General features: G+C 49.1%; 55 protein-coding genes and 1 tRNA gene (1 of these 56 only partly in view). 31 read left to right on the top strand and 25 right to left on the bottom strand.

Annotated features, from left to right (window positions below; translation table 11 throughout):
• Window positions 1-89 precede the first annotated feature (89 nt).
• The 7 genes from rfaD to GUC46_RS00530 are packed head-to-tail and all read left to right on the top strand — an operon-like array spanning window position 90 to window position 7,361.
• Window positions 90-1,022 (top strand): ADP-glyceromanno-heptose 6-epimerase, encoded by a 933-nt coding sequence (gene rfaD, locus GUC46_RS00560; RefSeq protein WP_003827312.1) that lies wholly within the window; start codon window positions 90-92, stop codon window positions 1,020-1,022.
• 12 nt (window positions 1,023-1,034) lie between these two features.
• Window positions 1,035-2,081 (top strand): ADP-heptose--LPS heptosyltransferase RfaF, encoded by a 1,047-nt coding sequence (gene rfaF, locus GUC46_RS00555; RefSeq protein WP_003837632.1) that lies wholly within the window; start codon window positions 1,035-1,037, stop codon window positions 2,079-2,081.
• 3 nt (window positions 2,082-2,084) lie between these two features.
• A complete protein-coding gene (gene rfaC, locus GUC46_RS00550; RefSeq protein WP_049002654.1) occupies window positions 2,085-3,053 on the top strand; it encodes a lipopolysaccharide heptosyltransferase RfaC in 969 nt (322 codons plus the stop codon).
• A 16-nt stretch (window positions 3,054-3,069) separates the two neighbouring features.
• Window positions 3,070-4,353, top strand: coding sequence for an O-antigen ligase (locus tag GUC46_RS00545; protein ID WP_174328836.1), 1,284 nt, complete (start codon window positions 3,070-3,072; stop codon window positions 4,351-4,353).
• Window positions 4,346-5,359 (top strand): glycosyltransferase family 2 protein, encoded by a 1,014-nt coding sequence (locus GUC46_RS00540; protein WP_088902950.1) that lies wholly within the window; start codon window positions 4,346-4,348, stop codon window positions 5,357-5,359. The genes GUC46_RS00545 and GUC46_RS00540 overlap by 8 nt, the downstream gene beginning before the upstream one ends.
• 1 nt (window position 5,360) lies before the next feature.
• Window positions 5,361-6,416: a lipopolysaccharide core heptosyltransferase RfaQ gene (gene rfaQ / locus GUC46_RS00535; RefSeq protein ID WP_088902949.1), complete on the top strand. Its 1,056-nt coding sequence runs from the start codon at window positions 5,361-5,363 to the stop codon at window positions 6,414-6,416.
• Window positions 6,417-7,361, top strand: a complete 945-nt coding sequence (locus GUC46_RS00530; RefSeq protein WP_088902948.1) for a glycosyltransferase family 8 protein — start codon at window positions 6,417-6,419, stop codon at window positions 7,359-7,361. It begins immediately after the preceding gene.
• 26 nt (window positions 7,362-7,387) lie between these two features.
• Here GUC46_RS00530 and GUC46_RS00525 read toward each other — a convergent pair whose 3' ends face one another.
• Genes GUC46_RS00525 through GUC46_RS00510 form a run of 4 tightly spaced genes read right to left on the bottom strand, consistent with a single transcriptional unit; the run spans window position 7,388 to window position 11,413 of the window.
• The gene (locus tag GUC46_RS00525; RefSeq protein ID WP_044714175.1) at window positions 7,388-8,398 is read right to left on the bottom strand and encodes a glycosyltransferase; all 1,011 of its coding nucleotides are present in this window, start codon (window positions 8,396-8,398) and stop codon (window positions 7,388-7,390) included.
• 50 nt (window positions 8,399-8,448) lie between these two features.
• Window positions 8,449-9,468, bottom strand: a complete 1,020-nt coding sequence (locus tag GUC46_RS00520; protein WP_044714178.1) for a glycosyltransferase — start codon at window positions 9,466-9,468, stop codon at window positions 8,449-8,451.
• A 30-nt stretch (window positions 9,469-9,498) separates the two neighbouring features.
• Window positions 9,499-10,296 carry a lipopolysaccharide core heptose(I) kinase RfaP gene (gene rfaP, locus GUC46_RS00515; RefSeq protein WP_088902947.1) on the bottom strand — a complete coding sequence of 266 codons (798 nt, stop codon included), beginning with the start codon at window positions 10,294-10,296 and terminating at the stop codon, window positions 9,499-9,501.
• Complete coding sequence (locus GUC46_RS00510; RefSeq protein WP_088902946.1) at window positions 10,289-11,413, bottom strand: glycosyltransferase family 4 protein; 1,125 nt, start codon at window positions 11,411-11,413, stop codon at window positions 10,289-10,291. The genes rfaP and GUC46_RS00510 overlap by 8 nt, the downstream gene beginning before the upstream one ends.
• Before the next feature lie 423 nt (window positions 11,414-11,836).
• Between GUC46_RS00510 and waaA the strand changes: the two genes are divergently transcribed.
• The gene (gene waaA, locus GUC46_RS00505) at window positions 11,837-13,114 is read left to right on the top strand and encodes a lipid IV(A) 3-deoxy-D-manno-octulosonic acid transferase (RefSeq protein WP_003837609.1); all 1,278 of its coding nucleotides are present in this window, start codon (window positions 11,837-11,839) and stop codon (window positions 13,112-13,114) included.
• A gap of 8 nt (window positions 13,115-13,122) precedes the next feature.
• Window positions 13,123-13,602 (top strand): pantetheine-phosphate adenylyltransferase, encoded by a 480-nt coding sequence (gene coaD, locus GUC46_RS00500; protein WP_003024099.1) that lies wholly within the window; start codon window positions 13,123-13,125, stop codon window positions 13,600-13,602.
• 38 nt (window positions 13,603-13,640) lie between these two features.
• Here coaD and mutM read toward each other — a convergent pair whose 3' ends face one another.
• The 4 genes from mutM to radC form a co-directional block, all read right to left on the bottom strand.
• Complete coding sequence (mutM, locus tag GUC46_RS00495; protein ID WP_003844529.1) at window positions 13,641-14,450, bottom strand: bifunctional DNA-formamidopyrimidine glycosylase/DNA-(apurinic or apyrimidinic site) lyase; 810 nt, start codon at window positions 14,448-14,450, stop codon at window positions 13,641-13,643.
• A 98-nt stretch (window positions 14,451-14,548) separates the two neighbouring features.
• Window positions 14,549-14,716: a 50S ribosomal protein L33 gene (rpmG, locus tag GUC46_RS00490; RefSeq protein ID WP_003024094.1), complete on the bottom strand. Its 168-nt coding sequence runs from the start codon at window positions 14,714-14,716 to the stop codon at window positions 14,549-14,551.
• Window positions 14,717-14,736: 20 nt separating this feature from the next.
• A complete protein-coding gene (rpmB, locus tag GUC46_RS00485) occupies window positions 14,737-14,973 on the bottom strand; it encodes a 50S ribosomal protein L28 (RefSeq protein WP_003024071.1) in 237 nt (78 codons plus the stop codon).
• Between the two features lie 218 nt (window positions 14,974-15,191).
• Window positions 15,192-15,857: a DNA repair protein RadC gene (gene radC, locus GUC46_RS00480; RefSeq protein ID WP_003837605.1), complete on the bottom strand. Its 666-nt coding sequence runs from the start codon at window positions 15,855-15,857 to the stop codon at window positions 15,192-15,194.
• 171 nt (window positions 15,858-16,028) lie between these two features.
• Between radC and coaBC the strand changes: the two genes are divergently transcribed.
• The 3 genes from coaBC (at window position 16,029) to slmA (ending at window position 18,398) form a co-directional block, all read left to right on the top strand.
• A complete protein-coding gene (gene coaBC / locus GUC46_RS00475; RefSeq protein ID WP_088903385.1) occupies window positions 16,029-17,249 on the top strand; it encodes a bifunctional phosphopantothenoylcysteine decarboxylase/phosphopantothenate--cysteine ligase CoaBC in 1,221 nt (406 codons plus the stop codon).
• Entirely contained in the window at window positions 17,227-17,685 is a 459-nt protein-coding gene (dut, locus tag GUC46_RS00470; RefSeq protein ID WP_006687626.1) for a dUTP diphosphatase, read from the top strand. The genes coaBC and dut overlap by 23 nt, the downstream gene beginning before the upstream one ends.
• Before the next feature lie 116 nt (window positions 17,686-17,801).
• On the top strand, window positions 17,802-18,398 hold the full coding sequence (gene slmA / locus GUC46_RS00465) for a nucleoid occlusion factor SlmA (protein WP_003024060.1): 597 nt from the start codon (window positions 17,802-17,804) through the stop codon (window positions 18,396-18,398).
• An 82-nt stretch (window positions 18,399-18,480) separates the two neighbouring features.
• Here slmA and pyrE read toward each other — a convergent pair whose 3' ends face one another.
• Window positions 18,481-19,122, bottom strand: coding sequence for an orotate phosphoribosyltransferase (gene pyrE / locus GUC46_RS00460; protein WP_003024058.1), 642 nt, complete (start codon window positions 19,120-19,122; stop codon window positions 18,481-18,483).
• Window positions 19,123-19,187: 65 nt separating this feature from the next.
• Window positions 19,188-19,904 (bottom strand): ribonuclease PH, encoded by a 717-nt coding sequence (gene rph, locus GUC46_RS00455; RefSeq protein WP_003024054.1) that lies wholly within the window; start codon window positions 19,902-19,904, stop codon window positions 19,188-19,190.
• A 125-nt stretch (window positions 19,905-20,029) separates the two neighbouring features.
• Here rph and GUC46_RS00450 point away from each other — a divergent pair, with 125 nt between their 5' ends.
• Together GUC46_RS00450 and GUC46_RS00445 are read left to right on the top strand one after the other, a co-directional pair.
• On the top strand, window positions 20,030-20,893 hold the full coding sequence (locus tag GUC46_RS00450; protein ID WP_003024052.1) for a YicC/YloC family endoribonuclease: 864 nt from the start codon (window positions 20,030-20,032) through the stop codon (window positions 20,891-20,893).
• A 259-nt stretch (window positions 20,894-21,152) separates the two neighbouring features.
• Window positions 21,153-21,770, top strand: a complete 618-nt coding sequence (locus GUC46_RS00445) for a trimeric intracellular cation channel family protein (protein WP_003024049.1) — start codon at window positions 21,153-21,155, stop codon at window positions 21,768-21,770.
• On the opposite strand, the gene ligB is transcribed toward GUC46_RS00445, so the two are convergent.
• Window positions 21,767-23,446, bottom strand: a complete 1,680-nt coding sequence (gene ligB / locus GUC46_RS00440) for an NAD-dependent DNA ligase LigB (RefSeq protein WP_130715293.1) — start codon at window positions 23,444-23,446, stop codon at window positions 21,767-21,769. The genes GUC46_RS00445 and ligB overlap by 4 nt on opposite strands.
• A gap of 261 nt (window positions 23,447-23,707) precedes the next feature.
• On the opposite strand from ligB, the gene gmk reads away from it, so the two are divergent.
• Genes gmk through recG form a run of 5 tightly spaced genes read left to right on the top strand, consistent with a single transcriptional unit; the run spans window position 23,708 to window position 29,581 of the window.
• The gene (gmk, locus tag GUC46_RS00435) at window positions 23,708-24,331 is read left to right on the top strand and encodes a guanylate kinase (protein ID WP_003024042.1); all 624 of its coding nucleotides are present in this window, start codon (window positions 23,708-23,710) and stop codon (window positions 24,329-24,331) included.
• Between the two features lie 54 nt (window positions 24,332-24,385).
• A complete protein-coding gene (rpoZ, locus tag GUC46_RS00430; protein WP_000135058.1) occupies window positions 24,386-24,661 on the top strand; it encodes a DNA-directed RNA polymerase subunit omega in 276 nt (91 codons plus the stop codon).
• Between the two features lie 18 nt (window positions 24,662-24,679).
• Window positions 24,680-26,794, top strand: coding sequence for a bifunctional GTP diphosphokinase/guanosine-3',5'-bis pyrophosphate 3'-pyrophosphohydrolase (spoT, locus tag GUC46_RS00425; protein WP_003024038.1), 2,115 nt, complete (start codon window positions 24,680-24,682; stop codon window positions 26,792-26,794).
• A gap of 10 nt (window positions 26,795-26,804) precedes the next feature.
• The gene (gene trmH / locus GUC46_RS00420) at window positions 26,805-27,494 is read left to right on the top strand and encodes a tRNA (guanosine(18)-2'-O)-methyltransferase TrmH (protein WP_003837594.1); all 690 of its coding nucleotides are present in this window, start codon (window positions 26,805-26,807) and stop codon (window positions 27,492-27,494) included.
• Between the two features lie 5 nt (window positions 27,495-27,499).
• Entirely contained in the window at window positions 27,500-29,581 is a 2,082-nt protein-coding gene (recG, locus tag GUC46_RS00415; RefSeq protein WP_003837591.1) for an ATP-dependent DNA helicase RecG, read from the top strand.
• Window positions 29,582-29,623: 42 nt separating this feature from the next.
• Here the strand turns inward: recG and gltS are convergent, their stop codons facing one another.
• Window positions 29,624-30,829 carry a sodium/glutamate symporter gene (gltS, locus tag GUC46_RS00410; RefSeq protein ID WP_003024029.1) on the bottom strand — a complete coding sequence of 402 codons (1,206 nt, stop codon included), beginning with the start codon at window positions 30,827-30,829 and terminating at the stop codon, window positions 29,624-29,626.
• 225 nt (window positions 30,830-31,054) lie between these two features.
• Between gltS and xanP the strand changes: the two genes are divergently transcribed.
• The gene (gene xanP, locus GUC46_RS00405) at window positions 31,055-32,446 is read left to right on the top strand and encodes a xanthine/proton symporter XanP (RefSeq protein ID WP_130715295.1); all 1,392 of its coding nucleotides are present in this window, start codon (window positions 31,055-31,057) and stop codon (window positions 32,444-32,446) included.
• Window positions 32,447-32,567: 121 nt separating this feature from the next.
• Complete coding sequence (locus GUC46_RS00400) at window positions 32,568-34,280, top strand: AsmA family protein (RefSeq protein ID WP_130715296.1); 1,713 nt, start codon at window positions 32,568-32,570, stop codon at window positions 34,278-34,280.
• A 42-nt stretch (window positions 34,281-34,322) separates the two neighbouring features.
• Here the strand turns inward: GUC46_RS00400 and GUC46_RS00395 are convergent, their stop codons facing one another.
• The 9 genes from GUC46_RS00395 to GUC46_RS00355 form a co-directional block, all read right to left on the bottom strand.
• Window positions 34,323-35,000 carry a D-lyxose/D-mannose family sugar isomerase gene (locus GUC46_RS00395; protein WP_003837587.1) on the bottom strand — a complete coding sequence of 226 codons (678 nt, stop codon included), beginning with the start codon at window positions 34,998-35,000 and terminating at the stop codon, window positions 34,323-34,325.
• A gap of 49 nt (window positions 35,001-35,049) precedes the next feature.
• Window positions 35,050-35,910, bottom strand: coding sequence for a ketose-bisphosphate aldolase (locus GUC46_RS00390; protein ID WP_003024018.1), 861 nt, complete (start codon window positions 35,908-35,910; stop codon window positions 35,050-35,052).
• An 80-nt stretch (window positions 35,911-35,990) separates the two neighbouring features.
• Window positions 35,991-36,842, bottom strand: coding sequence for a class II fructose-bisphosphate aldolase (locus GUC46_RS00385; RefSeq protein WP_130715297.1), 852 nt, complete (start codon window positions 36,840-36,842; stop codon window positions 35,991-35,993).
• 11 nt (window positions 36,843-36,853) lie between these two features.
• Window positions 36,854-37,945 (bottom strand): PTS fructose transporter subunit IIC, encoded by a 1,092-nt coding sequence (locus GUC46_RS00380; RefSeq protein WP_003837581.1) that lies wholly within the window; start codon window positions 37,943-37,945, stop codon window positions 36,854-36,856.
• A 26-nt stretch (window positions 37,946-37,971) separates the two neighbouring features.
• Complete coding sequence (locus GUC46_RS00375; protein ID WP_003844521.1) at window positions 37,972-38,292, bottom strand: PTS fructose transporter subunit IIB; 321 nt, start codon at window positions 38,290-38,292, stop codon at window positions 37,972-37,974.
• 19 nt (window positions 38,293-38,311) lie between these two features.
• Entirely contained in the window at window positions 38,312-38,782 is a 471-nt protein-coding gene (locus GUC46_RS00370; RefSeq protein ID WP_003024008.1) for a PTS sugar transporter subunit IIA, read from the bottom strand.
• A gap of 26 nt (window positions 38,783-38,808) precedes the next feature.
• Complete coding sequence (locus tag GUC46_RS00365; protein ID WP_003844519.1) at window positions 38,809-40,362, bottom strand: transcription antiterminator; 1,554 nt, start codon at window positions 40,360-40,362, stop codon at window positions 38,809-38,811.
• Between the two features lie 322 nt (window positions 40,363-40,684).
• Window positions 40,685-43,003, bottom strand: coding sequence for an alpha-xylosidase (yicI, locus tag GUC46_RS00360; protein WP_130715298.1), 2,319 nt, complete (start codon window positions 43,001-43,003; stop codon window positions 40,685-40,687).
• Between the two features lie 10 nt (window positions 43,004-43,013).
• A complete protein-coding gene (locus GUC46_RS00355; protein WP_130715299.1) occupies window positions 43,014-44,396 on the bottom strand; it encodes a glycoside-pentoside-hexuronide family transporter in 1,383 nt (460 codons plus the stop codon).
• Between the two features lie 290 nt (window positions 44,397-44,686).
• On the opposite strand from GUC46_RS00355, the gene GUC46_RS00350 reads away from it, so the two are divergent.
• The 3 genes from GUC46_RS00350 (at window position 44,687) to GUC46_RS00340 (ending at window position 46,974) form a co-directional block, all read left to right on the top strand.
• Window positions 44,687-44,781, top strand: a tRNA-Sec gene (locus GUC46_RS00350).
• Between the two features lie 97 nt (window positions 44,782-44,878).
• Window positions 44,879-46,231, top strand: a complete 1,353-nt coding sequence (locus GUC46_RS00345) for an AAA family ATPase (RefSeq protein ID WP_130715300.1) — start codon at window positions 44,879-44,881, stop codon at window positions 46,229-46,231.
• Complete coding sequence (locus GUC46_RS00340; RefSeq protein WP_160179639.1) at window positions 46,231-46,974, top strand: DUF4435 domain-containing protein; 744 nt, start codon at window positions 46,231-46,233, stop codon at window positions 46,972-46,974. Before GUC46_RS00345 ends, GUC46_RS00340 begins: the two co-directional genes overlap by 1 nt.
• Window positions 46,975-47,207: 233 nt before the next feature.
• On the opposite strand, the gene GUC46_RS00335 is transcribed toward GUC46_RS00340, so the two are convergent.
• Window positions 47,208-47,399 carry a toxin-antitoxin system HicB family antitoxin gene (locus tag GUC46_RS00335; protein ID WP_130715302.1) on the bottom strand — a complete coding sequence of 64 codons (192 nt, stop codon included), beginning with the start codon at window positions 47,397-47,399 and terminating at the stop codon, window positions 47,208-47,210.
• Window positions 47,400-47,525: 126 nt separating this feature from the next.
• Here GUC46_RS00335 and GUC46_RS00330 point away from each other — a divergent pair, with 126 nt between their 5' ends.
• The 3 genes from GUC46_RS00330 to GUC46_RS00320 all read left to right on the top strand — a co-directional run bounded on the left by GUC46_RS00330 (window position 47,526) and on the right by GUC46_RS00320 (window position 48,889).
• On the top strand, window positions 47,526-47,816 hold the full coding sequence (locus GUC46_RS00330; RefSeq protein ID WP_121572119.1) for a SymE family type I addiction module toxin: 291 nt from the start codon (window positions 47,526-47,528) through the stop codon (window positions 47,814-47,816).
• Between the two features lie 117 nt (window positions 47,817-47,933).
• On the top strand, window positions 47,934-48,110 hold the full coding sequence (locus GUC46_RS00325; protein WP_003844487.1) for a hypothetical protein: 177 nt from the start codon (window positions 47,934-47,936) through the stop codon (window positions 48,108-48,110).
• Between the two features lie 476 nt (window positions 48,111-48,586).
• Window positions 48,587-48,889, top strand: coding sequence for a Rap1a/Tai family immunity protein (locus tag GUC46_RS00320; RefSeq protein WP_225990927.1), 303 nt, complete (start codon window positions 48,587-48,589; stop codon window positions 48,887-48,889).
• A gap of 115 nt (window positions 48,890-49,004) precedes the next feature.
• On the opposite strand, the gene misL is transcribed toward GUC46_RS00320, so the two are convergent.
• Window positions 49,005-51,830, bottom strand: a complete 2,826-nt coding sequence (gene misL / locus GUC46_RS00315; protein WP_160179637.1) for an intestinal colonization autotransporter adhesin MisL — start codon at window positions 51,828-51,830, stop codon at window positions 49,005-49,007.
• Between the two features lie 74 nt (window positions 51,831-51,904).
• Window positions 51,905-52,522 (bottom strand): helix-turn-helix transcriptional regulator, encoded by a 618-nt coding sequence (locus GUC46_RS00310; RefSeq protein ID WP_003023988.1) that lies wholly within the window; start codon window positions 52,520-52,522, stop codon window positions 51,905-51,907.
• A 576-nt stretch (window positions 52,523-53,098) separates the two neighbouring features.
• On the opposite strand from GUC46_RS00310, the gene GUC46_RS00305 reads away from it, so the two are divergent.
• From GUC46_RS00305 to GUC46_RS00295, 3 genes are all read left to right on the top strand, one after another.
• Complete coding sequence (locus tag GUC46_RS00305; RefSeq protein ID WP_193147913.1) at window positions 53,099-53,869, top strand: winged helix-turn-helix domain-containing protein; 771 nt, start codon at window positions 53,099-53,101, stop codon at window positions 53,867-53,869.
• Window positions 53,869-54,333: a hypothetical protein gene (locus GUC46_RS00300; RefSeq protein WP_003840687.1), complete on the top strand. Its 465-nt coding sequence runs from the start codon at window positions 53,869-53,871 to the stop codon at window positions 54,331-54,333. Before GUC46_RS00305 ends, GUC46_RS00300 begins: the two co-directional genes overlap by 1 nt.
• 342 nt (window positions 54,334-54,675) lie before the next feature.
• Entirely contained in the window at window positions 54,676-56,172 is a 1,497-nt protein-coding gene (locus GUC46_RS00295) for a C69 family dipeptidase (RefSeq protein WP_130715305.1), read from the top strand.
• Window positions 56,173-56,246: 74 nt separating this feature from the next.
• On the opposite strand, the gene GUC46_RS00290 is transcribed toward GUC46_RS00295, so the two are convergent.
• The gene (locus GUC46_RS00290; RefSeq protein WP_121572120.1) at window positions 56,247-56,897 is read right to left on the bottom strand and encodes a LuxR C-terminal-related transcriptional regulator; all 651 of its coding nucleotides are present in this window, start codon (window positions 56,895-56,897) and stop codon (window positions 56,247-56,249) included.
• Between the two features lie 482 nt (window positions 56,898-57,379).
• Between GUC46_RS00290 and GUC46_RS00285 the strand changes: the two genes are divergently transcribed.
• A protein-coding gene (locus tag GUC46_RS00285) for a fimbrial protein (protein ID WP_121540560.1) crosses the window boundary here: on the top strand, window positions 57,380-57,671 show its 5' portion. 287 nt of this gene lie beyond the right edge of the window; 292 of the gene's 579 nt are visible here — the first part of the coding sequence; it begins with the start codon at window positions 57,380-57,382; the stop codon falls past the right edge of the window.

Here is a 57,671-nt window from a genome sequence, read left to right as displayed (position 1 = left end):
AATGGCTGAAGCCTGAGCCATGTAGTGATATGATAGAAAGTATTCGTGTCTGAGATTGTCTCTGACTCCATAATTCGAAGGTTACATTTATGATCATCGTTACCGGCGGCGCGGGCTTTATCGGCAGCAATATCGTTAAGTCCCTGAATGATAAAGGCATCACCGACATCCTGGTGGTGGACAACCTGAAAGACGGCACCAAGTTTGTTAACCTGGTGGATCTGAATATTGCTGACTACATGGACAAGGAAGACTTCCTGATCCAGATTATGGCCGGGGAAGATTTCGGCGATATCGAAGCTATTTTCCACGAAGGCGCATGCTCTTCCACCACCGAGTGGGACGGCAAGTATATGATGGACAACAACTATCAATACTCTAAAGAGCTGCTGCACTACTGCCTGGAGCGTGAAATCCCGTTCCTGTACGCGTCCTCTGCCGCCACCTATGGCGGTCGCACTTCTGATTTCATCGAATCCCGTGAATATGAGAAACCGCTGAACGTCTATGGCTACTCAAAATTCCTGTTCGACGAGTACGTGCGTCAGATCCTGCCAGAAGCCAACTCTCAGATTGTTGGCTTCCGCTATTTCAACGTCTACGGACCGCGTGAAGGCCATAAAGGCAGCATGGCGAGCGTCGCTTTCCACCTCAATACTCAGCTTAACAATGGCGAAACACCAAAACTGTTCGAAGGCAGCGAAAACTTCAAACGTGATTTCGTTTACGTTGGCGATGTGGCTGCAGTGAACCTGTGGTTCCTGGAAAACGGGGTATCCGGCATCTTTAACCTCGGTACTGGTCGTGCGGAATCTTTCCAGGCCGTTGCTGACGCAACGCTGGCGTACCACAAAAAAGGCAGCATTGAGTACATTCCATTCCCGGAAAAACTGAAAGGCCGCTACCAGGCGTTTACTCAGGCAGACCTGACCAACCTGCGCGCCGCGGGCTATGACAAGCCGTTTAAGACCGTTGCTGAAGGCGTAACGGAATATATGGCCTGGCTGAACCGCGACGCATAAGGCAGGCAATCTATGAGGATTCTGGTGGTTGGCCCGTCTTGGGTGGGCGACATGATGATGTCGCAAAGTCTCTATCGCACGCTCAAGGCGCGCTATCCCCAGGCGATAATCGACGTGATGGCACCTGCATGGTGCCGTCCGCTGTTATCGCGGATGCCGGAAGTCAATGAAGCGATCGCGATGCCGCTTGGGCATGGCGCTCTGGAAATTGGTGAACGGCGTAAGCTCGGTCATAGCCTGCGTGAGAAGCGCTATGACCGCGCTTATGTGCTGCCTAACTCGTTTAAATCCGCGCTGGTGCCCTTTTTTGCAGGTATTCCGCATCGTACCGGTTGGCGTGGTGAAATGCGCTACGGCCTGCTCAACGATGCGCGCGTGCTGGATAAAGACGCATGGCCGCTGATGGTCGAACGCTATGTGGCCCTGGCCTACGATAAAGGCGTGATGCTGTCGGCTAAAGATTTGCCGCAACCTCTGCTTTGGCCACAGTTGCAGGTCAGCGAAGGTGAAAAGTCTCTGACCTGTAGCCAGTTCTCCCTTTCTGCCGAACGCCCCATCATCGGTTTTTGCCCGGGTGCGGAATTTGGTCCGGCGAAACGCTGGCCACACTACCATTATGCTGAACTGGCAAAACAGCTGATCGACGAAGGTCATCAGATTGTGCTGTTTGGCTCGGCAAAAGATCATGAAGCCGGAAATGAAATCCTGGCAACGTTAAGCGTTGAGCAGCAGGCCTGGTGTCGTAATCTGGCGGGCGAAACGCAGCTGGAGCAGGCCGTTATTCTGCTCGCCGCCTGCAAAGCGGTCGTCACCAACGACTCTGGATTAATGCACGTTGCCGCAGCGTTGAATCGACCTCTGGTAGCATTGTATGGCCCAAGTAGTCCGGACTTTACCCCGCCGTTGTCGCACAAAGCGCGGGTCATTCGTCTGATTACGGGCTATCACAAAGTGCGCAAGGGCGATGCGGCTGAAGGCTATCACCAAAGCCTGATTGACATCACACCCCAGCGTGTACTGGAAGAACTCAACGACCTGTTGTTACAAGAGGAAGCCTGACGGATGCGGGTTCTGATCGTTAAAACGTCGTCTATGGGCGATGTTCTGCATACGTTGCCCGCATTAACCGATGCGCAGCAGGCTATTCCGGGTATTCAATTTGATTGGGTGGTGGAAGAAGGATTCGCGCAGATCCCTTCCTGGCATGCAGCCGTTGACCGGGTCATCCCAGTGGCGATTCGCCGCTGGCGTAAAGCCTGGTTTTCAGCGCCGATTAAAGCCGAGCGTAAAGCGTTTCGCGATGCGGTACGTTTGCAGCAGTATGACGCGATAATTGATGCGCAGGGTCTGGTTAAAAGTGCGGCGTTGGTGACGCGTCTGGCACGTGGCGTCAAGCATGGTATGGACTGGAGTACGGCCCGCGAGCCGCTGGCTAGCCTGTTTTATAATCGCAAACATCACATTGCCAAACAGCAGCACGCGGTAGAACGTACGCGTGAATTGTTCGCCAAAAGTCTGGGATATGCCAAACCGCAGTCGCAGGGTGATTACGCTATCGCTCAGCATTTTGTGAATGAATGTAATGCTGATACAGGCCATTATGCTGTATTTCTGCATGCCACAACACGTGATGATAAGCACTGGCCAGAAGCCAACTGGCGGGAGCTGATTGAGCTGTTAAATAATACGGGCATCCGTATTAAACTCCCCTGGGGCGCCCCTCATGAAGAAGAGCGCGCCAAAAGGCTGGCGGAAGGTTTTCCCTACGTTGATGTCCTGCCGCGAATGAGTCTGGAAGAGGTTGCTCGCATTCTGGCGGGGGCAAAGTTTGTGGTGTCGGTTGATACAGGTCTCAGCCATTTAACCGCCGCCTTGGATCGCCCCAATATTACGTTGTATGGCCCGACAGACCCGGGATTGATTGGTGGATATGGGAAGAATCAATACACACAGCAGAGCCATTCCGGAAAATTGCAGGATCTGGACGCAAGCTTAGTCAACGTATCGCTAATTGATAATAATTTGCTTTAACTTTAAGAGACGAACCATGCTTCGCCAACACATGTTTTCTCGTTTTGTTTGTAGTATAAAAAATAATCCATTCGATTTTATATACGTCTTATTTTATGCTGGGATCCTGGCAACTCTTGCGATGGTCCTGGTCAATCCAGATGAAGCGCTGAAGGTATTTATTTTCTCCACGGCCCTGTCTCTGCCGCTGATAGGAAAAAATATAAAGCATGTGTGCAGTAACAAACAAAATCTGGTTTTGCCATTTATGTTGTTGCTTTTCGGTTTAGTCCAGATTATTTGGGTAGAAATATTTAAACAACCTGGCTCAGCCTTTACCGGTGCCTATCGTTCATACCAGAACGGTGGCAAAGTGATGATTTTTGCCGCACTGGTTATGACAGCTCTGACCACGCGAGAGCCGTGTGCTAACAAAACTCGCATTACCAGTCTCTGGACGATTCTTACCGCAATAGGCTTGTATCTTTTCGCAAGCTACGAGGCTGCCGGAGCACCAGATATTATGACCTACCGTGTTGCGCTGGGCTTTGAACACCAAACCGGCACAGCCTACGCTCTGACGCTAATTGCATTATTAGCGTCTCAGGCCATTATTAATCTCCGTCTAAAACACACCGTTGCACTCTATCTGTTACATTTTTTGATATCGCTGGCAGTCATCATCACAACGCAAACTCGGGCTGCTATTTTGGTATACCCGATCCTGAGTGTCGGCCTATTCCTGATGTACTATCGTCACAACCGCACCATGCTATTAAGGGCACTGCTGGGTTTTGTAATACTGGTGGGAGTTGCTTCGATTCCCTTAAAACCAATCATTGAAAGCCGCTACCAGAACTTCCTGGTCGATCTGCACTCTTATAATCAAAACAATAGTAATACTTCTATCGGCGCGCGACTGGCGATGCAACGGGCAGGGATTGAATCTGGGAACGGTCATGACTGGGGGCAGTCACTTGAACAACGCGGAGCAGAAATTCAGCGACTTGCCGTGCAAGATACTTCCTTACAAGGGGCACTTGAGTTCATTAACGTCCACCTGCATAACGAAGTCATTGATACCTTTTCGCTAAAGGGCATCCCTGGGGTTGTTGTGTTACTCTTGCTCTATATCGCCATGTTTTTAACAGCTTACTGGCAACGTAGTCCCTTGTTGTTCGTTATCTCAGGCGCAATCGCTATCTATGGCTTGAGTGATTTATTATTGTATGCCAAAGGTGAAGCCCTGAGCAGCGTACTGGCGTTATGTGTAGCAGCAGTACTGAGCTCGAATCCAACAAGAGAACGATGCCATGGTTAACGCTTCCGGTTATTTACTGAGCATTATTATACCTACATACAACAACGCTGAACTCATCACAGCGACGTTGGCGTCTATACATCAGAGCATCACTGATGATGTAGAGGTAATAATTGTTAATGATGGCTCTACGGATTTAACCGAAGAGCGTATAAATGCGTTTTACCGCGAAAAAGATTGCCATAATGTTAAATATATAAGCCAAAAAAATCAGGGCGTTGCAATCACCCGTAACGTTGGGCTTGCCCATGCGACAGGGAAATATATTGGCTTTGTTGACAGTGACGATATTGTCTGCGCAGATTATTTCACTATTCTTCTCCCTAAGTTGAGAGATGAACAATATGACATTCTTGAATTTAATTTAACCCGGGAGATAAAAAATCTGTATCAGAATTCATCTGGTATAGAAAACGGCATTAGTCAGCATGAAATTATATTATCGGATAATAATTATACTCCTTTGCTACCAATATTCCGGGCAGGGCAATGGCATCTCATGACAAAAATCTTCCATCGTAACATTATTGGCAACGATCGATTCGAAGAACATCGCCGGTACGAAGACATGATTTTCTGCCCTTTCCAATACTTTAAATGCCATAAAATATTAAAGATTGAAAATACACTGTATTTTTACCGGAAAAATGAAAAGAGCATTACCGAGAATATTATTGATAGTGATGCGGATAGTATCTTTTTTGCTATGCGAAAAATGTATAACTATATAAATAAAAATAGCGCAAAACGTACTGTTGCCACACTGATGATCATCAACTGTTTTCTAGAAGGACGTAAACTATTACGCAAGAAAAAAGGTTATTATCGCTACAGCGAAAGCATGCTGAATGATATTCAGAATGCACTAGCATGCTGCGATACGAAAATCGTCAAGAAAAAAATAATTCTTAAGATGAAATATCCCCATATTGATCGTTCTATTTCTGAAATAAGATATAAAACAATATCTGCATTTAAGAACTTATTTTTTCGAAAGGGATTTTAACATGTTTGAAAAAATTGACCGAGTTCTTATTTGCAAGCTCAAGTTTTATGGAGATGTTCTGTTAACAACGCCAGTCATTGCCAGCATTCGGGCTCGTTATCCACATGCTAAGATCGATCTGCTCCTCTATAAAGATACCAAAGCAATCTTAGCCGCCCACAAAGACATCAATACATTTTATCTCATTGAGAAAAAACAGGGCCTGCTGGCAACAGCAAAGAATTATCTCTCAGTACGTCAACAACTGAAGAAAAATCACTATGACCTGATTGTTAACCTCACTGAACAATGGCCAATTGGTGCGCTTATCGCCTCTTTACGCCGCCCTTCAATTGCCTTCCAGCGCGAAAAAGATCAGTGGAATCGACTTTTTACGCGAGTAACACCGTCCATTGGGACGCATATTGTTGAACAAAACCTTTCGATTCTAAAAGGCATTGGCTTTAGCGAAGCAGAACTAAAGAAAGAGATGTCGCTGAGTTATCGTCAAGATGATTATCAACATCTGGTATCCCTGTTACCCACGTTGCCTACGCAGAAATATGTCGTTATTCAACCCACTGCCAGACAAGAGTTTAAATGCTGGGATGATGAGAAGTTCGCGCATGTTATAGACCACCTGCATCAGCGTGGTTTGCATGTCTATCTTACCTGTGGGCCTGCAACAAGTGAGCAGCAACAGGTTCAGCGCATTGCTGAACTGTGCCAATCGTCTCCTGATCTGACGCTGGCAGGTAAAACGACCTTCCTGCAACTAGCTGCGTTGATCGACCATGCTGTTTTGTACATTGGTGTCGATTCCGCACCTATGCATATGGCTGCAGCGCTAAGGACACCGCAGGTTTGCCTGTTTGGCGCCACCAACTACCAACAGTGGAAGCCATGGTCTGATAAAGCCGTTTTGATTTGGGCTGGCGAATACCATCCGATGCCTTCGCGGGATGAGCTCGACCGGTCAAAAAAATATCTGACATGGATACCGGAACAGGCCGTGGTTGACGCTATTGATATGGTACTTCATGATAGTGACAATGTTCAAGGTAATGAGAAAGCATAAATGGACAACAAAAATAACATTATTAATATTGCTTACTGTACAGATGCTAATTATCTGGAATATGTAGCAGTGTCCATTATGTCTGTCATAATGAACAACCCGGAACAGCACCTGTCATTTTTTGTCTTTGTCTATGACGTTACTGACGAAGAAATCAATAAACTGCGTTCAACCAGTGATAAAATTCAGGTTATCAATATCGATAAAGAAGAGATTGAAAAGTATAACAGTGACTTTGCAATCAAACATCTGAACCGTTCGACCTATATGCGTCTGGCCGTACCGCGCTTACTTAAAGATAAAGTTGAGCATTTTATCTACCTGGATGCAGATACCCTGTGTTTTGATAAGCTCAATGACATTAACAGCATTGATATCAGCAACGTCATTTGTGCAGTCAGCCACGATTCTCTCGATATTCATGATACAAAAAATGCCAAACGCTTGGGCCTGAGTACTGGTCATTATTTCAATGCTGGTTTTTTGTATATCAATATTGAAAACTGGGTCAAGCATGATATTGAAAATAAAGCAAACACGGTGTTATTTGAACAAGGTAAATCCTTACCTTACTTTGACCAGGATGCATTGAATATCGCAATGGACGGTAACGTTAAGTTTATTGATAACAGATGGAATTTTTTGTTCAACTGGTTTACCGATCAACAAAAAGAGATATTCTTCTACCAAAAAGATATTCTGCCAAGAATTATCCACTTCACTGGTGGAAGGAAGCCCTGGTATAAAGAACATACTGGGCTTTCACAGCAACTTTATCTTTTCTACCATCATTTCACACCATGGCGAAACACAGAAATGCGTTCTTATGCTCCACGTATGAGACCTACTGATTATCGGGTCTATTCACGCCAGGAAGCTAAAAAAGGGAAGTATTGCGCCTCGATCAAATGGTATTTGAAATACCTTAAGACTAAATTACGTTAATAAAAAACTCCCTTACGGGAGTTTTTTTACTTACTTTTTAATTTTTCCCGCAAATAACCAATATAGCTTATTACCGAGGCGAAATACTTCCCTTGTAATCTTTCATGGCGTGATTTCTTTTTATATTGTTTTGGCGTTCTGGCGGGTAACAATGGAACATCTGCCCAAGGCGAAGCCTTCCAGGCGTCAACAAAAAACTGTGCTGAAGGATAATTTGCCCATGAATTCCAGGGTTTAGTCACGCCTATATAATGGATAAGGATGGTATCATCTGTTATATATTCTTTATAACTTGAGGTATCCTTACTTTTGAGTTCTTGTTTAATGCCGTAAATTGCATCATAAATTCTTGGTAAAAAAATTGTCTTACCAAAAAACATTATATTTAAGACATCCTGATCCAGAAAAGCGAATTTTCTTGTCTTATCCAAGAGGATCGAAAATGCTTCCGTAAAGAATTTTTGTTTTTTCCATTCCTTTAAATTTGCAAATATAACACCGGCATTGAAATATTGTTCGTTAAATTCCGGAGTATTAAGTCGCTGCGCGGCATACACCCGACTATCTTCAACATCCTGAATAACCGCTGCAACATGATGTTCCAGATTGATTTGTGTTAACTCAATAAGTGATCCTTTACATACAACATCAGCGTCTATATAGAGAAGATTATCGATCTTTTCGCTAAGATACTCAAACGCGATAAATCTGAAGTAGGTTGCGTGTGACCATGCATTCCCACACGGAAGGATCTTTAATCCTTCGGCATCCATCACATATACAGTTATATTGGTAGAAAACTGCTTAGCTAGTTTTTCTAATCTTTTGCGGTAATCTGAGTCAAGATAATCAGTAAAAAGATGAAAATGTATGCTGATATCTTTGTTATGTAGTAAAACGGACGACATCGAAACTGCCGCCCCAAACATAAAGTTTTGATCAACACCCCATGCAATATTGAGCTGTGGGGTTTGAGTTTCTGGAGCCCCAAAAACCTCAATGGTGTCTTTAATAGACTGATGACAATCAAAATTCATGTACTACACCTTTTTATATGCTATCTGAAAATTATCTGCACATCTAAATACTAATGAGACCGTGCACTATGTAGTTTGTTTTTTATATACATCACATGACTAAGTATCGAACGAATATATTTACGCTGCACTCTTTCATGTCGTGATTTACGTTTATACAGTTTTGCTGTGTTTGCATTTAACAAGGATTTTTCCGCCCATGCGGATTTTTTATAGGCATCAATGAAGAATTTAGCCACCGGATATTTAGCCCATGTATGCCATGGCTTAGTAACACCGACATAATGTATTAATACAGTATCATCTGTAATATAATCCTTGTAAATTTTATCATTTTTATTTTTCAGTTCCTGATCAACACCATAAATGCAGTTAAAATCTCGCCTCAGGAAAATGACATTACCGACAAACAATATATTCAGAACATCCTGGTCAAAATACAGAAGTTCCTTTTGGCGTTTATCTAAGATAGAAAATGCCTTTGTCAATAACTGCTGCTCACGCCAAACTTGAAGATTCGCAAATACCACACCGGAATTAAAGTAACCGTTACTCAATTCAGGAATACCGAGTCTGTTACCGGATTTAATACGCACTTCATCAATATCATTGATAACAGCAGCATATTCCCCACAGAAGTTAATCTCGGTAAGCTCGCGAAGAGAGCCTTTGCAAATAACATCTGCATCAAGATACAGTACGGAGCTTAACTCTGTGCTTAAATATTCAAATGCGAAATAACGATAGTACATTGCATAAGTCCATGCTTTTGTACTCGGCAACTCACGAAATGCAGCGTTATCGAACACAAGGACAGTGACTGTCGTACTGTACATCTGCGTCAGGCGTTTTACGCATTCCAGATAATCATCATCTATATAGTCTGTTGCTATATAAAAGTGGATATCAATATCAGGATTATTCACTAATACTGATGTCATAGAAATGCCAGAACCAAACAAAAAATTACGATCGACACCATACGCAACACTTAATTTTTTACTCTTGTCATGCGAGGAGCTGTCGATAACATGTTTTTGAATGATTAGCTTCTGGAAATCAATGTTCATAATAAAATGGCCTCAAACTTCATGTGTTATTTATAGCGCTTTTCTAATTGTTCTTTGTCTTATTTTTTGCGCTTTTGTGACAGCCTGTTCAAACAACCTGACTTCCTGACGAAAGATTTCACGTAGTGGCTTCGAAAAATAGACACGTAAAAAACGGTAGATATCTCTGGACGTCAACCCGATCTCAAGTGAAGAGAAATAGAGTCCAATCAGATCCTTATCCCGCCAGCGGCGTGGCACATGCTGACGAATTTGTGCACGATGCAAATCGATTACGGAGAGTTTGATATCCGCAATATTTTCTGGCATCGGTTGTTGGAGTAAAAAATGGCAAATATAGCAATCCCGATGATTTACTCCCCCCCGATGCATTTTACCCACCATTTCTGCCACGCGGGTAATAATGGTCCGTTTTAATACAAAATCAGGGGGCTCAACTTTCCACCTTGCACAAAAATCTTCAAGGCTGATAGCAGGAGAGAGATCTTCAGTGATGATAAATGAGGTGCGCTCTAACGGATTCAGTCCTTTCTGCCCAAATGCCACGCCGGTCATGGTGTCAACACTCAGTTCCTGTAAGCGATGAATTGCCAGCCACTCCCGGTCTGCGCCCAGTACAGGCATACGTAAAGATATAAGATTCTTCACCACTTCTTTAAGCGTGGTTCCATGATGATATTTAAGAAAATAACCCTTACCCATCATCTCAAAACGTAGGGTACGTCGTGTTTCCAGGGCGCGAAAAACCTCACCGTTCAGCTTAGCGACTTCAGTAAACGGGTCTTTTCCTTGCCACTGCGTGGCAAATGGTTCTTTTAATTCAATCATTCTTAGGACCTAAAATGATATCTGCAGCTTTATCTGCCAGGCTGTAGAGATCTTTTGTATCAGCAAAATGCCGTGCGTTCCCGGCCCAACGACTTCTCTGCTCATTATTTTGCAGCGCATCGAAAAGTGCTGTATTCAGATTTTCCTGCTCAAAAGGTTCAGGAATCACCACCCCACATTGGGCGGCGTTGATATAACCCGCATAGCCGCAAACTTCGGTAGTTAATACCGGCAGTCCGGCAACTACAGCTTCTAGCAAGACAATACCGGCGGCTTCCTGTACAGCTGGGTGAAGTAATAAATCAGCAGCAGACATCAATTCTGCGACATCGTCCCGCCCCGAGAAGAACTGCACTTGTTCTTCAACCCCCAATTGACGAGCCTGAGCGCGATAGCGATCGGCCTTATCCTGACCAACAACCATCAATCGTGTGCGGTGGCGAATGACATCAGGCAAAGAAGCCAACGCCTGTAATGTTCTTGGCACGCCTTTGCGTTTGAAATCGGAACCTACCTGTAAGAGCAAGAACTGATCGAGACCAATACCATTTTTTTCTCTAACAATCAGCCGGCTGTTTTCAGGTTGCTGGCTGTACTTTCTGTCAGGGTAGATTCCTGGAGGCAGAATACGAAAGCGCTGGCTCTCAGTTTGGTAATGATGCTTGAAGTCACCAATTTGTTTATCGGTTAACATCAAAAGCGTAGTGCCGACACCCTGCTGAAATACGGCTTTTTCAAATGCAGAGTAGTGTCGGTACCTGCGCGTCAATTTGTAGAAAAAGCCTTTCTCGCGGGCAACCTTTTCCGCATAGCAAACGTCCGCAGCGTAATACACATCCAGGCCAGGCATTTTATTAAAACCAACGATACGATCGACGGGATGTTGAGTTAAATAATTCTGAACCCACTGATAATATTGCTCGTTTTTCCCATGATTCGTTCTGGATGTAACGGGGACGAGTATAATCTCCAGCCCTTCCGGACGCTCGCCCTGCCATGACTGGGTAAATACCTGAACATGATGACCACGAGAAGCAACCGTCAGCGCTACCCGCAAGAAATCACGCTGTAACCCACCATAGGGAAAATACTTGTACAAACAAAAAGCAATATTCATGCATTAATATCCGCATCGCGTCGCCAGGCATATCAGGTTTGAAGCATCAGAATCGTGTAATCCTTGCCTAAAGCATCCAAAGATGACTTTCTGTGCTTTCGAAACGTTTCTGCCCGCTAGCTACCTGAAATTGCGCAGTAGTATATCATTTATTATCAAGCATTCCGAAATGAATATTTTTTAAACAAAAAACAAAATAAACCATTAAAAACATACAGATAAATAAGACACCAGTTCATCAGGAAACGCACACCGCACAAGAGGTTAAGCATATAAATGCGGCCATGTGCATTTTTGAAATAGCCATCAGCGAAATCAGTTCCCCACCAATTCCATCGTTTTGATACAACCTGGATAAAAATGATGGTAAAGCCATAGTTAAATACATAGAATCCCCAGCACATTCATAAGTCAGCTACCATTATGCTCGAATTGCTTTACACCGCCCTTTTCTACCTTATTCAGCCTTTGATCTGGATACGGCTTTGGGTGCGCGGACGTAAGGCTCCGGCCTACCGTAAACGCTGGGGCGAACGCTACGGCTTTTATCGCCGCCCGCTAAAACCCGGCGGGATCATGCTTCATTCGGTTTCTGTGGGCGAAACGCTGGCTGCAATCCCATTAGTTCGCGCTCTGCGCCACCGTTATCCCGACTTGCCGATCACGGTCACCACCATGACGCCAACCGGTTCCGAGCGCGTACAATCTGCTTTTGGCACTGATGTTCAGCATATTTATCTGCCTTACGATTTACCGGATGCCCTGAACCGTTTTCTGAATAAAGTTGACCCCAAACTGGTGTTAATTATGGAAACCGAGCTGTGGCCAAATCTGATCGCGGCACTCCATAAGCGTCACATTCCTCTGGTCATTGCCAACGCACGTCTTTCTGCTCGTTCAGCCGCTGGCTATGCGAAATTAGGTAAATTTGTTGGCAGACTACTGCGTCGAATTACGTTAATTGCCGCACAAAACGAAGAAGATGGCGCACGTTTTATTACGCTTGGCGCCAGAAGCAATCAGGTCACCGTTACTGGCAGCCTGAAGTTTGATATATCCGTCACGCCACAACTGGCCGCAAAAGCGGTGACATTACGTCGTCAATGGGCTCCTCACCGTCCGGTATGGATTGCAACCAGCACCCACGACGGCGAAGAAAGCATCATCATTGCCGCCCATCAGGCGTTATTAAATCAGTTCCCGAATCTTTTACTAATTCTGGTTCCCAGACATCCTGAACGGTTCCCGGATGCAATTAACCTCGTACGCCAGGCAGGGCTAAGTTATACCACCCGTTCTTCGGGTGAAGTTCCGTCCTCAGGCACTCAGGTTGTGATCGGCGATACCATGGGTGAGCTGATGTTGCTGTATGGCATTGCCGACCTTGCTTTTGTCGGCGGTTCACTGGTTGAACGTGGTGGGCACAATCCACTGGAAGCCGCGGCACATGCTATTCCAGTGCTGATGGGACCACATACGTTTAATTTTAAAGATATTTGCGCCCGCCTCGAACAGGCAAGCGGATTGATCACCGTCACCGACGCACCTACGCTGGTAAAAGAAGTATCTTCTTTACTGACCGATGCAGATTATCGTAATTTTTATGGCCGTCACGCAGTTGAAGTTCTGTATCAAAATCAGGGCGCGTTACAGCGTCTGCTGCAGCTGCTGGAACCTTATCTGCCACCCAAAACGCATTGAGGCAAGCCATGCAAAAACGGGCGATTTATCCAGGAACCTTTGATCCCATAACTAACGGCCATCTTGATATCGTGACGCGTGCGACCAGCATGTTCGATCACGTGATCCTGGCGATTGCCGCAAGTCCCAGTAAAAAACCGATGTTTACCCTTGAAGAGCGCGTCGAGCTGGCGCAACAGGCAACGGCGCATCTCGGCAATGTGGAAGTTCTGGGATTCAGCGACTTAATGGCAAATTTTGCCCGTGATAATCAGGCTAACATTCTGATCCGAGGCCTACGCGCGGTAGCAGATTTTGAGTATGAAATGCAGCTGGCGCACATGAACCGCCACCTAATGCCGCAACTGGAAAGCGTCTTTCTGATGCCGTCTAAAGAGTGGTCATTTATCTCATCGTCACTGGTGAAAGAAGTCGCCCGCCATCAGGGTGATGTGACGCACTTTCTGCCGGAAAACGTCCATCAGGCGTTAATGAGTAAGTTAAAGTAATGTGCCTGGCCGGATGCTGCATCCGGCCAGCAATGACACTATTTCTGACAGCGACGGCAATAGAACGTTGTACGCTGGGCGTGTTTTGTCGCAACAATCGGTGCGCCACATGCGCGGCAAGGTTCACCTTCTCTCCCATAGACCTGCAGCTCCTGGGCAAAATAGCCCGGCTTACCGTCACTTTGCAGAAAGTCCTTCAGCGTCGTCCCGCCCTGCTCGATAGAACGCAGCAAAACCGCCTTGATAACGCGTACCAGCAGTTCACACTCATCTTTCGACAGCGATGATGCCAGACGGTCAGGATGGATACCAGCCGCAAACAGCGACTCGCTGGCATAGATGTTTCCCACCCCCACCACCAGCTTGTTATCCATCAGCCAGGGTTTAATCGCCGTTTTCTTCTTTGCACATTTCTGCTGTAGATAACCGGCGTTGAAATCGTCACTCAGCGGCTCAGGGCCAAGATGGGCGAGGACATTATGTCCATCCAGCTCTTTAGTCCACAGCCAGGCACCAAAGCGACGGGGGTCGGTATAACGCAGAACTTTGCCATTGCTCATCACTAAGTCAACGTGGTCGTGCTTATCTGCCGGAAGCTCTTCAGGAAGGATACGCAAACTACCCGACATCCCCAGATGAATGATTACCCAGCCATCCGGCAGCTCCAGAAGCAGGTATTTTGCGCGCCGCTGTACGCTCAGGACAGGTTTATCGCTCAGGCGATAAATTTCCTCTGATACCGGCCAACGCAAACGACCGTTACGCACAGTCGCGTGCATAATCGTTGCCCCCACCAGATGCGGCTCAATCCCACGGCGACTGGTTTCGACTTCAGGTAATTCAGGCATAGTATCTCCGGCGGTGTATCAGGTCTCATTAATATGGGGACGGCCAGAAAACAAAAAACCCCGCCGAGGCGAGGTTTTTTGCTACATCGAAACTAAAATTATTTGATTTTAGCTTCTTTGTACAGTACGTGCTGGCGTACAACTGGATCGAATTTTTTCAGTTCCAGTTTTTCCGGCTTAGTACGTTTGTTCTTCGTAGTGGTATAGAAATGACCAGTACCAGCAGAAGAAACCAGCTTGATTTTCTCACGAATACCTTTAGCCATGATTTATTTCCTCTTAGTACTTAGTACTTTTCGCCACGGGCACGCAGTTCAGACAGAACTGTTTCGATGCCTTTCTTATCAATTACACGCATACCTTTAGCAGATACACGCAGGGTGACAAAACGCTTCTCGCTCTCAACCCAAAAACGGTGAGAGTGCAGGTTCGGCAGGAAACGGCGTTTAGTCGCGTTCAGTGCGTGGGAACGGTTGTTACCGGTCACCGGACGCTTGCCAGTAACTTGGCAGACTCGGGACATGTCTATTCTCCAAAAATCAAATTAGCTCGAGCTTCGTATGGGGTATCGGCGCCTCGTCAGGCTTTACAGCCCGGTCATCGCATAGTTCTAAGTGAACTCTCGATTGCCAGGCCCAAATGCCAAACCCGAGATTCTCAAAGGTGGCGTAGTATACGCTGACCCGGCGTTATGCTCAAGTCCCGAACAGACAAAGATCCCGATGGATCGCGTAAAGTGCGTTAAATCCAACCGCGTTCCGCAAAAGAAACGTACTCTCCGCGCCCAATGACCAGATGATCAAGCACCCGGATATCCATGAACTGACAGCATTTCACAACACGCTCGGTGATGAGTTTATCTGCTTTACTCGGCTCTGCACACCCCGAAGGGTGATTATGCGCAAGGATCACGGCGGAAGCATTCATTTTTATCGCTTCGCGGACAATTTCTCGCGGATGTACCTCGACGTGGCTTAGTGTCCCGGAAAAAAGTTTGCTGTGTTTAATCACTTGATGTTGAGAATCCATAAAGATCACCAGAAAGATCTCGCGTTCCTCTTGCGAGAGCTGGCTTTGCAGAAATTCACGCGCCATTTCCGGGCTAAGTAAAGCACGCTCCTCTATCACTCGCACGTTGTAGTAGCGTCTTGCCAGCTCCGCAATACCCTTCAACTGTGCATACTTCGCGATACCGATTCCCGGAACATAGCTAAAATCCATGTAATCAGCAGACAACAAGCCATACAACGACTCAAAATGCTGAAGCATCTCTTTCGCTAGCGTAAGCACATCTTTACCCTGAATGCCGGTACGTAAAAAAAGCGCCAGTAACTCAACATCGGTCAGCGAACTGGCCCCCTGTGCCAACAGCTTTTCCCTGGGCATCATACTTCCTGTATTGTCCATACTTTTCCCTCCTTTCGCGTCCGCATAGTGGCATAACACCGACGGTGAATCGACGCGCTGTTTTCACTTCTTCGTAGTGCCTCGCAAAGTAGAAGACGGTCAAAAGCACGACAAATTGCGGATTGTGATAAAATATCCGCCTTCTGGTGAAACCCAACAGGAAAGATCATGATGAGCCTGGCCGGTAAAAAAATCGTACTTGGCGTCAGTGGCGGTATTGCTGCGTACAAGACCCCTGAGCTGGTGCGTCGTTTACGGGAACGCGGCGCTGACGTCCGCGTGGCGATGACCGAAGCGGCAAAAGCATTTATTACTCCCCTGAGTTTACAGGCAGTTTCAGGTTATCCCGTTTCCGACAGCCTGCTTGATCCCGCAGCCGAAGCTGCGATGGGCCACATTGAGCTGGGAAAATGGGCCGATTTGGTCATCCTGGCGCCCGCTACAGCAGACCTGATTGCTCGTGTCGCCGCAGGTATGGCCAACGACCTGGTGTCAACGATTTGTCTGGCAACACCTGCTTCTGTTGCTGTACTGCCAGCCATGAACCAGCAGATGTATCGCGCAGCCGCGACCCAGCACAATCTGGGTATTCTTGCCTCACGCGGTTTGCTCATTTGGGGCCCAGATAGCGGTAGCCAGGCATGTGGCGATGTCGGTCCTGGACGTATGCTGGATCCGTTAACGATTGTGGATATGGCGGCAGAACATTTTTCGCCTGTCAACGATCTGCAACATCTCAACATCATGATTACGGCGGGTCCGACGCGTGAACCGCTTGATCCCGTGCGTTATATTTCCAACCATAGCTCCGGGAAGATGGGATTTGCTATCGCGGCCGCTGCAGCAAAGCGCGGGGCAAACGTCACACTAGTATCGGGTCCGGTTTCGTTATCCACACCACCATTTGTTCAGCGGGTTGATGTGATGACCGCGTTGGAAATGGAAGCCGTTGTGCAGTCTGCAGTGCAACAACAGCATATTTTTATCGGCTGCGCTGCAGTCGCTGATTATCGCGCTGAAACCGTCGCCCACGAAAAAATAAAAAAACAAGCGACGCAGGGTGATGAATTAACAGTAAAAATGGTCAAAAACCCGGACATTATCGCCGGTGTTGCCGCACTGGATGCTAACCGTCCTTTTGTCGTTGGGTTTGCCGCCGAAACAAATAATGTGGAAGAATATGCCCGGCAAAAACGCATCCGCAAAAACCTTGATGTGATCTGTGCGAACGACGTTTCGCTGTCAACTCAAGGGTTTAACAGCGATAGCAACGCATTACACCTTTTTTGGCAGGATGGAGACAAAGTCTTACCGCTTGAGCGTAAAGAACTCCTGGGCCAATTATTACTCGACGAGATCGTGACCCGTTATGATGAAAAAAATCGACGTTAAGATTCTGGACCCGCGCGTTGGGCAACAATTTCCGCTCCCGACGTACGCCACTTCTGGTTCTGCCGGACTTGACCTGCGTGCTTGTCTTGATGACGCCGTAGAACTGGCACCGGGCGCAACAACGCTGGTGCCAACCGGGTTAGCTATCCACATTGCCGATCCTTCTCTGGCAGCGGTGATGCTCCCGCGCTCCGGATTGGGCCATAAGCACGGTATCGTGCTGGGCAATCTGGTTGGTTTGATTGATTCCGACTACCAGGGCCAACTGATGGTGTCCATCTGGAACCGTGGTCAGGACAGCTTCACTATTGAGCCGGGCGAACGTATCGCGCAGATGGTATTTGTACCGGTCGTGCAGGCTGAATTTAATCTGGTGGAAGAGTTTGAAGCCACCGATCGTGGCGAAGGTGGCTTCGGCCATTCCGGGCGCAAGTAACCCGCAGAAAAGAATCCCATAGCGTAATAACGCAATAACACACCGCAAACAACAGTTTGCGGTCGCTGTGTGGATGCCTGCCTGGCAAGAGCTTATTTTCAGGGGTATTTTGTAACATGGTAGAAAAGCAAACTGCGAAAAGGAATCGTCGCGAAGAAATACTTCAGTCTCTGGCACTGATGCTTGAGTCCAGCGATGGTAGCCAACGCATCACCACAGCAAAGCTGGCAGCCTCAGTTGGCGTATCCGAAGCGGCATTGTATCGCCATTTCCCCAGCAAGACCCGTATGTTCGATAGCCTGATTGAGTTTATCGAAGATAGTCTGATTACGCGTATCAATCTGATTTTGAAAGATGAAAAGGACACCAGCGCGCGTCTGCGTCTGATCGTTCTGCTGATTTTAGGGTTTGGTGAGCGTAATCCGGGCCTGACGCGAATTCTGACCGGACACGCGTTGATGTTCGAGCAAGACCGTCTGCAAGGTCGCATTAACCAACTTTTTGAGCGCATTGAAGCGCAGTTGCGCCAGGTTCTGCGAGAAAAAAGAATGCGTGAAGGTGAAGGCTACACCGTGGATGAAACGCTTCTGGCCAGCCAGTTACTGGCTTTCTGCGAAGGTATGCTATCCCGGTTTGTACGTAGCGAATTTAAATACCGCCCAACGGATGATTTTGACACCCGCTGGCCGTTGGTTGCCGCTCAATTGCAGTAGCGATTTCGTCTTGTCCGGCCTACGTAAACCGTAGGCCCGGTAAGTGCGTAGGCCGGATCAGCGCAGCGCTATCCGGCTGTCCTTATACACCGTATGCTTCGCGATAGGCTCGTACTGCCGCCAGGTGCTCCGCCATCTCCGGTTTCTCTTCCAGATACGCAATCAGGTCTTTCAGGGTGATAATAGAGATCACTTTGCAACCGTAATCACGTTCCACTTCCTGAATAGCGGAAATCTCGCCGCGACCGCGTTCCTGACGATCGAGAGAAATCAGTACCCCCGCTAGAGTGGCGCCATTCGCCTGGATAATTTCCATCGACTCACGAATCGCCGTACCTGCGGTGATAACATCATCCACCAGCATCACGCGCCCCTCAAGTGCGCTACCGACCAGATTGCCACCTTCACCGTGGGTCTTCGCCTCTTTACGGTTAAAGCAGTACGGCAAATCTTTATCGTGGTGTTCAGCCAGCGCAACGGCCGTTGTAGTCGCAATCGGAATACCTTTGTACGCTGGGCCAAACAGCAAATCGAACTCAATACCGGAATCCACCAGCGCTTCGGCGTAAAAACGGCCTAACAGAGCCAGGTCGCGCCCGGTATTAAACAGTCCGGCGTTGAAGAAATAGGGGCTTTTACGCCCGGATTTCAGCGTAAACTCGCCAAACTTTAGTACCTGCTTGCTAAGCGCAAACTCAATAAACTGGCGCTGATACGGTTTCATGGATTCGCTCCTCATCTCACTTTATTACAGACAAAAAAAAGGCGACTCATCAGTCGCCTTTAAAATCAATTTTCTAACGCCGCCTTCTGCGTCGCTACAATGGATTCGATTCCCCCTCGGGCCAACGCCAGTAGGGTGAGAAGTTCTTCATGGCTGAATGGCTCACCTTCCGCCGTGCCCTGAACCTCTATAATGCGACCGTCTTCAGTCATCACTACGTTCATATCGGTTTCTGCAGCAGAGTCTTCAACGTACTCGAGATCACAGAGCGCTTCACCGTTAACAATGCCCACGGAAACCGCGGCGACCATCCCTTTCATCGGGTTAGTTTTCAGTTTACCGCTCGCGACCAGCTTGTTAAGCGCATCAGCTAACGCAACACATGCACCGGTAATTGATGCGGTGCGCGTACCGCCATCTGCCTGGATAACATCGCAGTCCAGCGTAATGGTGAACTCACCGAGCGTCTTCAGGTCAACGGCAGCGCGCAACGCGCGAGCGATCAGACGCTGGATTTCCATGGTACGACCGCCCTGCTTACCTTTCGCCGCTTCACGGGCGTTACGGGTGTGTGTGGCGCGTGGCAGCATGCCGTATTCTGCGGTGATCCAACCCTGGCCCTGACCTTTCAGAAAACGCGGTACGCCTTCATCAATAGAAGCGGTACATAGCACTTTGGTATCACCAAATTCGACCAGCACGGAGCCTTCAGCGTGTTTTGTATAATTACGGGTCAGGGTGACGGGACGCACCTGATTGGCACTACGACCTGCTGGACGCATGATAAAATCTCCGGCTTGAAACGAATGTGGCTGCGCATTATACGGACTTCCGACTGTTATTCCTATCCTGACAAGACGTGGATGGCTATAATCCTCCCATCTCATCTTTAAAAACAGGAACGTCTATGATCCGCAGCATGACCGCCTACGCCCGGCGTGAAATCAAGGGTGAATGGGGTAGCGCTACCTGGGAAATGCGCTCGGTAAACCAGCGTTATCTGGAAACTTATTTTCGCCTGCCGGAGCAGTTCCGTAGTCTCGAACCCGTAGTTCGCGAACGTATCCGCACGCGTCTGACGCGCGGTAAAGTCGAATGTACGCTGCGTTTTGAGCCTGATGCCAGTGCACAAGGCGAGCTGATTCTGAATGAAAAACTCGCTAAACAGCTCGTTAGCGCTGCTAACTGGGTCAAAATGCAGAGTGATGAAGGTGAAATTAACCCGGTTGATATCCTGCGTTGGCCAGGCGTAATGGCAGCCCAGGAGCAAGATCTGGACGCCATTGCCGCCGAAATCCTCGCCGCGCTTGACGGTACGCTGGATGACTTTATCGTTGCGCGTGAAACCGAAGGACAGGCACTGAAGGCGTTGATCGAGCAGCGTCTGGAAGGCGTCAGCGCCGAAGTAACGAAGGTACGTGCGCATATGCCGGAAATCCTGCAATGGCAGCGCGAGCGTCTGGTAGCCAAACTGGAAGATGCTCAGGTGCAACTGGAAAATAATCGTCTTGAGCAAGAGCTGGTGCTGATGGCACAGCGTATCGACGTGGCTGAAGAACTGGATCGCCTGGAAGCTCACGTCAAAGAAACCTACAACATTCTGAAGAAAAAAGAGGCGGTTGGCCGTCGTCTGGACTTCATGATGCAGGAATTCAACCGTGAGTCGAATACTCTGGCATCGAAGTCTATCAATGCCGAAGTGACTAACTCCGCAATTGAACTGAAGGTATTGATCGAGCAAATGCGCGAGCAAATTCAGAATATCGAGTAAGTCACCATCTCACGTAGCCCGTCAATAAACGGCGGCGCTACGTGCTTTTCCCGACGCTATCAGTTCTCATCTATGCGATCAGACTTATATTTTCTCATCATTTATTGTCACCACTCATATCACAAAGCGCATGCCATAACGTGTTTACAACAATTTCGCATTAGCTGTAGTTATTAGAATCACTTCGCCTTAGAAAATCTCAATCGTGACAGTGCGCACAAATCGTTAACCTTAGCCCCCAGCAAATCAGGGGGAATACATGCTGTTACACGTTTTATACTTAATTGGTATTACTGCCGAAGCCATGACCGGTGCGCTTGCGGCTGGGCGTCGTCGTATGGATACATTTGGCGTCATTATCATTGCCACCGCGACAGCCATTGGCGGTGGTTCAGTACGCGATATTCTTCTCGGCCATTATCCGCTCGGCTGGGTAAAGCACCCTGAATACGTCATTATCGTAGCCACTGCCGCGGTACTGACCACTATTATTGCTCCCGTGATGCCCTATCTGCGCAAAATATTCCTCGTACTGGATGCGCTGGGCCTGGTGGTCTTTTCTATTATCGGGGCTCAGGTGGCACTGGATATGGGCCATGGACCGATTATCGCCGTGGTCGCTGCGGTCACTACCGGGGTTTTCGGCGGCGTATTACGCGATATGTTCTGCAAACGCATCCCGCTGGTGTTCCAGAAAGAACTGTATGCCGGTGTATCATTTGCCGCTGCCGTGCTGTACATCGTGCTGCAGCATTATGTCTCCAGTCATGATGTGGTGGTTATCTCTACCCTGCTCTTCGGCTTTACCGCCCGACTACTGGCGCTGCGCCTGAAGTTAGGTCTGCCAGTATTTTACTATCGCCATGAAGGCCATTAAGGCATAAAGCCCGCGATCCGCTGAGCAGCTAACCAGTTGCTCAGCGCTGTGACCTCTCGATCCTCCAGCCACTGAATAACCTGCCGTGCCCGCTGCTCCCCCATGAAAGGAAGCTGCCGCCAGCTTTGTTCATCGCGTTCTTGCAATTGCTGCCACGAACCATCCCGGCAGGCATTCAGCGTTGCCTGTGTTAACGGTATTCCCATGGCAATCACCCAGCGCGTGAACGGAAGATCGCGTGACAGGTTGAATTGATGCCATAACTTCTCCCCTTTGCTTACACCAAATGTGGACTGTAGTTGTTCCTGAGTTAGCCCGAGCCAGGAAAAGATATGCTCAAAACGATACACCTGGTGGAGCTCCCGCCATCCCGCCTCGCCGATGCCCTCCAGCCCCAGCACCTCTTTGGCCCCCAGCCAGACCAGTCTGGCAACAAACTGTTCCTGGCACTCCGCTGTGGCATAAAAACAGGTTAATGAATTGAAGCGCCCCTCAGGTGGCACTGGCTTACTACGCTGGGTACTGCGCCAGACCACCTCATCTATACGGGGGATCCCTTGTCCGGCCAGGCTCACCAGAATCTGATCGCCAGGCGCGATATCCCATTCATTCCAGCGTCGAACGGAGCCAATATTGACGCGCTGTACGCGTTTATCATCCAGCATGACGGGAGTCAGCAATGCTACCACCGCAATTTTCCCGCTTTTACCAACGGAGAACTGAATACCGGTTACCTCAGATACCCTGGCCACGGGAGGATATTTCCACGCAGCCAGCCAGTCTCCCTGTCCGGGTAGCCAGTATCGCGCCTGCGGCTCTTTTCCTGTTCGCACGACCACGCCATCAGTGACAAAAGGTAATCCTGAAGTCCACCACTTTGCTCGCACTTGCTCTACGTCATCCGCACTCTTCACGGCCTTGGTAAAATGTTGCGTGAAACTGAACCCGGCAGCAGTGAGCTGCTCCAGTCTTTCAGACATGACCGCAGGACCATCGGGCCAGGCCCAGATAAAAATAGCCAGCGAGCCTAATAATTCCTGATTGCTCTGGCGCATCATCAATCCAGCAACCTTCGAGCGGGCGTTCATTCCCCCTCTCTGCTTCTGAATATGCCCCTCTTGCTGCAAAAAAATCTCACCCTGCAACGTACTGTTAGCGAGATTCCCCTTGGTGGAATGTGGTACGGAAGGGATCTGAAGAACCTTTTGCGTCCAGTCTTCGCCTTTCAGGCCATTACCACGGCTAATCGCCCGTACCAGATTGCCATTGCGATAGACTAACGTCACTGCCACGCCATCCACCTTCGGTTGCACCCAGAGATCGCTGCGCGCGTGCATCCATTGCTGTAGCGCTTGCTTATCGGCAAGTTTTCGAACACCCGTGTGGGGAATGGGGTGCGATACTGTGCCACCCATTGGTGGCGCAGACAGATCTGGTGGAACTTCATCACCAAAACAGCGCTGCCATTGAATTAGTTGCGCATTGAGCTGGTCATAAACGCCGTCATCTACGGCACTTTCACCCTGTTTCCAGTAACTGTCATTCCACTGTGTTATCTGCTGCTGTAGTCGTGAAATTTCCTCGTTTGCCCTGGCAGGTGACCAGACGGGGCATACCGCCCATGCGGGTAGATACCCCATTAGCAAAACCAGCCCTATGCCTTTCCATAATCCCATGTTACCTCCGCTGAGCACTGCATTTCCTGGCAGGTATAGCGCGAAATAATAGGGAAACAGAGCGGCAAAAAAGCATCCTGCGAGCACCGTTCCTGACATTTGCGCGTATTGCTGCAAATCATCGATAAAACAGGAAACTGATACGCAAAACGCAATAAACATGCGCAAAAAGTGTGACAAGGGCTACGTCACATAGCGGCTACGTGTATAATAAGCCCGTATGTAGGCTCTCTTTCGACAATCACATACATTAAGATACTCATGGCTCAAGGCACGCTTTATATTGTTTCTGCCCCCAGTGGCGCGGGTAAATCCAGCCTGATTCAGGCTTTATTAAAGACCCAACCGTTGTATGACACCCAGGTTTCTGTTTCGCACACCACGCGCGCACCGCGCCCGGGGGAAGTGCACGGTGAACACTATTTTTTTGTGAACCATGATGAATTCAGAACCATGATTGGCAGAGACGCGTTCCTGGAACACGCGGAGGTTTTCGGTAATTACTACGGCACCTCACGTGAAACCATTGAGCAAGTATTAGCATCCGGCGTAGACGTCTTTTTAGATATCGACTGGCAAGGTGCGCAGCAAATTCGCGAAAAAATGCCGCATGCGCGCAGTATTTTTATTTTGCCGCCATCTAAGATTGAGCTGGACCGCCGTCTGCGTGGCCGCGGTCAGGATAGCGAAGACGTGATCGCAAAACGTATGGCGCAAGCTGTTGCAGAAATGAGCCATTACGCCGAATATGATTATCTTATTGTGAACGATGATTTCGATACCGCCCTGGGCGATTTGAAAACCATCATTCGCGCCGAACGTCTGCGCATGAGCCGCCAAAAGCAGCGTCATGACGCTTTAATCAGCAAACTGTTGGCAGACTGAACCCACATTCAGTATCATGCCCAGTCATTTCTTCACCTGTGGAGCATTTTAAGTATGGCACGCGTAACTGTTCAGGACGCTGTAGAGAAAATTGGTAACCGTTTTGACCTGGTACTGGTCGCCGCGCGTCGCGCTCGTCAGATGCAGGTAGGCGGAAAGGATCCGCTCGTACCGGAAGAAAACGATAAAACTACCGTTATCGCGCTGCGCGAAATCGAAGAAGGTCTGATCAACAACCAGATCCTCGACGTGCGTGAGCGCCAGGAACAGCAAGAGCAGGAAGCCGCTGAATTACAAGCCGTTACCGCTATTGCTGAAGGTCGTCGTTAATCACAAAGCGGGTCGCCCTTGTATCTGTTTGAAAGCCTGAATCAACTGATTCAAAACTACCTGCCGGAAGACCAGATTAAGCGTCTTCGGCAGGCGTATCTCGTTGCACGTGACGCTCACGAGGGCCAGACACGTTCAAGCGGTGAACCCTATATCACGCACCCGGTAGCGGTAGCCTGCATTCTGGCCGAGATGAAACTCGACTACGAAACGCTGATGGCTGCGCTGCTGCATGACGTGATTGAAGATACCCCAGCCACCTATCAGGACATGGAACAGCTTTTTGGTAAAAGCGTTGCAGAGCTGGTAGAAGGGGTATCGAAGCTTGATAAGCTTAAGTTTCGCGATAAGAAAGAGGCGCAAGCCGAAAACTTTCGCAAGATGATTATGGCGATGGTGCAGGATATCCGCGTCATTCTCATCAAACTTGCCGACCGTACCCACAATATGCGCACGCTGGGCTCATTACGCCCGGACAAGCGTCGCCGCATCGCCCGTGAAACCCTCGAAATCTATAGTCCGCTGGCACACCGTTTAGGTATTCATCACATTAAAACCGAGCTGGAAGAGCTGGGTTTTGAAGCGCTGTACCCGAACCGCTATCGCGTGATTAAAGAAGTGGTTAAAGCCGCTCGCGGCAACCGCAAAGAGATGATCCAAAAAATCCTCTCGGAAATCGAAGGGCGTTTGCAGGAGGCAGGTATTCCGTGTCGCGTAAGCGGGCGTGAGAAGCACCTGTACTCTATTTACTGCAAAATGGTGCTCAAAGAGCAGCGTTTTCACTCCATCATGGATATCTACGCATTTCGCGTCATCGTTCATGATTCCGATACCTGCTATCGCGTACTCGGCCAGATGCACAGCCTGTACAAACCACGTCCTGGCCGCGTGAAAGACTATATTGCCATCCCAAAAGCGAACGGATATCAGTCTTTGCACACCTCAATGATCGGCCCTCATGGCGTCCCGGTTGAAGTACAGATTCGTACTGAAGACATGGACCAGATGGCAGAGATGGGTGTCGCAGCGCACTGGGCTTACAAAGAGCACGGCGGCGAAAGCAGCACCACTGCGCAAATCCGCGCTCAACGCTGGATGCAAAGCCTGCTGGAACTGCAGCAGAGCGCCGGTAGCTCGTTTGAATTTATTGAAAGCGTTAAATCTGATCTCTTCCCGGATGAGATTTATGTTTTCACACCGGAAGGGCGCATTGTCGAACTGCCCGCCGGTGCAACGCCTGTCGACTTCGCCTACGCCGTGCATACCGATATCGGTCACGCTTGCGTCGGCGCGCGCGTCGACAGACAGCCTTACCCGCTTTCACAACCGCTCTTTAGCGGTCAGACAGTTGAGATTATTACCGCCCCGGGTGCGCGCCCGAATGCCGCGTGGCTCAACTTCGTCGTCAGTTCGAAAGCGCGCGCCAAGATTCGCCAACTGCTGAAAAACCTCAAGCGCGATGATTCCGTCAGTCTGGGCCGTCGACTGCTCAACCATGCCCTGGGCGGTAGCCGTAAACTGGCTGAGATCCCGCCAGAGAGCATCCAGCGTGAGCTTGAGCGCATGAAGCTCGCCACTCTTGACGATCTGCTCGCAGAAATCGGTCTGGGTAATGCCATGAGCGTGGTGGTAGCGAAAAACCTCCAGCAGGGCGAAGCAACAGCGAACGTACCGGCACAATCTGGTCATGGTCATCTGCCGATCAAAGGTGCAGACGGCGTGCTGATCACCTTCGCGAAATGCTGCCGTCCAATTCCAGGCGATCCCATCATTGCCCACGTCAGTCCGGGTAAAGGTCTGGTGATTCACCATGAGTCCTGCCGTAATATTCGTGGCTACCAGAAAGAGCCAGAGAAGTTTATGGCGGTGGAATGGGATAAAGAAACAGAGCAGGAATTCATCACCGAGATTAAGGTGGATATGTTTAACCACCAGGGTGCTTTGGCGAACCTGACGGCGGCAATCAACACGACCACCTCCAATATTCAAAGCCTGAATACGGAAGAGAAAGATGGTCGCGTCTATAGCGCCTTTATTCGCTTGACCGCTCGCGATCGCGTGCACCTGGCAAATATCATGCGCAAAATCCGCGTCATGCCGGACGTGATAAAAGTCACCCGTAACCGTAACTAGAACACGTTTTATGAATGAACAGCGCTATGCACGTATCCGCGAAATGCTCGCACGTCGTCAGCCCGATCTGACCGTCTGCATGGAAGAGGTCCACAAACCTCATAACGTTTCCGCTATCATTCGTACTGCAGATGCGGTCGGCGTGCATGAAGTCCACGCCGTCTGGCCGGGTAGCCGTATGCGCACCATGGCCTCTTCTGCCGCAGGCAGCAACAGTTGGGTGCAGGTGAAAACTCACCTTACTATTGGCGATGCGGTCACACATTTAAAAAACCGCGGCATGCAGGTTCTGGCAACTCATCTGTCAGATAAAGCCGTGGATTTTCGCGAGATTGATTACACACGCCCCACCTGCATCCTGATGGGCCAGGAGAAAACCGGCATCACTCAGGAAGCGTTGGATCTGGCTGATCAGGACATCATCATTCCCATGACTGGCATGGTGCAGTCGCTGAACGTTTCGGTCGCCTCCGCGCTGATTCTGTACGAAGCACAACGCCAGCGGCAAAACGCTGGGATGTACCGACGAGAAAACAGCATGCTGCCACAAGACGAGCAGCAGCGCTTACTGTTTGAAGGCGGTTATCCGGTGCTGGCGAATGTCGCTAAGCGCAAAGGCCTTCCCTACCCTCACGTAAACACGCAGGGCGAAATTGAAGCCGATGCAACGTGGTGGGCCACTATGCAGTCTGCGAGATAAACGCGATGAAAGGCCGTTTACTGGATGCCATCCCACTCAACTCTCTGACCGGCGTTGGCGCAGCGCAAAGCAGTAAACTGGCGAAAATTGGCCTGCACACCGTACAGGACCTCCTGCTACACCTCCCCCTGCGTTACGAAGACCGTACCCATCTGTACCCAATTGGCGAACTGCTGCCGGGCGTCTATGCCACCGTTGAAGGCGAAGTGCTGAACTGCAATATCACCTTCGGTGGCCGCCGGATGATGACCTGTCAGATCAGCGATGGCTCCGGCATTCTCACCATGCGCTTTTTCAACTTCAGCGCAGCAATGAAAAACAGCCTCGCCACCGGTCGCCGGGTGCTGGCCTACGGTGAAGCCAAACGCGGGAAATACGGTGCAGAGATGATCCACCCGGAATACCGTGTGCAGGGCGATCTCAGCACGCCGGAATTACAGGAAACGCTGACCCCTGTTTATCCGACTACCGAGGGCGTGAAGCAGGCCACGCTGCGCAAGCTGACCGATCAGGCACTGGATCTGCTCGATACTTGCGCCATTGCCGAACTGCTACCGCCAGAACTGTTACAGGGCATGATGAGCCTGCCCGAAGCACTGCGCACGTTGCACCGCCCCCCACCGTCGCTGCAACTCAGCGATCTGGAAACAGGACAACATCCGGCGCAACGACGCCTGATTCTCGAAGAACTGCTGGCGCATAATCTCAGCATGCTGGCACTACGCGCCGGGGCACAGCGTTTTCATGCCCAGCCGCTGAGCGCAAACAATGCGCTGAAAGATAAGCTGTTGGCGGCGCTACCATTTAAACCGACTGGCGCACAGGCTCGCGTTACCGCTGAGATCGAACGTGATATGGCACTGGATGTCCCAATGATGCGCCTGGTACAGGGTGATGTCGGCTCCGGTAAAACGCTGGTTGCGGCGTTAGCCGCGCTGCGCGCTATCGCACATGGTAAGCAGGTTGCGCTGATGGCCCCCACCGAATTATTGGCTGAACAACATGCGAATAACTTCCGCAGCTGGTTCGCGCCGCTGGGCGTTGAAGTGGGCTGGCTGGCGGGCAAGCAGAAAGGCAAAGCGCGTCTGGCGCAACAGGAAGCCATCGCCAGCGGTCAGGTGCAGATGATTGTCGGTACTCATGCAATTTTCCAGGAACAGGTTCAGTTCAACGGTCTGGCACTGGTTATCATCGACGAACAGCACCGCTTCGGGGTGCATCAGCGTCTGGCGCTGTGGGAAAAAGGTCAGCAGCAGGGTTTCCACCCGCACCAGCTAATCATGACTGCCACGCCAATCCCGCGCACGCTGGCGATGACCGCCTATGCCGATCTCGACACCTCAGTAATTGATGAACTCCCACCGGGACGTACCCCGGTCACCACGGTCGCCATTCCGGATACCCGCCGCAGCGATATTATTGATCGCGTGCGCAACGCCTGTACCCACGAAGCGCGCCAGGCATACTGGGTCTGTACGCTGATTGAAGAGTCTGATCTGTTAGAAGCTCAGGCAGCAGAAGCAACGTGGGAAGAGCTTAAGATTGCGCTGCCAGAACTCAATATTGGCCTGGTACACGGCCGTATGAAGCCCGCCGAGAAGCAGTCAGTAATGGCGGCCTTTAAGCAGGGTGAACTGCATCTGTTGGTTGCCACCACAGTGATTGAAGTGGGCGTGGACGTGCCAAACGCCAGCCTGATGATTATTGAAAACCCGGAGCGCCTGGGCCTGGCCCAGCTGCATCAGCTACGTGGCCGCGTAGGTCGTGGTGCGGTGGCCTCCCACTGCGTCCTGCTGTACAAATCACCGCTGTCTAAAACCGCGCAGAAACGCTTGCAGGTTCTGCGAGACAGCAACGACGGGTTCGTGATTGCGCAAAAAGATTTAGAGATTCGCGGCCCCGGCGAGCTGTTAGGTACTCGCCAGACCGGAACGGCAGAATTCAAGGTCGCAGATTTACTGCGTGATCAGGCGATTATCCCGGAAGTTCAGCGCATTGCTCGCCATATTCACGAACGCTATCCGCAACAGGCCGTGGCGCTAATAGAGCGCTGGATGCCGGAAACCGAACGCTACTCCAACGCATAGTCGATTCATAGCGGCGGCGGATGTTACCCCGCCGCACAGCCGTTATTGCGCAAAAATCGGTAACAGCAGATACAGCTTAATCACCAGCGCGTTGACGATATCGATAAAGAATGCCCCCACCATCGGCACCACCAGAAACGCCATATGGGATGGCCCAAAGCGTTCGGTAATCGCCTGCATGTTGGCAATCGCCGTCGGCGTCGCGCCGAGGCCAAAACCGCAGTGACCAGCAGCCAGCACAGCGGCATCGTAGTTCTTACCCATCATGCGCCAGGTAACGAATATCGCATACAGCGCCATGAAAATGGTCTGCACAACCAGAATTGCCAGCATCGGCAAGGCCAGAGAAGCCAGTTCCCATAGCTTCAGGCTCATCAGCGCCATCGCCAGGAACAGCGACAGGCTAACGTTACCCAGCACAGAAACCGCACGTTCGAACACCCGGTAGAAGCCCAGTAGCGCCAGACCATTGCTGAGGATCACCCCAACAAACAGCACGCAAACGAAGGTCGGCAGTTCCAGTACCGTTCCAACCAGCATTTGCGCAACGATTTTCCCCACCGTCAGACAGATAGCGATCAGCGCGATGGTTTCAATCAGCACCAGTGAGGTGATCATGCGTCCGACGTCCGGCTTTTCAAATGCGGTCGGCACAGCCTGATCGTCCGGCATACCGTCTGGCGTGGTGGAGTGTTTGACCAGATAGCGTGCCACCGGGCCGCCAATCAGCCCACCCAATACCAGACCAAACGTTGCGCAAGCCATCGCCACTTCAGTCGCATTGGTGAAGCCGTAACGTTCAATAAACAGCTTGCTCCATGCGGCCCCGGTTCCGTGTCCACCAGAGAGGGTGATCGAGCCAGCAATCAGGCCCATCAGCGGGTCCAGACCCAGCAGGGTCGCCATACCAATACCGATGGCGTTTTGCATCAGCAACAGGCCAACAACCACAATCAGAAAAATACCCACCACGCGGCCGCCAGCACGCAAACTTGCGATATTGGCGTTCAGACCGATAGTGGCGAAGAAGGCCAGCATCAACGGATCGCGCAGGGTCATATCGAAGTTAACTTCCCAACCCATGCTTTTTTTCAGCACCAGCAGCGCAATCGCCACCAGCAGGCCGCCCGCTACGGGTTCGGGAATGGTGTATTTTTTCAGGAAGGAAACAGACTGGACGAGCTTACGTCCCAGCAGCAACACAAGGGTTGCCGCAACCAGCGTTGATAACGTATCGAGATAAAACATTTACAGCTCCATTAGTGCGTTTAGCACAATCACGCACGATGCATTCCAGACCGATTTTTAGCTCTTATTGAGTTTTCGGGGTGGATTTTAAGCAGAAAATGATGAAAAGTTATATAAAAATGTTTGTTTATCCGTTTTAAATATTAAGAACACCTGCTAGCAAACGTTTGCTTTTCTGCCCTGGTCAGATAAAATCACCGCTTTTCCACCATGGGATTGCCTCTGATGTCCGTTAACGCCGTAGAGTCAACAAATGCGCAACCGGTTGTGCAGACTCACAACAGTGAACTGATTTACCGTCTTGAAGATCGCCCCCCGTTAGCCCAGACCTTGTTTGCCGCCTGTCAGCATCTGCTGGCCATGTTCGTCGCGGTAATTACTCCCGCTCTGTTAATTTGCCAGGCGCTTGGTTTACCGGCTCAGGATACTCAACACATTATCAGTATGTCGCTGTTCGCCTCCGGCGTAGCTTCTATCATTCAGATCAAAGCCTGGGGGCCGGTAGGCTCAGGGCTGCTATCCATTCAGGGCACCAGCTTTAACTTTGTTGCGCCACTGATTATGGGCGGTACGGCGCTAAAAACCGGTGGCGCAGATGTCCCAACCATGATGGCGGCGCTGTTCGGTACGTTGATGCTGGCAAGCTGCACCGAGATGGTTATCTCACGCGTACTGCATTTGGCGCGGCGGATCATTACCCCATTGGTCTCAGGCGTGGTGGTGATGATTATCGGCCTGTCGCTGATTCAGGTGGGTCTGACATCGATTGGTGGTGGCTATGCCGCAATGAGCGACAACACCTTTGGTGCACCGAAGAATTTACTGTTGGCAGGCGTGGTACTGGCGCTAATCATCCTGCTTAACCGTCAACGCAACCCTTACCTGCGTGTTGCGTCATTGGTGATTGCGATGGCGGCAGGCTATCTGCTGGCCTGGTTTATGGACATGCTGCCGCAAAATACCGCACCGGTAAGTCAGGACCTGCTAATGGTGCCAACGCCGCTGTATTATGGCCTGGGTATCGACTGGAGTTTACTGCTGCCGCTGATGCTGGTCTTTATGATCACCTCGCTGGAAACCATCGGCGATATTACGGCCACCTCTGATGTCTCCGAGCAGCCGGTTTCTGGTCCGCTGTATATGAAACGCCTGAAAGGCGGCGTGCTGGCGAACGGTCTGAACTCGTTTGTTTCCGCTGTGTTCAACACCTTCCCGAACTCCTGTTTTGGACAGAACAACGGGGTTATTCAGTTAACGGGCGTTGCCAGCCGCTACGTCGGTTTTGTGGTGGCGTTGATGTTGATCGCGCTGGGCCTGTTCCCGGCGGTTAGCGGTTTTGTACAGCATATTCCTGAGCCAGTACTGGGCGGGGCAACGCTGGTAATGTTCGGTACTATCGCCGCATCCGGCGTGCGTATTGTGTCCCGCGAGCCACTGAACCGCCGCGCGATTCTGATTATCGCGCTGTCGCTGGCCGTCGGCCTGGGCGTCTCCCAGCAGCCGTTGATCCTGCAGTTCGCCCCGGACTGGGTGAAAAACCTGCTCTCTTCCGGCATTGCCGCAGGCGGTATTACCGCTATCGTTCTGAACCTGGTGTTCCCACCAGAAAAGCAATAAGCAAACTACGGCGTTGATTCTGAATCAACGCCGCTGTAACGCTCTTTCACCATTCCCGCCTTGAGCATTGCGTCTAAATCGTGCATAACTTGACTATGTGCACTTCGCGGGATGGAAGACCATGAAATTTATTGGAAAGCTGCTTCTTTACGTGCTGATCGCCCTTGCAGTGGCGATCCTCGGCCTTTATTTTCTACTGCAAACCCGCTGGGGCGCAGAGCACGTCAGTGCCTGGGTTTCACAGAACAGCAGCTACCATCTGTCCTTTGATGCCATCGATCACCGGTTTTCTTCCCCTTCCCATATTCTGCTGGAAAACGTCACCTTTGGCCGGGATGGTCAGCCCGCCACGCTGGTCGCCAAAACGGTCGATATTGGACTCAGTAGCCGCCAAATCACCGACCCGCTGCATGTAGACACCATTTTGTTGCAAAACGGCACGTTGAATCTTTCCCTGCAAACCGCGCCGTTACCGTTTCAGGCCGATCGTCTGCAATTGCAGGATATGGCGCTTAACAGCCCCGGTAGCGAGTGGAACCTCAGCGCCCAGCGCGTTAACGGCGGCGTCATTCCCTGGAGCCCTGAGGCAGGTAAAATTCTCGGCAGCAAAGCACAAATTCAGCTCAGCGCCAGTTCGTTGACGCTCAACGATGTCCCGACCACCAACGTCTTGATTGAAGGCAGCATTGACCATGACCGGGTGACGCTTAGCAATATTGGCGCAGACGTGGCGCGTGGAGCATTAACCGGCGTAGCGCAACGCAATGCCGACGGGAGCTGGGTAGTGGAGAATCTGCGCCTGAATGATATCCGGCTGCAAAGCGACAAATCGCTGGCCGACTTTTTTGCCCCGTTAAGCACCATTCCTTCCCTGCAAATTGGTCGTCTGGAGGTAACGGATGCCCGTCTGCAAGGCCCTGACTGGGCGGTGACGGATCTCGATCTGAGCTTGCGCAACATGACCTTCAGCAAGGACGACTGGCAAACTCAGGAAGGAAAATTGTCGATGAACGCCAGCGAGTTTATCTACGGCTCTCTGCACTTCTTCGATCCGATTCTGAACGCCGAGTTCTCACCACAGGGCATTGCGCTGCGCCAGTTCACCACCCGCTGGGAAGGCGGTATGGTCAGAACATCCGGAAACTGGCTACGCAGCAACAAAGCGCTGGTCCTCGATGATGCCGCTATTGCCGGTCTGGAATACACGCTGCCGGAAAACTGGAAGCAGCAGTGGATGAAACCTCTGCCAACATGGCTAAACAGCCTGACGCTGAAGAAATTCAGCGCCAGCCGCAATCTGGTAATTGATATCGACCCGAGTTTCCCGTGGCAGCTCACCGCGCTTGACGGTTACGGCGCTAACCTCGGGCTGGTACAGAACAATCAGTGGGGGATCTGGAGCGGGAGCGCCACCCTCAACGCCGCTGCCGCTACCTTTAACCGCACCGACGTGCGTCGCCCTTCGCTGGCGCTGACGGCAAACAGCAGCACCATCAATATCAGCGAACTGAGCGCCTATACGGAAAAAGGGCTGCTGGAGGCCACCGCCAGCATTTCTCAGTTGCCTCAGCGCCAGGCTCAGATCAGCCTGAACGGACGCGGCGTGCCAATGACGATCCTGCAGCAGTGGGGCTGGCCCGCACTGCCGCTTTCCGGCGATGGTAATATTCAGCTTACCGCCAGCGGCAATATTCAGGCCGATGCGCCGCTCAAGCCAACGGTCAGCGGCCAACTGCATGCGGTGAACGTGGAGAAACAGCAGGTCACGCAGACTATGCAGGCGGGAGTGGTTTCAGGGAGTGAAGTCACAGCACCACCACCACCTGCGCAATAATTTATTGCCCGGTGGCGCTTCGCTTACCGGGCCTACTCACGCTCATAAACGAATATATTCACTGCACAACAGCCACTTCACCGGCTCATCCTCTTCAATCGCCGGGAAGCGACCGCCAGGTTCCAGAAAGTGGTTGTCATGCTGGTCGTCATTGACCATCGAGATTTCCCAGCCCAGCACGAACGCCTTCTCCGCCCAAAAGCGATGATACAAGCGCGGCGGCAGGCACACCCCCTGTCCCGGTTTCAATACCAGCGTCTCGCCAGCGTCAACGGTACGCCGCTGACCATCGACGCTAACTTCAACAATACGCCGTGCGTCATACCCATCATCAGGCGTGGCCCATGCCAGCTGCATACATAAGTCACCGCCGCCGCGATTCACGATATCTTCCATTTTATGGCGATGAAAATGCCATGGCGTTTGCTGATCCTGCTGAATTTGCAGCATCTTTTCAGCATACGGTTTGGGGTAATTAGCTGACCCTGGCTGACCATTGCGCAACGTCAGTAACGTCAGTCCCGTTTGCGCAAAATCTCCACGCCCAAAGTCGGTAATATCCCAGCCCAGCTGGAGATCGCGCACTTCACGCCACAGAGATTGATCCTGTTGCCGCCAGGCATCGATCGTAAAATACGCAAAATCAGGCAGACAGACCCGAAAAGTCTCGGCGATGGCATGCGCTTTATCGACGGCATAATTAATATGTGAACGCTTCATTCCACTTTTCCTTGTTGCGAAAGAGGCGGGTCGCCCCGCCTGCATGCCGTTAGTAAAGTGATGCTTTGCCGGTTGAACCGAACAATTTCATTTTGTGGCGGATCACGTCCCGCGCGGCGCTAATGGCTTCTGGGTAGATTACGTTCGGGTCCCACCAGGTTTCTTTCGCCAGGATTTCGCGGACTTTCTGGAAATAGGCATATTTCATATCGCTGGAAATGTTGATTTTGCCAACACCCAGCGTGACGGATTCGGCAATTTCCGCATCCGGGTTCGCGGAACCACCGTGCAGCACCAGCGGAATATCCACACGCCCGGCGATGTCGCGCAGGATGTTCATTTGCAGCTCTGGCTGCATCCCTTTCGGGTAGATCCCGTGCGCGGTTCCAATCGCCACCGCCAGCGTGTCTGCACCGGTTCGGGCGATAAAATCCTCTGCCTGAGCAGGATCGGTATAAGTAACCTTCGACACTCCACCTTCCACTGACGTCCCGGTCTGACCAATCGTACCCAACTCCCCTTCAACAGAAACACCTACCGCATGCGCCAGCTTGACCACTTCGCGGGTCAGCGCCACGTTCTCTTCATACGGCAGCAGCGAGCCATCAATCATCACCGAGGTAAACCCACACTGAATCGCCCGCAGCACATGCTCAACTGAAGCGCCATGGTCCAGATGCAGAGTAAAGGGAACCGGGCTGCGCAGAGTGATATCGCGGACATAGCTAAAAAACGCATCGCCGACAAAATCATGTTCACTGGGGTGAATAGAGATAATCGCCGGGGTATTGGTCGCTTCCGCTTCCTCCACTACTGCACGTACAAAGCAGCTGTCCGCCACGTTGAATGCGCCGATAGCAAAACCGTGCTGACGAGTAGGTTGCAGTAATTCTTTCATCGAAACTAACATGTTAATTCTCCAGTTTCAGGGTGTAGAAAGCCCTGCCAGTGCGTCATCGCAGAGGCATAGAAGGCGTTACAGAAAATGAATCAGGCTTTGCCGATAGCGCCGCTGGCCTGCAGGTACGGAATAATGGCTTCCTCGCAGGCCTGCTCCATCAGGGCCAGGGCATCAACGAGCTCACCGGATGTGTCACGACACAGGGTATGCAGTAGCGCAGCCTTTCCGGCTTCGAAAACCGCCGCACCAACGTTTATCTTGGCGACGCCAAACGTCGGGCAACGCTGTAGCTGATCAAACGGCGTCCCGCTGCCGCCATGCAGCGCCAGAGGTACAGTTGATAACCGGGCTATTTCCTCCAGCCGCAGGAAATCAATAGCAGGTGTGATACCCGGCGCGTACATGCCGTGTGCCGTACCCACCGACACCGCCAGCAAATCGATCCCGGTCTGTTGGATAAAGGGTTCCACGTCGGCGGCCTGAGTCATCAAATCAGCGTTAGCGGCATGGTCATAGCGCGGAGCATCGGCCAGATGGCCCAGCTCGCCTTCCACGCACAGGGAAACGCTGGCTGCGAGCTCGACCACTGCCCGGGTCTGGCGAATGTTCTCCTCCAGCGCAAAGGCGGAGGCATCGATCATTAACCCGCTGAATCCGGCGCGAAAAGCCTGACGAATGCGTACAGGATCCTTTCCATGATCCAGCGCCAGCGCGACCGGTACCGAGGCTTCCTCTGCCAGCGTTTTGACGACCGCAGCGGCTATCGGGGCCGGAAAATGCTCCAGATGCCCCTGATACAGATTCAGAATGATGGGCGCACGGTGTTTCTCTGCCACCCGAACCGCCGCGCGGGCGCTTTCCAGGTTCATGCAGTTGATGGCCAGCAGCGCGTACTGCTCGCGCCAGGCTTTCGCCACCATGCTTTTCATATCGGCAAACATACGGCCTCCGGTTATTCCAGGGTGAAGGTGATCTCTTCGTCTTTCAGTTTTTGATCGCTGAGTTCATCAAACTCTTCGTCACGCTCGGTCACCGGTTTCTTCCACAGCGACAACATGACACCGCAAATCACCGTGCCGATCCCCAGCGCCAGGCAAAACAGCAGTGGATGCGTAAAGAGCGGAACCACAAACATGCCGCCGTGCGGTACCGGGCTTTCGACACCCCACACCATAATCAGGCCGCCCGCAATCGCCGAGGCCACCACGCAAGAGCCCACCACGCGCAACAGGTCGCGCGCTGCGATCGGAATGACCCCTTCGGTAATCATGCAGATCCCCATCGGGAATGCCGCCTTCAGCGCCTCACGTTCCGCACGGGTGTACTTGTGACGCGTCAGCAGGAAAGAGAGCGTAATGCCGAACGGAGGGATCATCGAACCAACAAACTTCACCGCTTCCGGACCGTACACACCGCTGACCAGCATGCCGTCAGCAAACAGCGACATGGTTTTATTCACCGGTCCGCCGAAGTCGAATGTCGCCATCGCACCGAGGATAGCGCCCATCAGAAAGCGGGATCCGCCCTGCATGGACTCCAGCAGATGAATCAACGCGTCCTGCAGCCAGGCTATCGGCTTGCCAATCAGCGTCATCATCAACAGGCCGCCAATGACGGTACTCAGTACCGGCAACACCATGATGGGCATCAGCCCCTGCATCGACTGTGGCAAACGGATATAGCGCTTAAGTAGCAGTACGGTATAACCGACCAGGAACCCGCCCAGCATCCCGCCGATAAAACCGGTATGAATTTCGCCGCAAACAAAGCCGACAATCAGGCCCGGCGCAAATCCGGGACGATCGGCAATGGAGTACGCAATCGCCGCACTAATCAGCGGTACGATTAACCCCATCCCCCAGCCGCCAATCTGGTTGAGCATCCAGGGTATGGTTCCTGTTTTTTCACCCACGTTAGTGCCGCCAAGTATTTGCCCGAGAGCAATACAGATCCCGGCGGCGACAATTAACGGGATCATCCACGAAATCCCCGTTAATAAATGTCTTTTTATTTCCTGAGATAGCGGAATTTTATTTTCACTCATGTGAAATCCCTCCAGAATGAGGATCGCTACTGGTTATTATTAACTAATGATTTTTCGACCTTTTCAAGAAACTGAATGGGCGATTTTATGACGATTTCGGTTTTCACTCGCACAATGCGTTTATTTGAAAATCGTTCCTCCCCTTTTATTTTGACATCGACAGCAAGAATTACGACATCAGCTGCAGAAATATCCTCTGTCAGCAGTTCGTTCTCCGTGCCGATAGTTCCCTGGGTTTCAACTCTTATATTATGACCAAGCGCTTTAGCACCTTTAATTAGCTTCTCACGGGCAATATAGGTGTGCGCAATACCCGCCGTACAGGCGGCAACACAAACAATATTCATAACATGCTCCACTTTTTATTTAGCAGACATTGGATTCAGCATATTGGCTAAAAAGCTCAATAATTTTCTGTGGACTGCTTTCGACTAACAGTTGTTCAATAATGTCGTCATCCGCCAACGCGCCGGCAACCTGCGAAAGCAGACGAATATGTGTAGTGTTTTGATCTTCAAGACGTACGGCAAACAGAATGATGCAGCGCACGTTGCTGCCATCCAGGGTTTCCCAGGGAATATCCTGGCGGGTACGCCCAATTGCCAGCGTGGTATTGACCACCGCCGAGGATTTCCCGTGCGGGATCGCAATATGATTTTCGAAGCCGGTCGAGCCTTCTGATTCACGCTGCCAGACATCCTGAATAAACGTTTCCCGACAGCTAATTGCCCCATCTTTTTGCAGAATATCCGTCAGTTCCTCAATAGCCTCCGTTTTGTTTGTGGCCTTCATGTCCAAAATAACGCGATTTGTATTGAGTATTTTCGTGATGTCCATCAATCATACCTCATGGAGTTCAGACATTAATTTTCGACGACCAGCGACGTCGCCCGATGTAATTTTTCCGTAATAACCGTTTCTGTTACCCGCTTAATATCTGCATCATTGAAAAAGGCGGTGACATACACGACCGGCATAGCAACGGCAGGTAAATTTATCGTCGATACCACCAGTTCAATATCGTCAGTCAGTACGGAGGGCAGGCTGCCTGCCGATACCACGCCGACGATAGTCCAGTCCGGAAAGGCGCGCAGAATACGGCTTTTGAGTAAGTGAGAGGTGCCAATACCGGTTGAGCAGACCAGCAGCACACGCTTACGCGCTATCTGCCGCTCCATTGCGGCTTGAAAATGCACGGTTAAATATCCCACCTCATCTTCCGACACGGCCCGCTCGCCCCAGCTGCTAAACACCCGATTCACCGCGCACTGGGTCAGACGCCACACGTCCTGCAACTCGCCTTTAATATCCTCCAGCAATGGATTGCGAATGCGGATCTGGTAGTTCAGGCGGTTAATCAGCGGCTTAATGTGGATCAGCAATCCGTCATAAAGCGCCGTGTCCTGGCTAAGATCGCTGTCGACCATCTCGGCAAAGGAGGCAATCAACCGATGGGTAATCAAACGCGCTTCGTCGCTGGAGTGCATATGGCCAATCACGCTCACGTCGTTATGCTCTTCAATTACCACGCCGGAAGAGATAATGTATTGATAAATAAACCATACTTCGTCTTCCGGCAGCGGGTGGGCAATGCGTTTTTCAATATGCTGAATCATCCGGCTGGCAATGGAAAAAATATTCTCGTCACATGAGGTGATATTTTCATCTTTTCTCGGCAGCGCATTGCCCCGCGTGATGCGGTACATCATGATCAAAATATGGGTAAAGATATTGACGTAATAAGGCTCGCCCAGAGACCAGCACAGGTCGTTCTCCATTTCCTGCAATAACGTCTGGACAAATAAAACATCTTCTTCACCAAAGTAATGCACTAAGGCTTTATAACTGCCCGGGTCAAGGCGTGAATAAACCACGTTACCAGGTTCATTATGGTTAATCACGCCGTTAATCAGTGACGCCATCGCCTGGCGTACACCGCTCTCGCTGCCTTCGATATGCGTGCCGCTCTGACTGCGAATCAACGACAGGCCCAGTGGGGTAATCCAGGATTCAATTACTTTCAGATCGTTAACAATCGATGCGCTACTAATGAAATAACGTTCGGATAATTTACTGATCGACGTTTCATGCGGCGTTTCGCTTAATAACTGTGAGGCTATCTTGACTCGCCGTGAATTATTCATCATGCCGTCAGTATCATCACCTTCCGATCCTAATAACTGATCCATATATAAAAGGTCGGTAATATTATCGGAACTTAATATCACCCCAGCACCAGCACGTTTATCGATGGTTATTTTCCATTCTGATAACCAGGGTTCCAGTAAGCGCAGATCGCGCTGCACAGTTTTCTCTGAAACAGATAAATACTCGGCAATTTTCAGCAACGTGACATATTCCTTCTTAGACAGAAGAAACTTTAATAATCTGTTTTGTCGCGAGGTAATCATTTGCATTATTTACCCTTATCACACACCAGATTAAATAGCTAAAGAAGCATTTATGCTCCACGTGTAATCCGTGATGATAAATATAAGAGGACTACGATGCGCCAACAATACTAAATCGTGTCCAGTAATCCGGACAGAAATAAGACAAAAAGAGGAAATAGTGAGATATTTACGGCGCAGATCACATTTTTCGCGGGAATCAGAGTGATACCGCTCGCAAATATGCAGAGATAAAAATTTAATTCAGGATGTTTTGGATTTTCAGATCTGGAATGCTGCTCGCAGCGTGGGCCGGATAAAACGCATCCGGCACCACGTCGACACATACTTACAAGGTAATCGTCAGCTCACTGCCCTGTGGAGTAATAACTACACCCAGCTCGCTGCCCATATGCGACCCGCATTTAATGCCGCCAATTTCCTGAATATTTCGCAGGCACAGCGTCCAGTTACGTGCCTCACCGTTCCCTTTCACAGTGATGGTATTACCTACACGCGTCGCCTTCAGCGTGAAGATAACCGAGCCGTCCATCGCAGGCACTTCACACACCGCTTCCCGGCCCTCCTGCAGATGGAACAGCTGGAACGCGGTTCCTTCATGCCAGGCGTAGTCCGGCTTCTGGTTATTGCTGCCCAGCGCCAGCAGAGTGTTCTCGCGCACGTAGACTGGCAGACTCAGGAAGTCGTGCTGCTGTTTATGCCAGCGGCTGCCAGACACCTCGTCGTTACGCCACAGATGCGTCCAGCGTCCTTCCGGCAGGTAAAACTGCACATCACCCGCCTCACTGAACACCGGCGCCACCATCACGCTATCGCCCAGCATGTACTGGCGGTCGAGATAATCACATGCCGGATCGTCCGGGAACTCCAGCATCATTGCGCGCATCATCGGCGTTCCTAGCTCATTGGCGCGCGCCGCTTCGCGATATAGATACGGCATCATGCGGCATTTCTGCTCTGTGAAGTAGCGCACCACATCACAGGATTCGTCATCGTACGCCCACGGTACACGGTAGGATTTGCTACCGTGCAGACGACTATGGCTGGAGAGCAGCCCGAACGCACACCAGCGCTTGTAGACGTGCGCCGGGGCGGTATTCTCAAAGCCGCCAATATCGTGACTCCAGAAGCCAAAGCCGGACAGACCAATGGACAACCCGCCGCGCAGGCTTTCGGCCATCGATTCATAGTTGGCATAGCAATCGCCGCCCCAATGCACCGGAAACTGCTGCGCGCCGACCGAAGCTGAACGGGCAAACAGCACCGCCTCTTCTTCACCGACAGTCTCTTTCAGCACGTTCCACACCATTTCGTTGTAGATGTACGCATAATGGTTATGCATTTTCTGTGGATCAGAACCGTCAAACCACTGAACGTCAGTAGGAATGCGTTCGCCAAAGTCGGTTTTGAAGCAATCAACGCCGATATCCATCAGACCTTTCAGCTTGTTGGCATACCACTCACAGGCTTCAGGATTGGTAAAGTCATAAATCGCCAGGCCCGGCTGCCATTTATCCCATTGCCACAGGGAACCGTCCGGCCGCTTGAGCAAATACCCTTTCTCTTTCAGCTCTTTGAATATTGGCGATTTCTGGCCAATATACGGGTTAATCCACACGCAGACCTTCAGCCCTTTTTCTTTCAGGCGGCGGATCATGCCTTCCGGGTCCGGGAAGGTCAGCGGATCCCACTCAAAGTCACACCACTGGAAGGCTTTCATCCAGAAGCAGTCAAAGTGAAAAACGTGTAGCGGCAGATTGCGCTCGGCCATGCCGTCGATAAAGCTGTTGACCGTCGCTTCGTCATAATTGGTGGTGAACGACGTGGTCAGCCACAGGCCGAACGACCAGGCGGGCGGCAGCGCGGGACGGCCAGTGAACTGGGTATAACGGTTCAACACGTCCTTCGGCGTTGGGCCGTCGATGACGAAATATTCCAGATACTCACTTTCCACGCTGAACTGCACTTTCGACACTTTCTCAGAGCCGATTTCAAACGACACGCACTGCGGATGATTCACCAGCACACCGTAACCGCGGTTGGTGATATAGAACGGGATGTTCTTGTAAGATTGCTCGGTGCTGGTGCCGCCGTCACGGTTCCAGGTTTCTACCGTTTGCCCGTTACGCACCAGCGCGGTAAAGCGCTCGCCCAGGCCGTATACCGTTTCCCCGACGCCGAGATCCAGGCGCTCAAACATATAGTTTTTCCCGCTGTTGGTATCCTGCACGTAGCCGTTGTTTTTCAGCTGGCTGCCGGTAATACGTTCGCCGTTACGCAGGAAATCCAGCGACCAGAATTCCCCTTTGGTTACGCGCACGCTCAGGTTACCGCTCTTCAGTTCGGCAATCTCAGCGGTGTTGCGCATCTCGACCTTCACATCCTGCAGCACATTGAGCGGGTAATGCGGACCGGTATCCAGCGCCCCCTGGAAGTGCTCCATACGCACACCGACCACGCCTTCCTGCGGCGAGAAGAAGCGCAGGGTAAACAATGGGGTATCCAGTTGCCAGGTACGTTCACGCACGTCGCGCGGCGCAACGTAGACAATCATCTCATTGCCCTGCTGTTCAACCTCGAACACCTGAATCGGGTTAATCACGTTCAGACCGGGCTGAATCAGCCAGTTTCCATCGCTAATTTTCATCATCGGTTCCTTAGTTCTGTAATTCTTTCGTCGTGAAATCTTGCTGATTGCGGCGCGCGCCCTGCGCCAGTTGGCTCATGATTTCAGTCAGATACGGGGTTTTCAGGGTGTAGAAGCGTTTGGCGATCACGGCACTCAGCAGGTAGCAAATAGCCGGGACTATGGTGAACAGCGCGATGATGATGCTAATGGTGGCGCTGTTCTGGGTTTTCGCTGCGGCGTCGTAGCCCCCAACTGCCAGCATCCAGCCGATCAGCGCCCCGCCGAGCGCCAGACCCAGCTTGAGCACGAACAGCGTGCCCGCAAAGCTGATCCCCGTCAGACGTTTTCCGTTGCACCACTCGCCGTAATCCACGGTGTCGGACATCATTACCCACTGAATTGGCGTCACGAGCTGATGCAGTACGCCAATCACGAAGATGAAGACGAACATGGTAATGTTGGCGTGCATCGGTACGAAGAACATCGCCAGACTGACGGCCGCCAGCGCGGCGTTGGTCCACCAGAAGACGCTGACTTTGCATTTCCAGTCGGTCAGCGGCTTAGCCAGCGCAGAGCCGATAAGATTGCCGACGCAATAGGTGGTGAGGAAGGCGACAAACACTTCTGGCGTGCCCAGAATCCAGGTGACGTAATACATCATCGCCCCGCCGCGTACGCAGACAGCAAGGATGTTGAGGATGGTCAGCAGGCCGACGATGCGCCATTGATCGTTCTGCCAGATGTCGCGCAGGTCTTCACGCATTGAGTTGCTGCTCGGCGGCGCTTCCACGCGTTCTTTGGTGGTGAAAAAGCAAAATGCCAGCATCAGGAACGCCACAACCGAGAGCACGGCAATCCCGCCCTGAAAGCCGAACGCTTTATCCTCGCCGCCAATCAGATTTACCAGCGGCATCATCAGCACGGTGGAGAGCATGCCGCCCGCCGTCGCCAGCACGAAGCGCCAGGACTGCAGGGAGATACGCTGCGTGGGGTCATTGGTGATGACGCCGCCCAGCGCGCAATAGGGAATATTCACCACGGTATAAAGCAGGGTCAGCAGCGTGTAGGTGATTGCGGCATAAATCATTTTGCCATGCAGGCTGAGATCCGGTGTGCTGTAGGCGAGCACACAGACCAGACCAAACGGCAGTGCGCCAAACAGTACCCACGGGCGAAATTTCCCCCAGCGCGACCGGGTGCGGTCGGCGAGCAGTCCCATGCAAGGGTCTGAGATAGCATCCAGCGCGCGGGCCAGCAGGAACATGGTGCCGACAAAACCGGCCGGAATACCAAAAATATCGGTATAGAAGAACATCATATATAACATGACGTTATCAAAGATGATGTGGCTGGCGGCATCGCCCATACCGTAGCCAATCTTCTCTTTAACGGACAAAATCTCACTTTTCATTACGCATCCTTGTTAGCACTTTCACACGCACTGATACCGGTTACAGTTCTTGTAAACCATCCCTGTGAGCGCGGGTATTCCGATATCTCGTTATCAAATTACGATTCTTGTTTTCTGTGATCAGAGTTGCGTCGAAAAATGTGATGAAATGTAACTACCGGATTTATTGAGGATTTATATGAAACCGATCATGGCAAGACAAAAGGGAAGTTAAAAAAGTGAGTGAGGGGGTGTGGAAACCTTAGGAAGTAGCTATAATGCGCCCCGCCTCCATGTAGCAATCGAGGCGCGGAAGATCGTCATCTCCGGTGAGGTGGCTGGACTTCAAATCCAGTTGGGGGCGCCAGCGTTCCCGGGCAGGTTCGACTCCTGTGATCTTCCGCCAAAATTTATCTTTCCTCCAATGACTCCACTATGTTATTCGCATACAATATTTTAACTATTGTTTTTGGAAATTAATAAATAAACATCCAGAGGACCAAATGAAGATATCACGAGTTGAATTTGTCAAACTCTTTGGAATTTTCGATCACGTTATTGAATTTAATCAAAAAGGGGGAATAACAATAATCATTGGAGAGAATGGATTAGGTAAAACCGTAATACTTGAGTCAATTAACTCGTTATTTAATAGGAATTTTAGTTTTCTCACAAAGCTGATCTTTGAAAAATTCATAGTGGTTTTTGATAATAATGAAAGTTGGACATTAAGGAAAGGTAAATCCAAAAGCAATGAGGGAAATCTATATTTATTAAAAGGAGAAAACGGAAAAAATGAGAAACACGAACATGAAATAAAAACCAACTCTTCAGTTATATCTCCCAAAAAAGAAATACTCAGAAAAATGCATTTAAAAAGAGAGATAATGCGTCGTAAAAATATTCATGACCTAATTGAAAATCAATATTTACTTGACGGATTTGAGAACAATGAATTATATTTGGATAATGATTTATTTAATGAGCAATTTAACAGTTATTATGAGTTAATTCAAAACCATAATCCTAAAAACCCACCATGGTTTGAGGAAAAAATAGATGAAATAAATGTACGATTAATTGAGACACAAAGAATAACTGCCAGAAAAGATATCAATAGTGAAATAATGTTAAACTCTGTTGATTACTGTTCTAAAGAATTAAGGAATATGATCACAAAGGCAGTGAAGGAATCATCAGATGTAGCTTCAGAACTTGATAGTACATATCCTAACAGGCTAATTGTTGAGCTAAAGAGAGGAACGGAAAATTCTTTTGAAGAATTAAATTCCGCACTTTCAAAACTTAATGATAGACGTAAACTATTATCATCTGTCGGATTAATAACAGATTCAAAAGATAACGATCTTCTTCAAATTGACCAAGAACAAGAAGATCTTATTAATGTATTAAAAATATATATCGATGACAGTCATAAAAAGCTTGCTCCGTTTGAAGAAATTTCAAGAAAAATAAAGACATTCAAAGAGATTATAAATACCAGATTTAAGCACAAAAAAATAGAAATAACTCAAAATGAGGGCATTTCATTTAAGTCCACAATAATTAAAGATAAAAAAGATAGTGAAATGACAATTCCATCATCAGGTTTATCATCCGGTGAGCAAAATGAGTTAATATTATTTTACAAGTTAATTTTTAATTCTCAGAAAAACGATCTTATTCTAATAGATGAACCCGAATTATCATTACATATATCGTGGCAAAACAAATTCATAGAAGACATTAAAGATATAATTTCTATCAACGGGCTTTCGGTTGTAATAGCTACACACTCTCCAGACATTATAGGCGAAAACTGGAATTTAAGAGTTGAATTGAAAGGAGTGGAATAATGTTCCAAGACCACATCACTCCCCACAGGACAGCTAATGCAATGCTTCAGGATACTAGCACATTTTATTTCCTTTTAGTTGAGGGAATAAAAGATTTGCCTACTTATAAGAAACTAATCAGTGAAGGAGTGCAAATTAAGGTATCATTTGGAAAGCATAAAATGAAAGAAATTGATGAATTACTGAAAAAAAGAGGATTCGAAAACTATTTAGGAATTCGTGATGCAGATTTCCTAAGATTAAAAAACAATTCTAAATTTAATCAAAATTACTGTGGCAATATATTTGCAACTGATGAACATGACTCAGAAAGCATGATCATAGCCAGCGATGCTTTAACAGATTTTATTAACCACATCTCACATGAAAGTAACACTAAAACATTTTCATCTCAATACGGCTCAATAAGAGACCTTTGCTATAGATTATGTTACCCAATAGCTTGCTTAAGATTAGCATCAAAAAAATATGATCTTGGCCTTGCATTTAAACCATTAAAACCAGAAGGAAATAAAGTAAAGTTTAAAAAATTCATATGTGAGAAAGAATTTATTTACTTAGGACATGAGAAAATGATTAACACCTTAGTAGAATACTCCACTAACCGAGGTGGTAACATACCTCCAAGAGAAGATATACTAAAGGCACTAGATAAAATAATATCAGAAAATTATTCCTTGTATGACATTGTGAATGGTCATGATCTTTCAGAAGTATTATATATTATATGTAAAAAGGATTGAAAATACAAAATAAACTGCTTAGTGATGCTGGTTGTGTAGAAGACATGCTTAGAATGACATATAACATGGAGTATTTTAAAAGAACTAAAATTTACGGAGATATATGTGACCACCAAAATAAAATACAAAAACCAATTCTTCGTGAATAGTCTACCGTTAAATTTATTAGTACTAAATATTTTATATACATCTTTCATTATATATTGAGTTATTTTATTAGAAAGCAGTTAAACTCATCCATGAGGAGGTATGCCTTTTTTTCTTAAAGCCTCCCTCGCCAGTTCCTTCAACCAACTGGCGAGACTTACCCCTTCTTCTGCCGCCACAGCATCCAACTGCTCTTTCAATGCCGGATCAATACGCATTTTGAACTGCGGCGATTGACCACCACCTTTTGGTTTTTTTTCGCGCGATATGATTGACATGGAGCCACCTATCCAATTACTCTCACCATATAGGAGGCCACCTAAAAGCCTTCTACACTAGCAACGCCCCGTTGTGCGGGAACACAGCCGGAGCGTCTAACCTCACCAACTATCAAGGAGTTGATTATGGCTGATTCGCATTCTACCCCAGACAGCGACCAATCCGGAACCGAACGTTCGGTAATTGTGGGATATCGCCCGAATGTTTTCGACAAATCCACACCCAAAATTATTCTTTCCGGCAAATGGCTCCGCGCAGCAGGGTTTGATACCGGGCAACAGATTAGCGTAAAAGTGATGAACGGCTGTATCGTCCTGATGGTCTATGGCGAGCAGGAGCAACGGTTGCAGGATGAACTGAAAGAGGCAAATCAGAAGCTGAACAGAATTGAGAGCACGCTGGCGACTCTCCAGTGAAGTACGGCTGAACCTGTAAGCGTTACTTACAGGTTCACTTGGTGCCGGATGGCGCTTGCGCTTATCCGGCCTACTCTCCTGGAAAATGAAGCCAAAGTGTAACGGGAACCCAAACAAATGAATCACCACGAAAAACCAGACACCATCTTTTCGATTGACGACGATGAAAAAGTCGAAGAAATAAAAATTCAGTTACTGAAAGCTAAGATTCAATGTGCACAATGTGATATTCATTCTGATAATATTGTTAACGGCGATAATTTCTTTGATGAATTAATGGAGCCTAATAAATGAAAAAAGCATTATAAACTTACGGGCAATAATCAATAATTATGATATTTGAAGCAGCAACTCATTATCCATGAATCAGAAACGCATTAGAAATCATTCAACCACTACACTAAAAATCATAATAAAAATACTATCCTGATGGCCTATGCCAAACGATAAACATGACAGCACAATAAACACCATATTATAATCCCGCTAAAAATACACAGGCATCCTTTTTCTTTAATCAGGAAGGGACAGCCTCGTTTCTAATAAATTAGATTATTGGGTTACATATGAAAAACGTATTCATGGCAATGGTTATCGCTCTCGTCACTATCACCGCATCATCTACTGTTTTCGCATGCCCGAAAGGAGAACACCCGCACGGCGGTACTGGCTCACACCATAAGGGCGGCTGGTGCTCGTATGATCAGTAAAATTGCCATTCCTGTCTTGTTATTGCTCTTTTTTCAACGCCTGTACTGGCAAAATCGACATTGAATATCGACGGCAACTCGCTTTATCACGGCTATCAGTTGTATGAGAAAGGTTTTGATTATTTGAATGTTCGGGATGAACAGACAGCAGTGATGTATATGTCTTTTGTTGCCGGTGTAGCGGGGACACTATCAAAAGAAAATATCATCTGTAATGAAAGCATAACCATTGGACAGGAAGCTGATATTGTTGGTAATTACCTCCAGACCCATCCTAAAGAACGAACAAAATACAGTCCTTCTGAATTGGCCATGATTGCTTTGGGCAAAGAACTTGCTTGTAACAAAAATAGTAATAGCTAGCGCTGTACGCAGCTTATTTACCGGATGGCGCTAACGCTTATCCGACCTACCGCCTCCCCAAAAAATAAAGCCGCTGACCCATTAATCAGCGGCTTTTCCATTACCAGCAACTACATCAGAAGTTATATTTCACGCCGAGCATACCGCGGGTATCGCTGTAGCCTTTGTCGCCGACCTGTTGGGCCACGTTGCTCCACACGTTGAGGCGCGGAGTAATTTGACCTTCAACGCCCACTTTCAGCTCGCCGATATTCTTCGTACCGCGCATATCGTTGCTCACATCATCCATCTTCACGCTGGTCGTCTGCGTGTTGTGGATCCAGTTGACTTCGACAAACGGCTGGAACTCGCGAGATTTACCGTCATCGATGGCGTTATGGCCGTTGATAAAGGCTTTCACGCCCAGACGAGTCATCAGGTTGCCATCGGTGTCATCCTTCACGCGGGTACCGTTCGCTTCGCGGTGGCTGTCGGCCTGCACGTCCATCCATACCACCTGCGCTTTCGGTTGCAGCCAGTAGCTGTTGCGCTCGTTTTCACCCAGTTTGAAGCTGTAACCGGCTTCTACCGAAGCAGTGATCCCGCTGGATTTGTATTTCTCTGTCGCCTGCTCCTGGCCCATCACTTTGTTATCAAACCAGTTGTACAGCATCCAGGTGTCTACGTAAGTGCCTGTTTTGTCTGCGTCATTGGCATACCATGTGCCGTACAGCCCTACGCTGTAACCGGTAACCTGACCACGTGAATGGTAGCCGGTCAGGCTGGACTGCGTGCGGTTCTGGCTGTTGGCGTAACCTGCCATTGCGCCGATGTGCCAACGGTCGAGACCGTCGCTACTCCACTGCGCCAGATCGCCGCCTAGCTGCAACACATAGCTGTTGCTTTGGGTTTTCAACTGCCCGCTACCGTCTTTAAAGCGGGTATGCGCCCCGACGTTACGCATCCACATACTGGTGACTTTTTTCTCACCCGTCAGCATGTCGATGTACTGCGTCTCTCCCAGACGATCGTGCAGTCGGGTCATAAACAGCGTGTTAGCGGCGTAGTTGTTCGCCAGATAACTGCCTGCTTCCGGGCGGTATTGCTGCTCGGTGACCGGAGGTGCGACAGGTATTTCCGGCTCAGGGATTATCGGATCGACCGGGTCTGGATCGACAGGACCTGGGTCAATAGGGTCAACCGGATCCGGGTCAACGGGGTCTGGGTCGATGGGATCTACCGGGTCCGGATCGACCGGGTCCGGTTCTTCCGGATCCGGCGGAGCAGGAATAAAGCTGGTCAGATACCAGTTGCTGCCCTTTTGCACCACGTTATAGTCGTACGCACCGGCAACAATACGGCCTGCTTTCTCAAAAGTACCGTCAGAATTACCGGCTACTTCGATGATCTCAATACCTTCAACGGTCTGCGCCCCGGTTCCGCCAATGTTGTTCACCGCCACAAACGCATTACCCGCGGTGTTGCCGAGCACTTTCAGCTTGTCGGTTTCGGAGGTGTCGTCATTCAGGACGGTATTGAAAACCAGTTTGCCGCCGTTGCCGGTGAAATCTTCATTAATGGTAAGCGTCTGCCACGGTTCGCCATCAGTATGCCCAAAGTTCACCACTGACCCGCCGTTCAGCGTCAGGTCGGTGAGCGTTGAGCTTTTGGTCATGTTCCAGGTCGCATCGCTCATTTGCAGCGAGATAACACCCGTTCCGGCCGTGACGCTGGTGATGTATGACGCCCCACTCCACAACGAGTTGTCGGTCATGTTGAGCGTAATGGTACTGTTTTGCTGCGGCAGGCTGCTGGTCGCGGCAGTCGCGCCAGCGGCGTGAAGATCGCCGTCGATAAGGAAGCGCCCGCCAGCGGAGCCGTCTACGGAGCCGCCCGTTTCGGTGCTGATGGCATAACTTTCATTGCTGTGATTGCCCGCCATAGTAATGGCGGCGCCGCCAGCCAGGTTTATTGCCCCGCGTGAAGTCGCATACAGACCGCGTGGCGCTTTGCTGTAAGACGCCGCTTTCGCCGAATTGTTTACGTTGATCGTCGCGTTTTCGCCGAGATTCACGGTTGCATTGGTGGAATAAACCGCATGGGCGCTTGCACCGCTCACCGAAATGGTGGCGTTATTGCCCAGTTCCGTTTTGGAAGATGAGGCGGCATAGATCCCTGTCGAGGAAGCACCCGACGTCTCGATAGTGGCGTCATCACCAAGGCGGATCGAGGAACCACTCTGCCCGGTGCGAAGACCTTCTGAACTGTCACCGATCGTCACAATGTGTGCCCGATCGCCGACGACAATCGTATTTTTAGCCTGCGTGGCGTCTTTCATTGCGTTTGCAGTGATACCACGCCCCTGATAACCGGTGGTTTGAATATACAGATCGTCGCCGACGTAAATGCTGGCTGAGCCTTTCCAACCCTGGCTATAGGAGTTGTAACCGGCGTTAATACCGTCACCATCCTGACCGTCCACATAAATGCTGGTGCGATCTCCGGTGATGATAAAAACCGGGTTATCCGGCGTATTGGCCCCGTGCGTACGAATACCGTCAACATCTTTACCATTATTAGCGGCATTCTTCGACTGTGTGCGAATCGTCAGGTCGTCACCGAAAATAACGCCTGGGCTACCCGTCGCGCTATTCTGAATAACGGTAATGGAGTGCTCGAAGGCTTCTGCTCCTGGCCCATTGAGCGTTAACCCATTGCCAAAAACCGGAATGGTGCCAGCACTCCATTGATAAACATAATTCGGCGTAGCGCTGGTTTTAGCGAAACTGGCATTCGCCTGTGCAGGAAATAAAGCCTGCAACTCCGGGGGCAGACTACTAACCAGACCGCTGGAAGGAAGACTATCAACATCAATCCAGGCTGCATGGGCCGAAAATACCATAGAAGTTAATGCGGCTGAAACCGCGATGGCAATACGAGAGTAAGATTTGGGATTTGGCATATTAGCCTCCTGCTATTAGGCGTAGAGCGTCCACCACATCGCAAGGATGTGAAATAATAAAAATCAGAAATGCGTTATAAAATATTCGATAGTATTTTATGAATACTATGGCCCAACTTATCTTCAAGCCGGAGCTTATAGACATATATTTTCTTAATATCAATATTATCTATTTGGGTAATTTGCTGAATACTTTTTCCTGAGACAAATCGCTTCAGTAATATCATTTCTGTATAGTTGAGTGTGCGCCCACGTTTACTGTTAGCGAGATGACCGGTAAATAATCGTCTCATTTTCTGATGCTGTACGTCATCATCATCATCAGAATATATAATCCCTTGTATTTTATTGCTTTTCGACAGCCAGTAGTTGGCTAACGGCGCCAGGTTCCGGTCCGCTATCAAAACAATATGCATACCGCTATAAGCCAGACGATCAACCCATTGCGGGTCGGCAAACAGGCGCAGGTTCGGGAAAGAGAAGTCCACAAAAATAAACCCGCGCGACAAATGGTTTTGATTATTAAGCAGAAGTTTTTCAATAATTCCTTTTTGCAGAAAGCCATTTCCCTCAGGCCAGATAGCAAAAGCGGCACGGTGACAGTAACTGGCGCGAACCGCAGCATCCGGAAATAATTGACAGGATAATTCACAGCTTATGCAACGAACACTCTGTGATGGTGATCTCTTCATCAAAAATGACTCCTGTTATTTTTCCATAAATATTTCATTGGTAAATAAATGTGTCAATCCGACACGTACAACATTCCTTGTCAGCTAATAACAGTGGCGCTAATAAAATGTAATAAACTCCTGATGTGCTAATAAGTATGGACTGTGATTAATACGATTGCGCTAAGCTTTTTTGTGCCTTATCTCAGAATAACAGTCTGGGCATTAGGAATTTTATGCATAAATTAAAATCCTAGGATAAATCTTAAAAAAGCACTATTTGCTAAAAAACAACCGATGTAAACGATGCTCATTAATTACACAATACTGATAACTCAATCACCCTTGAAGTGCTGTGTATAAATATAATGATAATTCAGATAAACCTGTAATGAATTCTCATTATTTAACATTAGTTAATTTTACCTAAGAACTTGATCAGCTAACACGTTGTATGTAAAGAACATTTAAATCTTAAGTGAAATTCTTATCTGCGATCACGTACAAAGAGTGAGGCATATTATCAATTTGGATGTAAAATTTAAGGTAAGTGTTGGCACATGCGGTGATACGTTTAGGTTACTGAGGGCTGGGCAATTGTACCTTATCAATCAGTTGGTCGAATTTAATCCTGATAACAAAAGCCTGGTCAATCGACAGACAGGGCGAGCAATTCAACTACAGATACCAGCCTCGCTCTGTTTTCTCTATTTAATTACTCACGCAAGTGACATTGTTTCTCAGAACACGTTGATTAAAGTGGGCTGGGGTGAGAGAAATAATGTGACCACCACCAACACATTTTACCAGGCTATTCTGACGCTACGTAATGCTCTGGCGGATGTGGGTCTGCCGAGAGATACGGTAAAAACAATTTCCCGGCGCGGGCTTGCATTAAATGAAAATACGCAGGTTGAGGCGATAACACATCCTCAAAGTGAAGTTTACCTGCCACCGGTTATAGAGGATTACGCGCCCCCAAAGATAATTGCTCCCGCGCCTCAACAAACGACGCGGGGACCCTGGTGGAACATTATATTTAGCACGGGCATCGTTATTGCCACCCTGATTATCTGGCTGGTGTGGTATCAGACGCGTCCTGTTATGCCGTTTAGTAAATTCGTGTCTGTTTCTATGCAAGTTCCCTCTCGGCAAAACTGTAAAATTTATTACTCACCAAATGAGCACGACCAGGAGAATTATTTCAATCTGATGCAACTGCATCCCTATCTCTGCGAAAACAACAAGCACGTCTTCCTTTCCGGCTACCGCAAAGCGGAGAGGATCGTGGCGTTTGTCTGTGATAAAGATGCGCGGATAGATGCTAACGCGTTTTGTACTACCCACTATTACTGGATGCGCGGGTAATGAAAAAAATACATCACCTTATTCTGCTGGTAATCGGTCTGGCGACGTTGCTCGGTTCAGGCGGGTGGCTATGGTATTCACGCTTTGCCGAAAAGCCGCTGAGTTGCATCGGCAACGTGGAATGGAATATTGGCAGCAATCGCTTTGCCGGTACGTTAGCGTTTCGGATGTACGATAATGCAGGTTTGGCCACCATTACCGGAAAACTGTACGGACGTAATACCTCAGACATCAGCAGGAACATTTATTTCAACTACACCAGACAGCACGAAGCCCGGGTGCTACAGGCGATGCAGGTGGTCAAAACCTTCGCAGACAGCGCCGATGAAACGGATATTAACAATACCTTACCCGGTTTTTACCGCCAAAGCGGACGAACCCTCAGTCTGGTCATGGAAGAGTATAAGGGCACATGGATCTTTGCCAGCTCCAATGTACCCTCGTTGTATTGCCGCAAGAGGTAACGTCATATCCGGAAACAAAAATCGCGCCCCCTCAATGGAATTCATATTTGCCATCATCGACTTACGCGACATGGGTCACTGAATCTTCTAATAACCCATTGCTATTCTTCATCCCGAATCAGGAAACATCCTGAATATCACGATATCCATTGCGTAATAATTAAGCGAAATGGGCGTTTTATTTTGTCCAGAAGACTTCAATCTACGGATGGATATTTGGAGAAGGCGTGGGCAGGGGCGTTTATCTCTCTCGCGAGCAATGTCTGAAGGTTCAGGCGTTATCGCATTTCAGGAAACGGTATGTTTCCGGTGTATTTTTGGCGTACATATGAGGGATACGTAATGTTTACTTTTAAAAAGTGCCTGATTGCACTTTCTATAAATTTGGCCGTTGTTTCATCAGGTTTTGCTTGTACGACCCTGCTGGTCGGTAACGAAGCATCAGCGGACGGCTCGATGCTGGTTGCCCGTAGCGCTGACAGCGATGCCCTGAAAGCGCAACATTTTGTCATTCACCCGGCAAAACAGAATCAGACCGGGGTATACAGCACCAAAGCACATAACGGTGCGAATGACTTTACCTGGCCGCTACCCAAAAACTCGCTGCGTTATACCACTGTTCCAAACTGGAAAACCCAACTGCACGGCGCGACCGGATTTAACGAGCTGGGGGTTGGCGTGAGCGGCACAGAATCTATTTTTGCCTCACCAAAAGCGCTGGCCGCCGACCCGTACGTTGAGGATAAAGGGATCACCGAAGACGATATTCCGGATATTCTGCTGTCGCAGAGTAAAACCGCGCGTGAAGCCGTGGCGCTACTGGGCCATATCGTTGAGACCGTCGGCGCAGGCGAAGGCTTTGGCGTTGCCGTCGTCGACGATAACGAGATCTGGTATCTGGAAACCGGCAGCGGCCATCAGTGGATGGCGCAGCGTCTGCCAAATAACCAGTATTTTGCCACCGGTAACCAGGGCCGCTTACAGGATTACGATCCGAAAAACCCGGACATGATGGCGTCAAAAAACCTGATTCAATTTGCGACCGAAAAGGGTCTGTACGAACCGGCAAAAGATGGCAAATTCAACTTCTCCAAAGCCTATACCCGTGATGATGAGCGTGACCGCACGTATAACGACCCTCGCGTTTGGACCATCCAGAAAGAGTTCAATCCTTCCGTAAACCAGGATATGGCCAAAGGACGTGAATTCCCGGTCTTCATGACGCCAGAGAAGAAAATGACGCTGGACGATGTGAAGGCCGTACTGCGTAACCATTATGAAGGCACCAGCCATGACCCCTACACCAACGGTCTGAACGGCAAAGAGCCATGGCGTCCGGTCAGCGTCTTCCGCACCTATGAAGCGCATGTTATGCAGGTCCGTCCGTGGTTGCCAAAAGAGATCGGTGAAACGACCTACATTGGTTTGGGCATGGCTGATCTCACCGCCTTTGTTCCGTACTACAGCGGCCTGAAAGCGTATCCGGCTAACTATACGATGGGTACCGATAAAGCGGACGATCAGTCTATCTACTGGAAATATCGTAAATTACAAACGCTGACGATGACCGATTATCCGAAGCTCGCGCCAATCGTCAAAAATGCCTACAAAGCGTGGGAAGACAAAGTGGCCAAGGAGCAAAAAGAGGTTGAAGCAGAGTATCTGAAGATGGCGAAAACCGATAAACCAGCCGCCGATAAGATGCTGAATGACTTCAACCTGCGCATCATGGCCGACGCCGAGAAGCTGACGGAAGATCTGACTAATCAGCTATTTACCATCCGCACCAAAGACATTCAGTCTGATATCTTCTTTGCAAACGCTGCGAAAAAAGACTGAGTAACGACGCGATAGTATTCTGGCACAAAGTCAACGTTAGAACTTTGTGCCAGCAGTATGGCTTACATTTCTTGTCAGGGTAGTTGTTCTAGAACCGGGCTTCTAAGATGCGAGTTGGCCCAGCAGGCGGCCTGTGTTCGGTTATTCACAGAGATTTTTTTAAAAATATTATAAATATGCGTTCTCACTGTATTTTCACTGATAAAAAATGCGTTAGCAATTTCAACATTTGATGCCCCTTTCGACAATTCAGTCAGAACTTCATATTCTCTTTCGGTTAAAACTCCGTTGTCATTATAGGATGGCATGAGGTTTATATTTTTTTGCGGCGGTGATAGTGAGCGTGGTGGACGAGAAGTCTTACGCCCCTCTTTAAGAAGAGTTAATAAATGTTCAATAGAGCAATTATTTGGTACGATCGACTCAAAATTTGGCCATAGCATGTTCTCATATAGCGGGAGCGATCGCAGGCAATTAATAATATAAACACGCAAACCACATGCGCTTTCATTAAGTAGTTTTGACCAGATATTTTTTAATTTACGACTAGATGCCTGAATATCATAGAGGATGATACTTTCCTCAGTGATAAACGACATATCCGGTCTGCTAATGTTAACAAAATCAACCAGTATATTGCTTTGCTTATTGAGATAATCCAGCAACAGCTGCGTTTGTATTGATTGGTTACTAATCAGTATTATCTTACTGTCCATGTTAAGCATATGTGGCCTTCATTCAAATGAGGATTGACAATATTCCCTATTGTTATTGCATGGAAAACCAATAACAAGTCATTACTTAAGATTAAAGATAATCTGATTGAATTACGGAAATTTAGCTAATTGTGCAATACGATCATTCGCTTTTTCCGAATGCAAAGTTCGATTTTTGTTTACAGTAATTTGAAAATTTTAAAATCAACAACTTAGCACATTGTATTTTATATGTTTTAACTTCACGCATTGAGTTAAGAAGTATCTTAGCTACAATCATCTTACTGATGATAACAATTCATTAAGACTCATATTTAACGATCATTGTTAATATCATAGGATTAGTGAAATACGTCCAATCTACGATGTACAACAATAATTTATCTAACATAATTGATAGCGGGCGACAGCCTTATAGGGTGCAAGACAAAATGTGCCCGAACAATGTTACTGATAATAGGGACGATTTATCTCTAAATGAGGAATGCATTATGAATAAATTATTAAGTGTGATGTTAATTACATATGCAGTATCAATTCCTTCAGCAATGGCAATAGGTTTGGGCAGTAATAACCATGATCCGCAAGGCAAAGTGAATTTCACAGGTCATGTTTATTCCAGTTCTTGCAAAATTACAAATGACGATGATAATAAAAACGTTAGATTAAACCCGGTATTAAATAATAACGTTAAGCATATAATTTCAGTGCAGGAGCAGAATTTTACCATTAAGGTTAAAGATTGTTATACCCACGCAAAATTAATCCCTAAATTAGCATGGG

The organism is Citrobacter sp. LUTT5, from assembly GCF_009905315.1.
GTDB classification, from domain to species: domain Bacteria; phylum Pseudomonadota; class Gammaproteobacteria; order Enterobacterales; family Enterobacteriaceae; genus Citrobacter; species Citrobacter freundii.
Note: the sequence above shows the minus strand (reverse complement) of the source record. Positions and strands in the feature narration are given on the sequence as shown.

Excerpts from the sequence above, each read along its gene's own strand:
- waaA (WP_003837609.1), top strand. The coding sequence starts at position 11,837 with ATGCTCGAATTGCTTTACACCGCCCTTTTCTACCTTATTCAGCCTTTG.
- GUC46_RS00290 (WP_121572120.1), bottom strand. The coding sequence starts at position 56,897 with ATGCTTAACATGGACAGTAAGATAATACTGATTAGTAACCAATCAATA.
- pyrE (WP_003024058.1), bottom strand. The coding sequence starts at position 19,122 with ATGAAACCGTATCAGCGCCAGTTTATTGAGTTTGCGCTTAGCAAGCAG.
- GUC46_RS00545 (WP_174328836.1), top strand. The coding sequence starts at position 3,070 with ATGCTTCGCCAACACATGTTTTCTCGTTTTGTTTGTAGTATAAAAAAT.
- rpoZ (WP_000135058.1), top strand. The coding sequence starts at position 24,386 with ATGGCACGCGTAACTGTTCAGGACGCTGTAGAGAAAATTGGTAACCGT.
- coaD (WP_003024099.1), top strand. The coding sequence starts at position 13,123 with ATGCAAAAACGGGCGATTTATCCAGGAACCTTTGATCCCATAACTAAC.
- GUC46_RS00445 (WP_003024049.1), top strand. The coding sequence starts at position 21,153 with ATGCTGTTACACGTTTTATACTTAATTGGTATTACTGCCGAAGCCATG.
- GUC46_RS00365 (WP_003844519.1), bottom strand. The coding sequence starts at position 40,362 with ATGCAAATGATTACCTCGCGACAAAACAGATTATTAAAGTTTCTTCTG.
- rpmG (WP_003024094.1), bottom strand. The coding sequence starts at position 14,716 with ATGGCTAAAGGTATTCGTGAGAAAATCAAGCTGGTTTCTTCTGCTGGT.
- GUC46_RS00520 (WP_044714178.1), bottom strand. The coding sequence starts at position 9,468 with ATGAACATTGATTTCCAGAAGCTAATCATTCAAAAACATGTTATCGAC.
- dut (WP_006687626.1), top strand. The coding sequence starts at position 17,227 with ATGATGAAAAAAATCGACGTTAAGATTCTGGACCCGCGCGTTGGGCAA.
- GUC46_RS00310 (WP_003023988.1), bottom strand. The coding sequence starts at position 52,522 with ATGAAGAGATCACCATCACAGAGTGTTCGTTGCATAAGCTGTGAATTA.
- GUC46_RS00540 (WP_088902950.1), top strand. The coding sequence starts at position 4,346 with ATGGTTAACGCTTCCGGTTATTTACTGAGCATTATTATACCTACATAC.
- rfaD (WP_003827312.1), top strand. The coding sequence starts at position 90 with ATGATCATCGTTACCGGCGGCGCGGGCTTTATCGGCAGCAATATCGTT.
- trmH (WP_003837594.1), top strand. The coding sequence starts at position 26,805 with ATGAATGAACAGCGCTATGCACGTATCCGCGAAATGCTCGCACGTCGT.
- rfaF (WP_003837632.1), top strand. The coding sequence starts at position 1,035 with ATGAGGATTCTGGTGGTTGGCCCGTCTTGGGTGGGCGACATGATGATG.
- coaBC (WP_088903385.1), top strand. The coding sequence starts at position 16,029 with ATGAGCCTGGCCGGTAAAAAAATCGTACTTGGCGTCAGTGGCGGTATT.
- GUC46_RS00530 (WP_088902948.1), top strand. The coding sequence starts at position 6,417 with ATGGACAACAAAAATAACATTATTAATATTGCTTACTGTACAGATGCT.
- GUC46_RS00385 (WP_130715297.1), bottom strand. The coding sequence starts at position 36,842 with ATGTTTGCCGATATGAAAAGCATGGTGGCGAAAGCCTGGCGCGAGCAG.
- GUC46_RS00390 (WP_003024018.1), bottom strand. The coding sequence starts at position 35,910 with ATGTTAGTTTCGATGAAAGAATTACTGCAACCTACTCGTCAGCACGGT.
- slmA (WP_003024060.1), top strand. The coding sequence starts at position 17,802 with ATGGTAGAAAAGCAAACTGCGAAAAGGAATCGTCGCGAAGAAATACTT.
- GUC46_RS00340 (WP_160179639.1), top strand. The coding sequence starts at position 46,231 with ATGTTCCAAGACCACATCACTCCCCACAGGACAGCTAATGCAATGCTT.
- gmk (WP_003024042.1), top strand. The coding sequence starts at position 23,708 with ATGGCTCAAGGCACGCTTTATATTGTTTCTGCCCCCAGTGGCGCGGGT.
- GUC46_RS00450 (WP_003024052.1), top strand. The coding sequence starts at position 20,030 with ATGATCCGCAGCATGACCGCCTACGCCCGGCGTGAAATCAAGGGTGAA.
- GUC46_RS00295 (WP_130715305.1), top strand. The coding sequence starts at position 54,676 with ATGTTTACTTTTAAAAAGTGCCTGATTGCACTTTCTATAAATTTGGCC.
- mutM (WP_003844529.1), bottom strand. The coding sequence starts at position 14,450 with ATGCCTGAATTACCTGAAGTCGAAACCAGTCGCCGTGGGATTGAGCCG.
- yicI (WP_130715298.1), bottom strand. The coding sequence starts at position 43,003 with ATGAAAATTAGCGATGGAAACTGGCTGATTCAGCCCGGTCTGAACGTG.
- GUC46_RS00345 (WP_130715300.1), top strand. The coding sequence starts at position 44,879 with ATGAAGATATCACGAGTTGAATTTGTCAAACTCTTTGGAATTTTCGAT.
- ligB (WP_130715293.1), bottom strand. The coding sequence starts at position 23,446 with ATGGGATTATGGAAAGGCATAGGGCTGGTTTTGCTAATGGGGTATCTA.
- GUC46_RS00400 (WP_130715296.1), top strand. The coding sequence starts at position 32,568 with ATGAAATTTATTGGAAAGCTGCTTCTTTACGTGCTGATCGCCCTTGCA.
- misL (WP_160179637.1), bottom strand. The coding sequence starts at position 51,830 with ATGCCAAATCCCAAATCTTACTCTCGTATTGCCATCGCGGTTTCAGCC.
- gltS (WP_003024029.1), bottom strand. The coding sequence starts at position 30,829 with ATGTTTTATCTCGATACGTTATCAACGCTGGTTGCGGCAACCCTTGTG.
- GUC46_RS00300 (WP_003840687.1), top strand. The coding sequence starts at position 53,869 with ATGAAAAAAATACATCACCTTATTCTGCTGGTAATCGGTCTGGCGACG.
- rfaP (WP_088902947.1), bottom strand. The coding sequence starts at position 10,296 with ATGATTGAATTAAAAGAACCATTTGCCACGCAGTGGCAAGGAAAAGAC.
- GUC46_RS00525 (WP_044714175.1), bottom strand. The coding sequence starts at position 8,398 with ATGAATTTTGATTGTCATCAGTCTATTAAAGACACCATTGAGGTTTTT.
- rpmB (WP_003024071.1), bottom strand. The coding sequence starts at position 14,973 with ATGTCCCGAGTCTGCCAAGTTACTGGCAAGCGTCCGGTGACCGGTAAC.
- GUC46_RS00380 (WP_003837581.1), bottom strand. The coding sequence starts at position 37,945 with ATGAGTGAAAATAAAATTCCGCTATCTCAGGAAATAAAAAGACATTTA.
- rfaC (WP_049002654.1), top strand. The coding sequence starts at position 2,085 with ATGCGGGTTCTGATCGTTAAAACGTCGTCTATGGGCGATGTTCTGCAT.
- GUC46_RS00335 (WP_130715302.1), bottom strand. The coding sequence starts at position 47,399 with ATGTCAATCATATCGCGCGAAAAAAAACCAAAAGGTGGTGGTCAATCG.
- rfaQ (WP_088902949.1), top strand. The coding sequence starts at position 5,361 with ATGTTTGAAAAAATTGACCGAGTTCTTATTTGCAAGCTCAAGTTTTAT.
- GUC46_RS00510 (WP_088902946.1), bottom strand. The coding sequence starts at position 11,413 with ATGAATATTGCTTTTTGTTTGTACAAGTATTTTCCCTATGGTGGGTTA.
- GUC46_RS00375 (WP_003844521.1), bottom strand. The coding sequence starts at position 38,292 with ATGAATATTGTTTGTGTTGCCGCCTGTACGGCGGGTATTGCGCACACC.
- GUC46_RS00355 (WP_130715299.1), bottom strand. The coding sequence starts at position 44,396 with ATGAAAAGTGAGATTTTGTCCGTTAAAGAGAAGATTGGCTACGGTATG.
- xanP (WP_130715295.1), top strand. The coding sequence starts at position 31,055 with ATGTCCGTTAACGCCGTAGAGTCAACAAATGCGCAACCGGTTGTGCAG.
- rph (WP_003024054.1), bottom strand. The coding sequence starts at position 19,904 with ATGCGTCCAGCAGGTCGTAGTGCCAATCAGGTGCGTCCCGTCACCCTG.
- recG (WP_003837591.1), top strand. The coding sequence starts at position 27,500 with ATGAAAGGCCGTTTACTGGATGCCATCCCACTCAACTCTCTGACCGGC.
- GUC46_RS00395 (WP_003837587.1), bottom strand. The coding sequence starts at position 35,000 with ATGAAGCGTTCACATATTAATTATGCCGTCGATAAAGCGCATGCCATC.
- GUC46_RS00330 (WP_121572119.1), top strand. The coding sequence starts at position 47,526 with ATGGCTGATTCGCATTCTACCCCAGACAGCGACCAATCCGGAACCGAA.
- radC (WP_003837605.1), bottom strand. The coding sequence starts at position 15,857 with ATGGACAATACAGGAAGTATGATGCCCAGGGAAAAGCTGTTGGCACAG.
- GUC46_RS00370 (WP_003024008.1), bottom strand. The coding sequence starts at position 38,782 with ATGGACATCACGAAAATACTCAATACAAATCGCGTTATTTTGGACATG.
- GUC46_RS00325 (WP_003844487.1), top strand. The coding sequence starts at position 47,934 with ATGAATCACCACGAAAAACCAGACACCATCTTTTCGATTGACGACGAT.